We start from the raw sequence: 57,232 nt of genomic DNA on the forward strand, positions 1-57,232 counted from the left end.
GCCGGGACTTCAGCATAATCTCGTTCTCCCTGCAGCGCGGTTGAAAAACAAAGCGAGCTGACCGAGTTTCCCGATTATCGGGTCGTTATGCGGTAGTAATGCGAACGACGAGATAGCAGAAACAAAGTTAAAAAAGGGGTTGCAAAAAAACAAGGTTGCTTTATAATCTTGTCTTCGCTAGAAACAACGACGAGTTAATCGAAGTTGAAGTCAGCGAGAGTTGAAAGTAGGTTGCAGTATCATGGGGCTATAGCTCAGCTGGGAGAGCGCTTGCATGGCATGCAAGAGGTCAGCGGTTCGATCCCGCTTAGCTCCACCAAGATACAGTGAAGTGTTGGTAGTAAAAAGCAGTAAAAAAACACTTCACAAACGCTGCAAAGTTAGTTAGAATAACGGACTTCGCAGCGTACAGACAGAACGACGTTGTCAAACAAGTTTCTGTCCCCTTCGTCTAGAGGCCTAGGACATCACCCTTTCACGGTGAGTACAGGGGTTCGAATCCCCTAGGGGACGCCAAATAGCAGAACGTAACCAAACGTTCAGCAAGGCGTCTCAGGCAAAAGCCTGAGACGCCGCCGACTAAGGAGTGGTAGTTCAGTCGGTTAGAATACCGGCCTGTCACGCCGGGGGTCGCGGGTTCGAGTCCCGTCCACTCCGCCAAAACTAAGCCCGCTTGGATAATACCAAGCGGGTTTTTTCTTTTGTCTTTCCCATTTTCGACTCGCCTGTAGATAATCGCCGGAACGCCGTCACCAGCGTCCCACGATAATCGCGCCGAGCGCTCCGCCAGCGAGATTCACATAATCAGCGTTCGACGCGGCTTACCAGCATGAAATATCGCACGAGCAGCGCGCCGGCAATGCCCAGGCTGATGCTGTTGGCGAGCCAGAACCCGGCGGCACCGTGCGTAAATGCCGGCGCGCCGGGAATCAGCCCGAACCCCAGCAGATATCCGCCGCCGAGCCCGACGCCCCACAGCGACGTCGCGTAGATCAGCGTCGGGATCAGCGCGATCTTGTAGGCGCGCAGGATGAATGCGCTCATGACCTGCACGGCATCGAACGCCTGGTAGCACGCGATAAAGGCCATCAGCGGCAACGCCTTGGCGATCACGGCCGGATCGGTCGTATAGAGGTGGAGCAGGGGCTCGCGCGCGAACCACAGGATCGTGCCCATGACCATGGCCAGTGCCGCGGCCAGCCGGATGCCGCGCCACGAGATACGCCGCGCGGCGGCGCGATCGTGCGCGCCGATCGATTGCGCCGCCAGGGTCGATGTGGCAATGCCCAGCGACAGCGGGAGCATATAGGCCACCGCGCCGAGGTTCGCGATGATCTGATGCCCGGCCAGCGTGACCAGGCCCATGCGCGTGATGAACACCGCCATCAGCGTGAACGAGGTGATCTCGATCAGATAGGTCAGCCCCATCGGTACGCCAAGCCGCAGCAGGCCGCGAATGCGGTCCCACTGCGGGCCCTCGCACGTGCTGAAAATACCGAGCGGCCTGTAGCGGCGGTCGAAGCGGAGAATGAGCAGGCCGACCACGAACCAGCAATAGCTGATGAGGCTCGAGGCGAGCGCGCAGCCGGGGCCACCCATCGCGGGTACGCCGAGGCCGCCGTGGATAAACCACGCATTGAGCGGCACCTTGAGGGCGAGACCGAGCAGTTGCAGCGCCGTGACCATGATCGGCCGCGACAGCGCGTTGTTCAGTGCCTGATAGAGCCGGAATGCGAGCGCGGCGGGAAGCCCGAACGCGACGATATGCAGATAGTGCGAGGCTTTCTCCACCAGTTCGGGCGACGCCTGCGCAAAGCGCAGCAGCGGTGCCGGAAAGGCGAGCAGCAGGATGCCCGGAATCGCGAGCGCGAGCCCCAGCCACGCGGCCTGCCGCACCTCGACGCCGATCTCGGCCAGGCGGTTGGCGCCGTAGAGCTGCGCGGCGATCGGCGCCAGCGCCTGCAGCACGCCCATCAGGCTGATATAGATCGTGACGTAGATGGAACTGGCGAGCCCCACCGCGGCGAGGTCGGCCGCCGAAACGCGGCCGGCCATCACGGTATCGATGACGCCGAACGAAACGAGTGCCAGTTGCCCGACGAGCACCGGCGCCGCAAGGTGCGCGATGCGGCGGACGTCCTGCAATGCGCTTGTCATGTCAGGGTTGTCGGGGCAGTCGGCGCGGACGCGTGGGCGCTACGACGGGCGGGGCCTCGACGAGCCGGTACATGCGGAACCGTTCGTCGCGGTCGGCGGGGCGGCGACCTTCCCAGATCAGGCGCCATTCGAAGTGCGAGAGATTGCTGGGCGCGCCGTAATCCACGGCATCGTGGCGCAGCAGGATGTCGCAGCCGTCGGCCGGGCCGCCGAAGCGGATATGGCCAAAGTATGCGAACGACGCCAGCTGCGCATTGCCCATGCGGATCGGCTGCACGCACTGGTACGTCGGCGGCAGCGCGAGGGCGGCGGCCTGCGCGACATCGCGATAGGTCTTGCCGTAGTTGATGGACGGCAGCCACAGCGTCATGGCGATGACCCACATCAGCGTGGTGCCGGCGGCCGAGATCACGACCGGGCGCCAGATCTGCTTGGGCGCGCGCGACAGGCGCCAGCGCACGACGACCACCCAGCATGCGGTGACGACGAGCGCGCAGATCACGGCGCTGATCGTGAACGAATGCTGGAAGCCCGGTAACTGGCGGAATACGTTGTTGGCGATCTTCGGCGGCCAGCCTGTGGTCTTGGCGATCCACAGGAACCACACGGTCCCGCCGAAAATGGTGAACAGCAGCAGCGCGAACCAGTCGATCGCGTTGATCGCACCGCGCGTGAGCGTGGGCAGCGCGAACGCGGCGAGCACGGCCATCGGCGGCAGCAGCAGGATGAACTGCACGTCGCCGGTCTGGCGCTGCGCGATCAGCAGCAGGAACAGCAACAGCAGCAGCGAGAGGGGCAGCGCGATATGGGCGGCCCGGCGCATGCCGCGCCAGGAGAACCATGCCCACGCGGCGATCGGCCACACCGGCCACGAAAACAGGAAGAAGTTGCGCGCGATAAAGCCGAGGCTTTGTCCCGACGGGCCGCCATAGTTGCGGCGGTCGTAGCGCGTCCATTCGCGGATGAACGACACGGCCTCGTCGCGATCGGCCGCGCCGAAATAGGTCGCGGCAAACCATGCGGCCACGATCGCGAGCGCGAGGGGCAGGCCGATCGTCAGCAGCTTGCGCAGCGGTACCGGCTGGCACACGGCCCCCCCGACCAGCGCGGCGACGAACAGCGCGATCGGCAGGATCGGGCCGCTGGACAGGCACAGCGCGCCCAGCGCGAAGCCCACCCAGAGGCTGCCCTGTATCGGCTTGTCCAGGCTGCGGACCATCCCATACAGCATCATCGCGATAAAGCTGACCTGGCCGACCTGCGGCGTGGTCTCGTGGCCGCGCATGGCCAGGCCCACGCAGGCCAGCAGGATCAGCAGCGCGCCATCGGCGAGCGCGCGGCCGTAGTCGCGCGCGTCGGGCTGGCCGCCGAACGCGTAGGCGAACGGCTGCACCTCGTCGCGGCGGCCCAGCAGATAGGTCGCGTACCAGACGAATGCGCAGGTCGCGAAATAGAACAGCAGTGTCGACAACCGCGACGCGTCGGGCGCGCCGAGCAGACCGCCGAACAGCTTGATCATGAGCCCGCCGACCCAGAATACGAGCGGGCCGTCCTCGCCGAACGGACGGCCGGCGATATTCGGCATCAGCCAGTCCTGCGTGCCGCCCGTGGCCATCTGCCACATCACGCCGAAGCCGGCGGCATCCTCGTTCTTCCAGGGGTCACGGCCGAACAGGCCGACCAGGCCATAGACCACGCAGATCGCGAGCAGCAGCACGCGCGGCAGTGCGCCGGTGTTGGCGGCGGTCAGTTGGACGGGGGAGGAGGACTTCGCTGGAGGCATCGACGGGGAGTACAAAAACAAAGAGGCAGCCGATGCTGCCTCTCTGGAGCTTGCTGGTCGCAGCGATTACTTCTTGACGCTGGCGAGCTTGCTGCCGAACTTCTGGCGGAACTTCTCCACGCGGCCGGCCGTGTCCATGATCTTCTGGGTGCCGGTGTAGAACGGGTGCGATTCCGACGAGACTTCGATCTTCGCCAGCGGGTATTCCTTGCCTTCGTGCGTGATCGTTTCCTTGGTCTGGATCGTCGAGCGCGTCACGAACTTGAAGTCGTTCGACACATCGTGGAACAGGACTTCGCGGTAATTGGGGTGAATGCCTTCTTTCATGGTGTTTCCTTTCTGGTTGGGTAGCCAGTCCGCTGCGCGTTGGTGCCGGATGTTGGTGCGGGTAATGCGGGCGCGCGGACCACTTGCCGATAACGGGCAAACCGGGATTATGACAGAAAAACAAGACCTTGGGCAATGCTCATGGCATCGCCGCGCCGGGATCCTGCCGGTAGAACGTCGCCAGCGCCGCGTAGACTTTCGGCCAGTGCTGACGCAGGCCGTAGGGCTCCACGAAAAATGACTCCGACGCCACGGCAAAGAACTCGGAAGGGGCTTCCGCGCCATAGGGATCGATAACGCGCATGCGCGGCGGCAGGCGCTCGGGGTGGTCCCACGACCGCTCCGGCACCGCATCGCAGGCATCGGCGAACGTGTCGTACTCGGCCAGGAAATCTTCCGCCCATTGCCCGGCGTCGACGTCCGGATGCAGCACGCGCGAGAACGGCGGCACGCCGTCGGCCTCGCCATCGAGCATGTCCAGCTTGTGGGCGAACTCGTGGATCACCACGTTGTAGGTGTCCGGCGGCGAGCCGTCCCCGGCCAGCCCCGCGCCGGGCGTGCTGACATCGGGCCACGACAGGATGACCGGGCCATGCTCCCACGCTTCGCCGCTGGCTTCTTCCTCGACGCCGTGCACGAGGCCGTATTCGTCCTCGACGGTCTTGCGGATCAGAAATTCGCCCGGGTAGAGCACGATGCCGTGCCAGCCGCGGTACCACGCCATACCGAGCCGCAGGACCGGCACACAGGCCTGCACGGCGACGCTGACCACCATCTCGTCGGTCAGCGGCAGGTCGTGCGCGGTGGAGTATTCCTTGTCCGCGATAAACAGCGTGGCCAGCTCGCGCAGGGCGGCGCGATCCGCGTCGCCATAGCGCGCGACGAAGGGCAGGGCCGCGATCGTGCTGGCCCAGAGGTCATCGGGGATTGCGTATTGCTCGAGCTTGCGCGCGCGGGAACGGCTGCGCAGGAATTGCGAGAGCTTGCCGAACATGGCCTCGTTTCATGGCAGAAATTGGCAACAAAAACGCGGCGACAAAAAACGCCCCGAAGGGCGTTCCGTCATGATCAGCCGCCGCGGCGCATCATGTCGAAGAACTCGGCGTTGTTCTTCGTCGGCTTCATCTTGTCGAGGATGAACTCCATGGCCTGCACTTCGTCCATGTCCGAGATGAACTTGCGCAGGATCCAGATCTTCTGGAGGATTTCCGGCTTGATCAGCAGTTCTTCGCGGCGCGTGCCCGACTTGTTCAGGTTGATCGCGGGGTAGACGCGCTTCTCGGCCAGGCGGCGCTCGAGGTGCACTTCCATATTGCCCGTGCCCTTGAACTCTTCGTAGATCACGTCGTCCATGCGGCTGCCGGTTTCGATCAGCGCGGTGGCGATGATGGTCAGCGAACCGCCTTCCTCGAGGTTACGCGCGGCGCCGAAGAAACGCTTCGGGCGTTGCAGCGCGTTGGCGTCCACACCACCGGTCAGCACCTTGCCCGAGGCCGGCACCACCGTGTTGTAGGCGCGGGCGAGACGCGTGATCGAGTCCAGCAGGATCACCACATCGCGCTTCAGTTCGACCAGGCGCTTGGCCTTCTCGATGACCATTTCGGCCACCTGCACGTGGCGGATCGCGGGTTCGTCGAACGTCGACGCCACCACTTCGCCGCGCACGGAGCGCATCATTTCGGTCACTTCTTCCGGGCGTTCGTCGATCAGCAGCACGAACAGATCCGCTTCCGGATGGTTGTTCGCGATCGCATGCGCGATGTGCTGCAGCATCACGGTCTTGCCGGACTTCGGCGAGGCCACCAGCAGTGCGCGCTGGCCGCGGCCGATCGGGGCGATCATGTCCACGATACGGCCGGTGATGTTTTCTTCGGCGCGGATATCGCGTTCGAGCTGGAGCGGCCGGTTCGGATGCAGCGGCGTCAGGTTCTCGAACATGATGCGGTTCTTCACCGCTTCGGGCGGCTGCCCGTTGACCTTGTCAACCTTGACGAGCGCGAAGTAGCGCTCGCCGTCCTTCGGCGTACGGACCTCGCCCTCGATCGAATCGCCGGTATGGAGATTGAACCGGCGGATCTGCGAGGGACTGATATAGATGTCGTCAGTGCTGGCGAGGTAGGAAGTCTCCGGCGAGCGCAGGAAACCGAAGCCATCGGGCAGAACTTCCAGGGTGCCGTCGCCGTAGATGGTTTCGCCCATCTTGGCGCGCTTCTTCAGGATCGCAAACATCAGTTCCTGTTTGCGCATCCGCTGTGCGTTGTCGATCTCGAGCGTTGCCGCCATTTCGAGAAGCGCAGACACGTGAAGCGATTTGAGTTCTGTCAGGTGCATAGACGAGGGGTACAGAAGGGAGTAGGGGAAGCCACTTGGGTGCCCGTTGGTGTGCACCGATCGGGGGTGCCCGGAAAGGACAGCGGGACGAAACCTAAGCGGAAAGGGGGGAAATATGAGCGAACGCTCGGGGAAATTGTTGGAGGCATCTTAGCACAATCCAGCCGGCGCGCCAGAGTTGGCGCACGCACGCGGGATCATGCTTTGGGATGATGCCCCCCGCATGGAGGGGCATCCCACGGCCGAACGACCGGAAAACCGATTACAGGTTACCGTCGAGGAATGCCGTCAGCTGCGACTTCGACAGCGCGCCGACCTTCTGGGCGGCAACCGAACCGTTCTTGAACAGGATCAGGGTCGGAATACCGCGAATGCCGAACTTGGCGGGCACTTGCTGGTTTTCGTCCACGTTGATCTTGGCGATCTGCACCTTGTCGCCGTAGTCGCGCGCGACTTCGTCGAGGATCGGGGCGATCATCTTGCACGGACCGCACCATTCGGCCCAGAAGTCGAGCAGCACGGGCTTGTCGGACTTGAGAACGTCGGCATCGAACGACGCGTCGCTTACATACTTGATTTGTTCGCTCATGGCGGAAAACCTCAGGTTTCGCTCAAATTACGTTGAAGGGCGATTGTTGAAGGCGGGGGATCTGGCGATTTGGCCTGCTCGATACCATACACGAGATTCCGCGGGCTCGCCGGACGGCACAAAGCCACCAGAAGCCTTGCTCGAAACCGATATGTTACCAGCTTGTCAAATTTCAAGACCCCCGCCTGAACCCGCACCGGGTAAGGCACTCACGGTTCAGATTGTGCCAAGATTCGACGCCGGCCGTGAAACATTGTTTTAATCGGATCGAGAGTTTTGGCCAATCGCCATGCGCATTCCAGGCGCGTTGCCTGCCGCAGGGATTTCCCTGAATATGGGGCGGCTTGCATGCTCTAGAATGCACTTATAGTGTTCACTTACCGAGGCTAGCCGACATGACTCCCGACTCCCCCGAATCCCGCGAGCGAGCAGTGGAAGACAGGCCCGACGCCGCGCACCTTGGCGATGCGCTGGCGCATCTGAATACTGCCGTCGAATCCAACAGCATCGCCACGGGCGCTGCCCGAGGCCTGGTCTACAGCGTGATGGAAACGCTCGGCACGCTGATCGGCGACCCGGATCTGCCCGAGCATGCGCGCTCGGGCTACGAAGGCCTGCTGGAAACGGCGCGCGAGATCCGCGCGCGGCTCGAAGGCACGGATCGTTGAGCGTTGCGCAAGCCGGGCCGACGGCCCGGTGCGCCCCCGCCTGCCCGCAACCCTGCCCGCCGCCTTACCTCCCCCACTTGCCTCTCGTTTGCCCCTTACGTGCCGCTTACGTGCCCCTTGCCCGCGCCGACACCCGGCCCCATCATCCACTGCTGTAAACTTTTGCGCCCGACGCCAACCGGCCCGCTGTCCCGCACGACGCATCGCGCGGGACAGCGGGCCTGCTGTTTGACATGACCCGGCTTCTGTTTCCTCCCGGCCCCGCCTTCCTCGAGCAGGCCGCCGTCTCCGCCTGGCACTTCCTCGACCACTGCGGCCCGCTCGCGGCGGCGGCGCATGTGGTCGTGCCCACGGCCGCGCAGATTCCCGGAGTGCGGGCCGCGCTCGACGCCGCCGCGCGCGCGGGCGGCGCGCCGCGGCTGCTGCCGCGCGTGGTGACGCTCGGCCACTGGCTGCAGGACCTGCCGCCCGATCTCGAGACCGAGCCGCTGCCCGTGCGCAGCCATGCGGCGCGGCTGCTGTCGGTGCAGCAGGCGATTCGCTCGCAGGAATGGCTGCGGGCCTCGTTCGGGGCACAGACCGAGGCGGCCGCGTGGGGACTCGCGCAGACGCTGCTGTCGATCAGCGACGAGCTCAGCGCGCGGTGGCTCGAGGATGCGGCCGTGCGGGACGACGACGAGATTCCCGGTGACGATCGGGCCGAGCTGCTGCAGGGGGCGCTGGAGCGCACCTATGCGCATCTGTCGACGCGCTTTCTCGGGCAGGAGGCCCAGATCGTGCTGGCGTTCTGGCAGCAGTTGTCGGGGCCCGACGATCCGTTGCCCGCGCGGCGGCGGGCGTTGCAGCGGCTGGCGGCGACGATCGACGGGCCGGTGATCTGGATCGCGCCGACACCGCCGGTGCCCGTCGAGGCCGTGTTTCTGGCCCGTGCGGCCGAGCAGGTGCCGACGCTGGAGATTGGCTACGACTGGTCGGGCGGGGCGGACGATGCCGTGCCCGATTGGTATGGCACGCTGCTCGCGCTATGGCCCGAGGCGCGTCGCGCGCCGGACGTGGAGGAAGGCGAGGAGGATGGCTACGCCGATGCCGGTCCCGACTTCCGCGATGGCGACGAACGCGGCCCCGTCACGGGCATGGACATGGGCACGGGCACCCGCGCGGCCGCACGCCACGCGACGCTGCCCGACATCCTGCCGGCGCAGCGTCCGTCGGTACGCGTGATCGGCAGCGCGCGCTTCGAGGACGAGGCGATTGCCGCGGCCGACCAGCTCGTCGCATGGCTCAACGAAGGCCGCCGGCACGTCGCGCTGGTCGCGCACGACCGGATCGTCGCGCGGCGCGTGCGCGCGCTGCTCGCGCGGGCCGGCGCGCCCGTGCGCGACGAGACCGGTTGGAAGCTGTCGACCACGCGCGCGGCGGCAGCCCTGATGCGATGGTTCGACGTGCTCGCGCGCGATGGCGACACCGGCGCGTTGCTGGACCTGCTCAAGAGCCCATTCTGTTTGCCCGACGCCCCGCATCGCGGCGCGGCGATCGCGCTGATCGAACGACAGATCCGCCGCGAGACGATCACGGGCGGATGGCAGCGGCTGCGGCACCTGCTGCCTGCGCGAGAGGACGAACGCGAGGCGGCCGGCGACGGCGCTTCCGCTGCCGATGCTGACGCCGCCGATGCCGACGCCGCGCGGGCCGAGCGCGAGGCGCGGGCCGCGGCGCGGGCGATCATTGCGCAGCTGGCCGACGAAGCCGCCCAATGGCCGCGCGGCCATGCGCAGCAGCCGCTGTCGGTCTGGCTCGCGCGCCTCGACGCCATGCTCGACGCGCTCGCGATGCGCGAAGCGCTCGCCGCCGACGATGCCGGCCGGCAGATGCTCGACGCCCTCGCGCGTCTCGCCGAGTTGCCCGGCGACGAAACCGGCGCGCATGCCACGCTCGCCCAGCACGAGTTCCGCGCGATGCTGTCGGCCATCCTCGAATCGGTCGCCTACAAGGAACCCTCCGAACCCAGCACGTCGCGCATCACGATCCTGCCGCTCAACGGCGCCCGCATGCGACGCTTCGACGGCGTGGTCGTCGTCGGCTGCGACGACGCGCAGTTGCCGTCGAGCGCGGCCGAGCTCATGTTCTTCTCCAACCAGATGCGCCGCGAACTCGACCTCGAGGACCGCGAGGCGCGCTTCGCGCAGCAGGCGCGAGACCTGGCCGAAGTGCTGCTCAACAACGACGACGTCGTGCTGACATGGCAGAAGGTCGGCGCCCGCGGCGAACCGCATCACGTGTCCGGCTGGATCGAGCGCTTGTCGGCATGCTGCCGCCGCGCCGGCGCCCCCATCGAGGCAAGCGCCGCCCCGCGCGCGTTCGAAGCCGAAGCGCGCCCCGCGCGCATGCCCGCGCCATCGGCCCCGGAACGCGTGCCCGCGCGCTGGAGCGCGGCGGCCTACAACATGCTGCGACGCTGCCCCTATCAGTTCTTCGCGGGCCGCATGCTCGGTCTTGCGGGGCTCGAGGACATGAGCGACGACCTCGAGAAGCGCGATATCGGCACGCTGCTGCACCGCGTCCTCCATCGCTACCACCAGGAAATGCGCGATCGCGACGAACGCGACAACGAACGCCGCCTGGCACGGCTGCGCGAGATCTCGGAGCACGAGTTCGGCGCGCTGATCCGTGACGACGGCAACGCGCTCGGCTACTACTGGCGCTGGCGCGAGGTCCTGCCGTCGTACGTGCAGTGGCAGGCCGCGAGAGAAGCCGAAGGCTGGCACTGGCAGGGCGGCGAAATCGACGTCAGCGTCGATATCGCGATGGAGGACGGCGTGCCGCTGCGGCTCACGGGCCGTATCGACCGCATCGACGCGGGCGCCGACGGCAGCCGCGCGGTGCTCGACTACAAGACGCAGAGCGCGTTGCGCCTGCGCAAGAAGGCCGGCGATGTCGAGGAGGATTGCCAGCTGCCGTTCTATGGCCTGCTGCGCGCCGATGCGCACGCGGGCAGCTGGGTGGCGCTCGAGGGCGTGAAGGAAGGCGGCAGGGAGCCCGCGGGGCAGCAGCGCGAAGTCGATCTGCCGGACTTCGACGCCGCGGTGGATCATCTCGCGCGGCAGCTGCGGCAGGACGTCATCCGCCTGCGCCGCGGCGCGAAGCTCGCCGCGTTCGGCGACGCCTCGGCCTGTACCTATTGCGAAGCGCGCGGCCTGTGCCGGAAGGGCTTCTGGGAATCCACCGCGCTGCCAGATCTGACATGAGTGCAAACGCCTATCTGCGCGACGGCCTGCCCGTCGCCGAATCCGAATTCACGCGCGCCGCGTGCGATCCGTCGCGCTCCGTCGTGGTGGAGGCCTGCGCGGGCAGCGGCAAGACGTGGCTGCTCGTGGCGCGCCTCGTGCGGCTGCTGCTGGCGGGCGCGCAGCCGCACGAAATTCTCGCCATCACGTTCACGCGCAAGGCCGCCGAGGAAATGCGCGAGCGTCTGCTCGAAGTGCTGTCGGAACTCGCGAGCGCCGGCGACGACGCGGTCATCGAGGCGCTTACCATGCGCGGCCTGACGCCCGACGCGGCGCGCGACGCATTGCCGCGCGCGCGGCAGCTGCACGCGCAGGTGCTGGCGTCGCCGGGACGCATGGCCATCGACACGTTCCACGGCTGGTTCGGCACGCTGCTGCGCGGCGCGCCGCTCTCGTCGGGCATCGTGCCGGGCGCGATGTTGCGCGAAGACGCCCTGCGCATGAAGCGCGAAGCCTGGGCGCCGTTCTGGCGCGCGCTGGCCTCGCCGCAATACGAAGACCTGCGCGCGGCCTACGCCGAGCTCGTCGATGCGATCGGCGAATTCCAGACGCGCGCGCTGCTCGACCGCATGTTCCATGCGCGCAGCGAGTGGTGGGCCCTGCGCGAAGACGGTGGCGATCCGGCGGCGAAGCTCGCGGCGGATCTCGGCGACGATGCCGTGACCGACGTGCTGGTCGAGGCGTTGTGCGACGAGGACTGGCTCGACGATTGCCAGCAACTGGCGTCGCTGCTCGGCACCGGCGGCAAGACCGAGCAGGGCCATGCCAGCGCCCTCGGCGCCGGCCTGGAAGCCATTCGCGCGTGGCAGGCCGCGGGCCGGCTGCCCGGCGCGAGCGCCGCCGACGCGTTTGGCCATCTGCGCGCGGCGTTCTTCACGCAGGCCGGCAAGCCGCGCTCGCTGCGCCGCACGGCCGCGCTCGTCAAGGCCGCGGGTGGCGAGGGCGCGGTGGAAGATCTGCTCGCGCGGCATGCGGACCACTGCGCGCGGCTCGACAGGATTGCGGCGCGCCGTTGCGAGGCCGCGGTGCTCGCGGTGAACCTCGCGCTCTACAAGCTCGGCGATGCGCTGCTCGATCGCTATCAGCAATACAAGAGCGAAGCGCGCGCGATGGACTTCGCCGACCTCGAATGGCTGGCCGCGCGGCTGATGTCCGACGAGGAAACGGCCACCTATCTGCAGGTGCGGCTCGACGCGCGTTACCGACATCTGCTGCTCGACGAGTTTCAGGACACGAACCCGCTGCAGTGGCGCATTCTGCAGGGCTGGCTGGCCGGATATCAGGGGCTGGCGGAGCGGCCCACGGTGTTTCTGGTGGGCGATCCCAAGCAGTCGATCTATCGCTTCCGGCGCGCGGATGCGCGGTTGTTCGGCACCGCGAGCGCGATGCTCGAGGCGGAGTTCGGCGCGACGGTACTGCGCACGAATCGGACGCGCCGGAACCGGCCGGAGGTGCTCGACTGGGTCAATGCGGTCTTCGATGCGGGCCGCGCCGAAGGGCGCTATCCGCTCTACGAGACGCAGACCACGGCGCTGGACACACCGGGCGGGCCCGTGTGGCAGTTGCCGCTGGTGGAAGCCGAGGAGGTCGCGGGGAACGCGGGGAACGCGGAGGACGCGGGCGAGGTGTCCGATGCCACTGGGCATCGCGACACGCTGCGCGAGCCCCGCACCGCGCTCGGCGACTCGCTGCGCTTCGAGGAAGGCCGCCGCGTGGCCGCGTGGCTCCATCACATCCGCGACAACATCCCCGTGCAGGACGGCAAGACCCAGCGCCGCGCGTGCTGGCGCGACATGCAGTTGCTGGTCCGCCGCAAGTCGCATCTGGCCGACTATGAACGCGCGTTCCGCGAAGCCGGCATCCCCTGCCTGAGCCCGCGCCGCGGCGGCCTGCTCGCCACGCTGGAAGCGCTCGATATCTCGGCGCTGCTCGCGTTCCTGATGACGCCCGAGTCGGACCTCGATCTCGCGCATGTGCTCAAGAGCCCGATCGTCGGCGCGTCCGACGACGACCTGCTGTTGCTGGCCGGCGCAGAGGCCACGCGCGGCTGGTGGGCGCGCATCGAGGCGACGGGCCTGCCGCCCGAGGTCTCCGACGCGGTGCGCGGGGGCGTGGCACGCCTGCGCGCATGGCTCGCGCTCGCGCCGCACAAGCCTGTGCACGATCTGATCGACCGCATCTATCACGAAGGCGAGATCCGCCGGCGTTATGCGGAGTCCGCGCCGGCCGCGATTCGCGAGCAGGTGCTGGCCAACCTCGACGCGTTTCTCAAGCTGTCGCTCGACCTCGACGGCGGCCGCTATCCGAGTCTGCCGAAATTTATCGACGAGCTGCAGGAGATTCGCCGCGGGGACGAAGACGAGAGCCCCGACGAGGGCGGCATGGGGGAATCGGTGGACGAAGGCGAAGCCGAGCCCGAGACCGATGGCGACAGCCAGCTGGATGCCGTGCATATCCTGACCGTGCATGCGGCCAAGGGTCTCGAGGCGCCGTTCGTGGTGCTGCTCGACGCCAACCATAGCGACCCCGCGCCCGATCGCGCCGGCATTCTCGTCGATTGGCCGCCATCGGCGCGCGTGCCGACGCATTTCTCCGCTTACGGCAAGCAGGCCGAGCGTGGCCTTGCGCGCCAGCCCATGTTCGATGCGGAGGCCGCGCTGGCCGAGCGCGAGAACTGGAACCTGCTGTATGTGGCGATGACGCGCGCGCGGCAGGGGCTGATCGTCAGCGGCGTGAAGGGCCGCGCGAGCAAGGAGAAAGAGCAGAACGCGAGCGAGATCGCGGGCAGCTGGTATGTGCGATTGGCGGCGGCGGGCGTCGGCGAGGCCGTTGACGCGTACCCCGACGCCGCGACGCATGCCGAGGCCGACATGCGCGCGGTGACGGGCGCGCCTGGCGAACGCATCCGCTACACGGACTTCCGCGAACGCTTCCGCGATGCGGTGACGCCCATTTCGGCGGAAGAGGCGGCAATGGCCGGCCTGGGTGACGAGGATGGTGAGGAAGAGGGCATCGTGTTCGACGCGGCCGCCGCACGCCACGGCGAACTCGTGCACGCGCTGCTCGAACGCATCACGCGCTATCCGCAGGCCTTCGGCAGCGTGCCCGACGCGGACACGGTCCTGCGCTGGTTCCCGGCAACGGGTGCGGGCGCACCGGGCGCGCGCGAACAGTGGCACGAACAGATCGTGCTGGCCGTCTCGGAAGCCGCCGCGATGCTGAAGGCGCCGGCGCTACGGCCGCTGCTGTTCCCTGACGCGGCGGTGTCCGCGCGCAACGAGGTCGAACTCTACGACGCGCGCGGCCGCCTGCTGCGTATCGACCGCCTGGTCGAATTCGAAGATCGCGTGGTGATCGTGGACTACAAGCTGCGACTGCTGCCGCAGGAGCATGCGGCATACGGCGCGCAGCTCGCGCGTTATGTGGCGGCGATTACGCCGATGTTTCCGGGCAAGCGCATCGAAGCGGGTGTGGCGACGGCGGAAGGGGAATGGATCGACGCGTCCGCGCTGCGGCCCATGACGGCGCAAGGCGAGCAGGGGTCGTTGTTCTGAAGCGTGTAAGCTTGGAGGCAGATCTTAGATAAAAGCAGATCTGGAAAGCGGAAGCTGTTGAAAATACTGGGAAGGGGGACGAGCCTGACCCTCGGCACTGGCGGAAAACGGTTGTGGCTGCTTCGTTCCCGACCTGACCAGGTTGACCGCGCCACCATGCGAGGAGGCCCGTCCGACCGGCATTGTATCTCAAGCCGCGAATCGAGGTTGTGTTTTCTCCGGAACAGGATCGACACATGAACGCCAACGACCAGATTCTCCATGGCGGGCTGGCCCCGCAGGACATCTCCACCGAGGTGTTGCTGGAAAAGTATGCGAAGGGCGAAGAGACGACCATCGCCGATGTGCGTGACCGTGTCGCGCGCGCGCTGGCCGAGGCGGAAGCGCCGGGGCAACGCGAGGCATGGGCCGCGCGATTCCGGTGGGCGCTCGACAGCGGTTTCGTTCCGGCGGGCCGTATCAACTCGGCCGCGGGCACCGGTATTCAGGCGACGCTGATCAACTGCTTCGTGCAGCCCGTGGGCGATGCCGTATCGGAGCCCCACGCGGGCAAGCCGAGTATCTACACGGCGGTGGCGCAGGCCGCGGAGACGATGCGCCGCGGCGGCGGGGTCGGCTACGACTTCTCGGCGATCCGGCCTTCGGGTGCGTTCGTGCGCGCCACGCATTCGCGCGCCTCGGGGCCGGTGTCGTTCATGAAGGTGTTCGATGCCTCGTGCGCGACCGTGGAGTCCGCCGGCGCGCGGCGCGGCGCGCAGATGGGCGTCCTGCGCTGCGACCATCCCGATATCGAGCAGTTTATCCATGCGAAGGATCGCGGTGACCTGACGAACTTCAATCTCTCGATCGGCGTCACCGATGCCTTTATGCAGGCGGTGGAGGCGGGCGAGGACGTGGAACTCGTGCACGACGCCGAGCCCGCGAGGGAACTGATCGACGCGGGCGCCTACCGCCGCGACGACGGCAAGTGGGTCTACCGGCGCGTGCCGGCGCGGCAACTGTGGGACCAGGTCATGCACGCGACCTACGATCACGCGGAGCCCGGCATCCTGTTCCTGTCGCATATCAACGCCGACAACAACCTGTATTACTGCGAGACGATCGAGGCGACCAATCCGTGCGCGGAGCAGCCGCTGCCGTCGTATGGCTGCTGCTGCCTCGGTTCGATCGACCTGACGCAGTTCGTGCGCGAGCCGTTCACGCCGCGCAGCGGGTTCGACTTCGCCGCGTTTGCCGAAGTGGTGCGCGTGTCCACGCGCATGCTCGACAACGTGCTCGACATCACGTACTGGCCGCTGGCCGAGCAGGAAGCGGAGGCGCGCGCCAAGCGCCGCATCGGGCTCGGTTTCCTGGGGCTCGGCAGCGCGCTCGTGATGCTCGGCCTCCGTTACGACTCGGAGGCCGCGCGCGACGTGGCGGCGCGTATCGCGGAGACGCTGCGCGATCAGGCCTATCTGGCTTCGACGGAGCTGGCGGCGGAGAAGGGCGCGTTTCCGCTGTTCGATGCGCAGAAATATCTGGCCGGCGGGTTCGTGAGCCGGTTGTCCGCGCCCGTCCGCGAGGCCATCGACACATACGGCATGCGTAACTCGCATCTGCTGTCGATCGCGCCGACGGGCACGATCACGCTCGCGTTCGCCGACAACGCGTCGAACGGTATCGAGCCCGCGTTCTCGTGGACGTACAACCGGCGCAAGCGCCGGCCCGACGATACCTACGAGGTGTTCGAGGTGGCCGATCACGCGTGGCGGCTGTACCGGCACCTCGGGCACGACATGGACAAGCTGCCGGAGAGCTTCGTCACGGCGTTGCAGATGTCCGCGCTCGACCATATGCGCATGCTCGAGGCCGTGCAGCCGTTTATCGATACGAGCATCAGCAAGACCGTGAACGTGCCGGAGGACTACCCGTACGAGGCATTCCGCAATCTGTATCTGGAGGCGTGGCGCGCGGGGCTCAAGGGGTTGGCGACGTACCGGCCCAACAGCGTGCTGGGTGCAGTGCTGTCGGTGGCTGCCCCATCCGCGACGTCCACACCGGCGACGTCCACACCGGCGGCCGTGTCCGCCGCGCCGGCCGACGACGATCCGCTGCTGCGCCATTTCAACAGCCGGCCGCTCGGCGACCTCGAGGGCGTGACGTCCAAGGTCGAGTACATGACCTATGAAGGGCACAAGACCGTTTACCTCACGGTCAACTTCCTGCGGGTGTCGGGTGTCGTGGGCGGCGAGGTGGTGACCATCGAGCGGCCGATCGAGTTTTTCATGCCTGCGGGGCAGCGGACCGAAGGGCAGCAGTGGATCACCTCGACCATGCGGCTGCTGTCGATGGTCGCGCGGTCGGGCGGGCCGGTGGGCAAGGCGCTGGCCGATATGCGCAATGTCGTCTGGGACAAGGGCACCGTGCGGTATGGCACGCTGACGCGGCCCGACGGCAGCGAGATTCCGCGATTCCACGACTCGGAAGTCGCCGCGATCGGCTATGCGCTGCAGCGGATCCTGATCAAGCGCGGGTTCCTCGACCAGGAGGGCGGCGCGATGTCGGCGCCGCAGCTTGCCGCGCGGCTGGCGGAGCGCGAGGGCGGGGGGCAAGGCGGGGCGCAGACCGGTGCGCCGGGGCTGGCCACGAACGCCGGCGGCACGGCTGGCGCGGCGGGCCGGGGGGTGGGACGCCGGGCGGCGCGGTATTGCCGGCGGGCGCGCCGGGCGTGGGTTCCGGCAAGCCGTGCCCGGAGTGCGGCGCCCATGCGCTGCACCGGATCGACGGCTGTGCCAAATGCGCGAACTGCGGCTATGTGGGCGAGTGTGGGTAGGCGTTGCCTTTTGCTACAATCGCCGCCATGAGTTACCAAGTTCTAGCGCGCAAATGGCGCCCCAGGGATTTCACCACGCTGGTCGGACAGGAGCACGTGGTCCGCGCGCTCACGCACGCGCTGGAACAGCAACGGCTGCACCACGCCTATCTGTTCACCGGCACGCGCGGCGTCGGCAAGACCACGCTCTCGCGGATTCTGGCCAAGGCGCTCAACTGCACCGGCGTTGACGGCAGCGGCGGCATCACGGCCGAGCCGTGCGGCCAGTGCAAGGCCTGCCAGGAAATCGACAGCGGGCGGTTCGTCGACTACATCGAGATGGACGCGGCCTCCAACCGCGGCGTCGATGAAATGGCGCAGCTGCTCGACAAGGCGGTGTATGCGCCGACGGTCGGCCGCTTCAAGGTCTACATGATCGACGAAGTGCACATGCTGACCAACCACGCCTTCAACGCGATGCTGAAGACGCTGGAAGAGCCGCCCGGGCACGTCAAGTTCATTCTCGCCACGACCGATCCGCAGAAGATTCCGGTCACGGTGCTGTCGCGCTGCCTGCAGTTCAACCTCAAGCAGATGCCGCCGGGACATATCGTCTCGCACCTCGACCATATCCTCGGGCAGGAAGGCATCACGCACGATGGCAATGCGCTGCGCCTGCTTGCGCAGGCCGCCCATGGGTCCATGCGCGATGCGCTGTCGCTGACCGACCAGGCCATTGCGTATAGCGCGGGGCAGGTGTCGGAGGAAGCGGTGCGCGGCATGCTTGGGGCGATCGACCAGAGCTACCTCGTGCAGTTGCTCGACGCGCTGGCGGCCGAGGATGGTGCCACGATGATCGGCATCGCGGATTCGATGGCGGACCGCAGCCTGTCGTTCGCGGGCGCGCTGCAGGATCTTGGGTCGCTGCTGCACAAGGTGGCGCTCGCGCAGGCGGTGCCGGCATCCGTGCAGGACGAATGGCCCGAGGCGGGCGATGTGCGCCGCCTGGCGGGGCTGTTCGATGCGCAGGAAGTGCAGCTGTTCTACCAGATCGCGAATATCGGCCGCAACGAACTGGCGCTCGCGCCGGACGAGTACGCGGGCTTTACGATGACGCTGCTGCGGATGCTTGCGTTCCGGCCGTCGGCGGCGACGCCGGCACCGGTGACGGGGCAGGGCGGCGGCCAGACCGCGCGCCCGCGCGCACCGGGCGTTGCCGCGCCGGCCGCGGCGCCGGCGATGCGAGTGGCTGCGGCGGTGGAGGCGGCAGTGGAAGCGGACCCGCCCGCGGTGGTTGCCGTAACGGAGCCGAAACCGGGCCCGGCGGCCGGCGTCGCGGAGATCGCCCCGCAGCCCGAAGCCTCTGTTGGGAGCGAGGGGGTCGAAAAGGTCGAAATGGCCGCTGAAGCATTCGAGTCCACTCCCGTGGCCGCTGTGCCGGACGCCGCGATGTCGCCGGCACGCGCGGCGCTGCTGGCTGCGCGTCAGGCGACGGCCGGACGCGGTGGACGGAGCGGGGCGCCGGCGGGCGCACCGCTGCCTGCGGCGGCTGCGAAGCCTGCCGCACCGCCTGCTCGTCCCGCTGCGCAGCCGCTGCGCCCGCCGGCCGCCAACCGGCCCGCCGCCGCGGTGGTGCCTGCGCCGGCGACGCTTGCGCCGAATGTTGCGCCGAGTGCCGCGCCGAGTGTTGCGCCAAGTGCCGCGCCGAGTGTTGCGCCGAGAGCGTCCGAGCGGCCGCAGCGTGCCGCGCAGGCTAGCGACTCGGTACCGCCGTGGGAAATGGCCGGTGGCAGCGATGTGCCGCCTTGGGAGGAGATGCCGCCCGATCTGCCGCTGATCGGCCCGTATGGCAGCGATCCCGGCTATGACGCCAGCATGATGTTCGATGCGCAGGACATGGCACCGGAAGATACCGGCCGCCGCGCGTCATTCGACCGGGGCCAGCAAGACCGCGCCCCGCATGATCGGTCCCACCAAGATCGGTCCCACCAAGATCGGGCACAGCAGGATCGGGCACAGCAGAGCTGGGCGTCCCAGAACGGCGGGTCCCAGAACGGCGGGTCGCAGAACGGCAGGTTCCAGAACGGTGGATCCCAGAGCGGCGGGTCCCAGAACGGCAGGTTCCAGAACGGCGGATCCCAGAACGGCGGATCCCAGAACGATCGATCCACGAACGGTACGCCGCGCCCGGCCGCTGCATCGCAGCCGCAGGCCCCCGCCGCGCCCGCCGTCCGCGCGGCCCCGGTCGCCCCGGCGGCCGATGCCGACGGCACGCCGCCCGTATTCACCGGCACCGCCGCCGACTGGCCCGCGCTGGCCGCCAGCCTGCCGTTGCGCGGCCTGGCCCAGCAGCTGGCCTATCAGAGCGAACTCGCGCGCGTGGTGGGCCGCACCGTCTTCCTGCGCGTGCCCGTGGCCGCCATCGCCGAAAACGGCGTGGCGGACCGCATGCAGCAGGTATTGAGCGAACATTTCGGCGTTGACGTGCGCGTGCAATGCGAGATCGGCGCCGTATTCGAGACCGCCGCCGCCGCCGATGCGCAGGCACGCGCCGAGCGCCAGCGCGAGGCCGAAGCCAATATCGAAGGCGACCCGTTCGTCCAGGGCCTGCTGCGCGAGTTCGGCGGGCAGATCGTGCCGGGCTCGATCCAGCCGCGCGCCGCCTGACCTCCACACAACAGGGCGGCCGCAAGGGACAGGGACCAACGCACCGGGACGGCCGCTCCCCTCGACACTGACACGACTACAGGAGCAACACCATGATGAAAGGTCAACTGGCCGGGCTGATGAAGCAAGCCCAGCAGATGCAGGAAAACATGAAGAAGATGCAGGATCAGCTCGCGCTGATCGAGGTCGAGGGCCAGTCCGGCGCCGGTCTCGTGAAGGTGCTGATGACCTGCAAGAACGACGTCAAGCGCGTCACGATCGATCCGAGCCTGCTGGCCGACGACAAGGACCTGCTCGAGGATCTGGTCGCCGCCGCGTTCAACGATGCCGTGCGCAAGGCCGAAGCCACCACGCAGGAAAAGATGGGTTCGATGACGGCAGGCATGCCGGGGCTGCCCCCGGGCTTCAAGCTCCCGTTCTGAGCATGAGGGCTGCGCCCCCGACCTCGCTGCAGGCACTGATCGAGGCGCTCAAGGTATTGCCCGGCGTGGGGCCGAAATCGGCCCAGCGCATGGCATACCACCTGCTCCAGCACGACCGCGACGGCGCGCGCAAGCTCGGCGACGCGCTGCGTGGCGCCGCCGATGGCATTCGCCATTGCCAGCGCTGCAATACGTTCACGGAGCAGGATCTTTGCGAGACCTGCCGCGACGAGGACCGCGACGCCTCGCTGCTGTGCGTCGTGGAGACGCCTGCCGACCAGATCATGATCGAGCAGACGCTGACCTTCCGCGGCCAGTACTTCGTGCTGATGGGGCGCCTCTCGCCGCTCGACGGCGTGGGCCCGCGCGAGATCCATCTGGACCGTCTGCTCGCGCGCGCCACCGAGCCCGAGCTCGGCGGCCCGGTCTCCGAGGTGATCGTCGCCACGAACTTCACGACCGAGGGCGAGGCCACCGCGCACTACATCGGCGAGATGCTCAAGTCCCGCGGCCTCAAGGTGTCGCGCCTCGCGCGCGGCGTACCGGTCGGTGGCGAACTCGAATACGTCGATGCTGGCACCATCGCGCGCGCCGTGATGGATCGCCGCAGCCTGTAGACACGGACTGCCAGCCTCCCTCCCTCCGCCGATCGCTCCCCGCGCCATGAATCTCGCCCGCTTCGACCTCGTCACACTCGGCCTGTTCGTGGCCGTCGTGCGCCATGGCAGCATTTCCGCGGGCGCGCGCCAGTCGCATCTGGCCGTGGCCGCGGCCAGCAAGCGGATCTCGGACCTCGAGACCGCGGTGGGCGCGCCGCTGTTCTTCCGCCATGCCGCGGGCGTGCAGCTGACCGAAGCGGGGCAGGCGTGCTACCACCACGCGCTGACCATCCTCCAGGACGTGGAGCGCATGGCCGGCGTCATGTCCGACTATGCGTCGGGCGTACGCGGCCAGGTGCGCGTGTGCGCCAATACGTCGGCCATCACGCAGTTTCTTCCGGACGATCTGGCCGAGTTCATGCGCCAGCATCCGACCATCCGTATCGAGCTCGAGGAGCAGAACAGCGCCGATATCGTCGCCGCGCTCGTCGAGAACCGCGCCGACGTCGGCATCTTCGCGGACCGCACGCCTTGCGCGGGGCTCGTGACGGTGGAATACCGGCAGGACGAGCTCGTCATCATCACGCCGCACGGCCATCCGCTCGCGCAGCGCGGGCCGGTGCATTACGCCGACACGCTCGACTACGACTTCGTGAGCCTGCCGCAGGTGACGTCGCTCGCGGCGCGACTGCTCGAGGAAAGCAGCCGGCTGGAGCGGCCGTTCCGGCTGCGTATCCAGGTGCGCAGCTTCGACGCGATGTGCCGCATGGTCATGGCCGGCCTCGGCGTGGGCGTGCTCCCGCGCATCGCGGCGGAGCCGCACGTGAAGTCGATGGGCCTGTCGCTGGTCTCGCTGCAGGACCCGTGGGCGCGGCGTTCGCTGTTGATCGGCATGCGCGATCCGGCCGCGCTGACCGTGTCGGCCCGGCTGCTGATCACCCATCTCTGCGGCGACCGCGCGCCGTTCTGACGGCGCCTCCCGCGCCGCCTCCGCGTTTTCCCTAACCTTCGCGTTCCGAGAAAGCCCGCTTTCCGGATTGCCGATTCCGTCGCCCGCCCCGGCTGGGGCACACTCGCCTCCGACATAACAGGAGACAACCGACATGGCGCGACAGATTCTCGAAGGCATTCGGGTCCTCGAACTGGGCCAACTGATTGCCGGCCCGTTCGCGGCCAAGACCCTCGCCGATTTCGGCGCGCAGATCGTCAAGGTGGAGCCCCCGGGCCAGGGTGACCCGCTGCGCAAATGGCGCATGCTCCACGAAGACACCTCGGTGTGGTGGGAAGCACAATCGCGCAACAAGCAATCGATCTGTATCGATCTGCGCCAGCCCGAAGGCCAGGCGCTCGTGCGCAAGCTCGCCGCCGAGGCGGACATCCTGATCGAGAATTTCCGCCCGGGCACCATGGAGAAGTGGGGCCTCGGCTGGGACGTGCTGCATGCCGACAATCCCAAACTCATCATGGTGCGGGTGTCGGGCTACGGCCAGACCGGCCCGCGCAAGGACGAGCCCGGCTTCGCGGCCGTGGCCGAGGCCATGGGCGGCCTGCGTTATCTGACGGGTGAGCCGGGCCGTGCGCCGGTGCGCGCGGGCCTGTCGCTCGGCGACACGATCGCCGGCCTGCACGGCGCGCTGGGCGTGCTGCTCGCCCTGTACGAGCGCGATGCGCGTGGCGGAGAAGGGCAGGTCATCGACGTGGCCCTCTATGAATCGCTGTTCAACCTCAGCGAAAGCCTGTTGCCCGAGTATTCGGCGTTCGGCGCCGTGCGGCAGCCCGCGGGGGGCGCGTTGCCCGGCATCGCGCCGTCCAATGCCTATCCCTGCGGCTGCGGCGAGTATGTGCTCATCGCCGCCAACGGCGATGCGATCTTCCGCCGCCTGATGCAGGCGATGGGCCGTCCGGACCTCGGCGAAGATCCGTCGCTCGCGCAGAACGACGGCCGCGTGAAGCGCGTGGAAGAAATCGACGCGGCCATCGCCGCCTGGACGCGCACGCAGACCGTGGCCTCCGCGCTGGAGGTCCTGCGCGAGGCGCAGGTGCCGTCGGGCCGCATCTATACCGTCAAGGACATTGCCGAAGATCCGCACTACCGCGCCCGCGGCGTCATCGAATCGGTGACGTCCGCCAGGGGACTCACGGTGGAAGTGCCGGGCGTCATGCCGAAGCTGTCGGGCAATCCCGGCGCGATCCACGACCGCGCGCCGACGCTCGGCGAACATACCGACACCGTGCTGTCGCAGGCCGGCTTCGATGCCGATGCGATCGCCGATCTGCGTGCACGAGGAGTGATTGCATGAGCGCCGGCAACGCGTACCCATTGGCGGGCCCGGCCCGCGTCGAGATCAACGACGTGGCGCCGCGCGACGGCCTGCAGATCGAGCCCGTGGTGGTGCCCACCCATGGCAAGGTCGCCTTCGTGAATGCGCTGTCGCACTGCGGGTTTGCGCGCATCGAGGCCACGTCGTTCACCTCGGCCAAGGCGATTCCCGCGCTGGCCGATGCGGAAGCGGTCATGCATCAGATCGAGCGCGTGCCCGGCGTGCGCTACACGGTGCTGGTGCCGAACCTGCGCGGCCTGGAGCGCGCGCTGTCGTGCCACCCCGATGAAGTCAACCTCGTGATGTCGACGAGCGAGACGCACAACCGCGCGAACCTGCGCATGACGCGCGAGCAGTCGCGCGCCCAGCTGCTGGCGATGATCGCCGAAGCAGGCCGCGCCGGCGTGCCCGTCAACGTGTCGCTGTCCACCGTGTTCGGCTGTCCGTTCGAGGGCGAGGTCGGCGTGGACGACGTCATGGGCTTTGCGCAGGCGTTCGCGGAGGCGGGCGCGGCCGGCATCACGCTGTGCGACACCACGGGCATGGCGTTTCCGACGCAGGTGGCCGCGCTCTGCGAGGACTTCCAGAAGCGCCTGCCCGATACGGCGCTGACCATTCATCTGCACAACACGCGCGGCATGGGCCTGGCCAATGCGATGGCGGCCTGGCAGACCGGCGTGACGCGCTTCGACGCGGCGGCCGGCGGCCTCGGCGGTTGCCCCTACGCACCCGGCGCCAGCGGCAACGTCAGTACCGAAGAGCTCGTGCATATGTTCGCCGCGATGGGCGTGGACACGGGCGTGGACCTCGACGCGCTGCTCGACGTGGTGGCGAGCCTGCCGGCACTGGTCGAGCGCGAGATCTCGAGCCAGCTCCTGCGCGCGGGACCGCGCCTGCGCACGCATCAGCCACCGGCCTGGATGGCCGCGCATTTTCAGGGTCAGTAGATTTTCCCCATCCTCACAAACCTCGAACAAGACATACGGAGACAACTCATGCAACGCAACCTCTCTCTCGTGGCGGCCTCGCTGCTGCTCGCGGCGGGCGCCGCCCACGCGCAGGACGGCACGTACCCGAGCCGTCCGATCACGCTGGTCGTGTCGGCCGCGGCCGGTGGCACCACCGATATCGCCGCGCGCATGATTTCCGAGCCGCTGTCGAAGGCGCTCGGCCAGCCCGTGGTCGTGGACAACCGTCCCGGCGGCAACGGTGGCATCGCCGCCTCGGTGGTGCAGCGCTCGAAGGCAGACGGCTATACGCTGCTGCTGCAGTACTCGGGCTTTCACGTGATCACGCCGCTGCTGACCAAGGCCTCGTGGGATCCGGTCAAGGACTTCATGCCCGTGGCCAACGTGCTGTCCGCCCCGCAGGTGCTCGTCGTGCGCCCGTCGCTGCCGGTCAAGTCGCTGAAGGAACTGGTGGCCTATGCCAAGGCCAATCCGAACAAGCTCAACTACGCGTCGTCGGGTAACGGTTCGCTGCAGCACGTGTCCACCGAACTGCTGAACCAGATGGCCGGCATCCAGATCACGCACGTGCCGTACAAGGGCACGGGCCCGGCGATGACGGACCTGCTCGGCGGTTCGGTCGATCTGACGATCACCACGCCGCCGCCGCTGATGGGCCATATCGCCGCGGGCAAGCTGCGTCCGCTCGTGGTCACGAGCAAGGAGCGCTTGCCGAGCCTGAAGGACGTGCCGTCGGCACCGGAAGCGGGCTATCCCGACCTCGACGTGTCGTCGTGGTTCGCGATGTACGCGCCGGCCGGCACGCCCAAGCCCGTCATCGACAAGCTGACCGGCGAGATCGACAAGATCATGAAGACCGAGGCATTCCGCAAGAAGGCCGAGGAACTGGGCGCCGAGGCCAAGTACATGAACCCGCAGCAGCTGGATCAGTACCAGCGCGCGGAGCTTGCGCGCTGGGGCAAGGTCATCAAGTCGGCCGATATCCACGCGGAATGATATTTGCGTAAGCAAACGCTTAAGTAGTGATCCCGATGCGGAGAGGGCGCCACTCGCGTAGCATGCGAGGGCGCCCCTTTGCATTGTGGCGACGGCTCGAAGCACGACAGTTGGAGACAATGCCATGTACAACAAGAAATTCTGGAAGCAGCTGCTGATCGCCCTCACGCTGTTCCTCGCCGGCTGGTTCACGTTCGGCTACGCGCTGGCCCAGGGCAAGCCCGAAAAGCCCAAGGTCACCGTGGCGGTGGGCGGCAAGAACCTGTTCTATTACCTGCCGCTGACGATCGCCGAGCGGCTGGGCTACTTCAAGGAAGAGGGCCTGGACGTCGAGATCGTCGATTTCGCCGGCGGTGCCAAGGCGCTGCAGGCCGTGGTCGGCGGCAGCGCGGACGTGGTGTCCGGCGCGTACGAGCATACGATCAACCTGCAGGCCAAGGGGCAGCAGTATCAGGAGTTCGTGCTCCAGGGCCGCGCGCCGCAGATCGTGCTCGTGGTCTCCAGCAAGACCATGCCGAACTACAAGTCGATCGCCGACCTCAAGGGCAAGAAGATCGGCGTGACCGCGCCGGGTTCGTCCACGAACATGATGGCCAACTTCGTGCTGGCCAAATCCGGGCTCAAGCCGTCGGACGTGTCGTTCATCGGCGTGGGCGCGAGCGCCGGCGCCGTGGCCGCGATGCGTTCGGGCCAGATCGACGCGATGGCGAACCTCGACCCCGTGATCTCGATGCTGACGCAGAAGAACGAGGTGAAGATCGCCTCCGACACGCGCACGCTGAAGGAAACCGAGGCCGTGTTCGGCGGCAATATGCCGTCGGGCTGCCTCTACGCGTCCACCGCATTCATCCAGCAGAACCCGAACACCGTGCAGGCCATGACCAACGCGATGGTGCGCGCGCTCAAGTGGCTGCAGAAGGCGGGTCCGTCCGATATCGTCAAGACGGTGCCCGAGAGCTATCTGCTCGGCGACCGCGCGCTCTATCTGGCCGCTTGGGAGAAGGTGCGCGAAGCGATCTCGCCCGACGGCGTGATGCCGGCCGATGGCCCGCGTACCGCGCTGAACACGCTGCAGCAGTTCGACCCCGAGATCAAGGGCAAGCCGATCAAGCTGGAGAACACGTTCACGAACGCGTTCGTGCAGAAGGCCAACGCCAAGTACAAGTAAGCCACAAGTCAGCCGCATCCGCGTCGCCCCATGACCACGCCAGCCCTGTCCCTCGAGAACGTGACCTGCACGTTCGTATCGCGCGAAGACCGCAGCCAGCGCTACACCGCGGTGCGCGATACCACGCTGACCATCCAGCCCGGCGAGTTCGTCTCGGTCGTCGGCCCCACGGGCTGCGGCAAGTCCACGCTGCTCAACGTCGGCGCGGGCCTGCTCGAACCCTCGAGCGGCACCGTGCGCGTATTCGGCGAGCCGTTACATGGGATCAATGCCCGGGCCGGTTACATGTTCCAGGCCGAGGCGCTGATGCCGTGGCGCAACGCGCTCGACAACGTCATCGCCGGACTCGAGTTTCGCGGCGTGCCGCGCGCGGACGCCGCGGCGCAGGGCGAGGAGTGGCTGCGCCGCGTGGGCCTGGGCGGGTTTGGCGACCGCTATCCGCACCAGCTCTCGGGCGGCATGCGCAAGCGCGTGAGCCTCGCGCAGACGCTGGTCCTGGACCCCGACATCATCCTGATGGACGAACCGTTCTCGGCGCTCGATATCCAGACGCGCCAGCTCATGGAGAACGAGGTGCTCGACCTGTGGGCCGCGAAACGCAAGGCGGTGCTGTTCATCACGCACGACCTCGACGAAGCCATCGCGATGAGCGACCGCGTGGTGGTGCTGTCGGCGGGGCCGGGCACGCATCCGATCGGCGAATTCGAGATCGATCTGCCCCGTCCGCGCGACGTGGCCGAGGTGCGCAACCATCCGCGCTTCGTGGAATTGCATGCGGCCATCTGGGACGTGCTGCGCGAAGAAGTCCTGAAAGGCTATGCTCAACAACGCAAGGTAGCCTGATCATGGCGATGCGACCCAACTCTCCCGCCATGCTGCGGGTCTGGCAACTGCTGGTCCTCGTGGTGATCCTGCTGGCATGGCACCTCGCCACGCGCTCGCAGCAGGTGGCCTTCTTCTTCGGCGAACCGCTGATGGTGGCCCAGCGCATCCGGAGCTGGTTCATCACCGAGGGCGATATCTACAAGCACCTCGGCGTGACGCTGATCGAGACCGTGCTGGCATTCGGCATCGGCACCGTGGCCGGCCTCGGCGTGGGGCTGTGGCTCGCGCTGAGCCCGATGACGGCCGCGGTCCTCGACCCCTACGTCAAGGCGATGAACTCGATGCCGCGCGTGATCCTGGCCCCGATCTTCGCGGTCTGGTTCGGCCTCGGCATCTGGTCGAAGGTGGCGCTGGCCGTCACGCTCGTCTTCTTCATCGTGTTCTTCAACGTCTATCAGGGCGTCAAGGAAGTGAGCCCCGTGGTGCTGGCCAACGCGCGGATGCTCGGCGCGAACCGCCAGCAGCTGCTGCGCCACGTGTATCTGCCGAGCGCGACGAGCTGGGTGTTCTCGTCGCTGCATACGTCGGTGGGGCTCGCGTTTGTCGGCGCCGTGGTGGGGGAATATCTGGGCTCCGCGAGCGGGGTCGGTTATCTGATCCTGCAGGCGGAGGGGACGTTCGACATCAACACGGTGTTCGCGGGCATCGTGGTGCTGACCGCATTCGCGCTGATTCTGGACTGGATCGTCAGTCTCTTCGAAAAGCGGCTGATGAAGTGGCAGCCGCAGAGCGGAGAGACCGAGAAGCTCTGATCCGCGGGGTTTGTTACGGCACGATGACGATCTTGCCCGTCACCTTGCGCGCTTCCATGTCCTTGAGCGCCTGCGGCGCCTGCTCGAGCGGGTAGCGCGCCGAGATATGCGGGCGGATCTTGCCTTCCTTCATCCAGCCCAGCATCTGCGCCATATTGGCCTGGTTGTGCTTGGGCTCGCGGCGCGCGAAATCGCCCCAGAACACGCCCACCAGCGACGCACCCTTGAGCAGCGCGAGATTCAGCGGCATCTTCGGGATTTCGCCATTGGCGAAGCCCACCACGAGATAGCGGCCGCGCCAGGCGATGGAGCGGAACGCGGGCTCGGCATAGACGCCGCCCACCGGATCGTAGATGACGTCCGGGCCCTTGCCATCGGTCAGCGCCTTGATGCGCTCGCGCAGGTCTTCGGTCGTGTAGTTGATGACCGCATCGGCGCCGTGCTCCTTGCAGACCGCGAGTTTCTCGTCGGTGGACGCCGCGGCGATCACGCGCGCGCCGATCGCCTTGCCGATCTCGATCGCGGCCAGTCCCACGCCGCCCGCGGCACCCAGCACGAGCATCGTCTCGCCGGCCTTGAGTTCGCCGCGATCGACCACCGCGTGGTGCGAGGTGCCGTACGTCAGCGTGAACGCGGCGGCGGTCTCGAAGTCGATGCCCGGGGGCATCGGCACCACAGACGCCGCCTTCGCGCGCGCCTGCGAGGCGAACGCGCCATTGCCGAGGTAGGCGATCACCGCATCGCCAGGTTTCACGTGCGTGACACCGGCACCGACCGCATTGACCACGCCCGCGAGCTCGGAGCCCGGAGAGAAGGGCAGTTCGGGCTTGGCCTGGTATTTGTTCTGGATGATCAGCACGTCGGGGAAGTTCACGCCGGCCGCTTTCACGTCGATGATCACCTCGCCATCGCCGGGCACGAAGTCCGGCAGCGTTTCGAGGACGAGCGAATCGGGCGGGCCCCAGGCCTTGCACAGTACGGCTTTCATGATGTCTCCGGAGTGGTGGTGAGTGTGTTGCCGGTGCAGCGTGCGGGCAAGTGTAACGCAAAAAAGCACGATCGTTCTGTTTGCCGCCGTGCCGTATTTTTGGGCCTGTTCGACGCATGCCGCACCGCGTCGCTCGGGTACAATCGCGGCCATGCATATCCTTCTCGCCAACGACGACGGTTACCTCGCGCCCGGCCTGGCGGCGCTGCACGCCGCATTGACGCCGCTCGCACGCGTTACGGTCATCGCACCGGAACAGAACCACAGCGGCGCCTCGAATTCGCTGACGCTGCAGCGTCCGCTCTCGGTATTCGAGGCGCGCGAGGGGGTGCAGAAGGGCTTCACGTTCATCAATGGCACACCGACCGACTGCGTGCACGTCGCGCTCACCGGCCTGCTCGAGGACCGGCCGGACCTCGTGGTCTCGGGGATCAACCAGGGCCAGAACATGGGCGAGGACGTGCTGTACTCGGGCACGGTCGCCGCGGCCATCGAAGGGTATCTGTTCGGCATTCCGTCGATCGCGTTCTCGCAGGTCGACAAGGGCTGGGAGCACCTCGACGCGGCCGCGCGCATCGCGCGCGAGGTGGTCGAGCACGTCATCTCGTCGCCGCCTTCGTTTTCATCCTCGTCGCCGTTCCTGCTGAACGTGAATATTCCGAATCTGCCTTACGAACATCTGCGCGGACTGCGCGCGACGCGTCTTGGCAAGCGGCACCCGTCGCAGCCCGTGATCACGCAGGTCAATCCGCGCGGCGACACGAACTACTGGATCGGGCCTTCGGGCGACGCGCTCGATGCGAGCGAAGGCACGGACTTCCACGCGGCCGCGGAGGGCTTCGTCTCCATCACGCCGCTGCAGCTCGATCTCACGCATCGCGCCCAGCTCGCACAGCTGGGGCAATGGCTGGAGCGCAATTGAGCCGCCGGCCGGCCCGCGCAGCGGCACGCTGCGTATCGATGATGCGGAGCGCGTTCGCATGACGGCACCGCCGCGATCCCGCTTTCCGCTCACGCTCGACGCGGTGGTCGAGCGCAAGCCCGCGCCCGAACGCACCGCGGGCATGCCCGCGATCGATGCCGCGCGCAAATCGGCGGTGCCCGTCGTGCCCGCCGCGCAGACTCCCCCGAATGCGCTCAAGCCGCTCAGTTCCGCACTGAGTTCGGCCGTGCAGCGCGGACGCAAGCCGGCATTGTCGGCCACCACGCCGCAACCGGTGACGCCGGGCAGCGCCGTCGAGGCCCGCACCTCGGCCGCGACGGCCGGCGGCGGCGGCATGGCCTCCGATCGCGCGCGCGGCGCGCTGACCGCGCGGCTGCGCGCATCGGGCATTCGCGACGAACGCGTGCTGCGCGCGATCGGTACCGTCCCGCGCCATCTGTTCATGGAGCCGGGCCTCGCGTCGCAGGCCTATGAAGATGCGGCGCTGCCGATCGGGCATCAGCAGACCATTTCCAAGCCGTCCGTGGTGGCCCGCATGATCGAGCTGCTGCGCGACGGCCTTCCGCCGGAACAGCCGCTCGCGCGCGTGCTCGAGATCGGTACCGGCTGCGGCTATCAGGCGGCCGTGCTGAGCCTCGCCGCCGAAGAAGTTTTCTCGATCGAACGAATTCGCCCGCTCCACGAGCAGGCCAAGGCGAACCTGCGGCCGTTGCGCCTGCCTAACGTGCGGCTGCATTACGGCGACGGCATGCTGGGGCTGCCTCAGGCGGCGCCGTTTTCGTCGATCATTCTCGCGGCCGCGGGCATGGAGGTGCCCGAAGCCCTGCTGGAGCAGCTCGCGATCGGCGGCAGGCTCATCGCGCCCGTGGCGGTGCCCGCGGGGGCGGGCGGCCAGGGCGGCGCGCAGCAGTTGCTGCTTATCGAGCGCCTCAACCGGCATCGCTTTCATCGGACCGCGCTTGAAGCTGTTTTCTTTGTGCCCTTAAAATCGGGCACCATCTGAGTCGAACTATGCACAACAACGTGAAATCGGATCATTTCGCTCGCGCAGGACAGGTTCTCGTCGTCACCGCCATGGCCGCGCTGCTCGGCGCATGCGCCAATTCGCCCATGCCGGCCCCCGCGCCTGTGGTCGACCGCACATCCACCGCCGGCACGCCTGGCGCTTCAACGACCGAACCGGCGCCGCCGGGGTACTATCGCGTCAAGCGTGGCGATACGCTGTATCGCATCGCGCTGGAGAACGGTCAGTCGTATCGCGATGTCGCGGGCTGGAACAATCTCGGCAACGTTAACCAGATCGAGGTCGGCCAGCTGTTGCGCGTGGTGCCGCCGAGCGCGGATCCGAACGCGGCGGCGGGCGTGGCGACGGTGCCGATCAATGCCGGCAACGTGCAGGCGCAGCCGATCGACGCATCGCGTCCGGTGGGCACGCCGATGTCGGCCGCATCGGCCGCCAGCGCGCCCGCGACGACTGCCGCGGCACCGGTGGCGACGCCGCCCGCGGCGGCGGCTTCCGCGCCTTCGGCAGCCTCGGCCGCAGTGGCCGAAGGGTCGATGCGGATGGCATGGCCGGCGACCGGTCAGCTGATCGGGAAGTTCGATGAAAAGGGCAACAAGGGCATCGATATTGCTGGCAAGAAGGGGGATCCCGTACTCGCCGCGGAGGAAGGTAAGGTGATTCACGTAGGCCCCTTGCGCGGCTACGGGAATCTTGTCATCATCAAACACAATGAAACGTATCTCACCGCATACGGGCATAACGACAAGGTGCTGGTGGCAGAGCAATCAACGGTTCGGAAGGGCCAGAAGATTGCCGAAATGGGTAACAGTGATACTGACAGGGTCAAGCTGCACTTCGAGGTTCGAAAGAACGGAAAACCGGTCGATCCAATGCGGTATCTGCCGCCACAGTGAGGTTTCATGCCACGCCAGAAAACTGTTTCATCCGGAGTTGTCAGCAGGACCCGTCGTCCCAAGCAGCCGGAAGGAAAGGCTGGCGTGGTGGCGCAGGCTGACGACGCAGTCGACGACGGCGTAGTGGCCGCGGTCGACCCCGAGATGTTCGACGGCGACCCCGCCGCCGAGATGGTGCCTGCGACCGACGAGCCGATTACCGCGGTATCGCGTGCGGGTTTGCGCGAAGAGCCCGTCGCCGAAGATGACGACGACGAGGACGAAGAAGACGAGGAAGAAGAGGGCGGAGCCGAACCCGCCGCCGAACCCGACGACTTCAAGACGGTCCTGCATACCGAACTCGCCGCCGATACGGTCCAGCACTATCTCAATCGCATCAGTATCAAGCCGCTGCTGTCCGCGCCGGAGGAGCTGCATTTCTCGACGCTCGCGAAGGAAGGCGATTTCTCCGCGCGGCAGGTGATGATCGAGCGTAACCTGCGCCTCGTGGTCAGCATCGCGAAGGGCTATCTCAATCGGGGCGTGCCGCTGCTCGACCTGATCGAGGAAGGCAACCTCGGCCTCATGCATGCGATCGAGAAATTCGACCCGTCGCGCGGGTTCCGTTTTTCCACGTACGCCACATGGTGGATCCGCCAGAGCATCGAGCGCGCCATCATGAACCAGGCGCGCACGGTTCGCCTGCCGGTGCACGTGATTCGCGAACTGAACCAGGTCCTGCGCGCCAAGCGCCACCTCGAAAAGGGTGGCACGGATGGCCGCGACGCCAGCCTCGAGGACATCGCACATCTCCTCGGAAAGACGCCTGACGAGGTGCAGGACGTTCTGGCACTCAATGAACACACCACCTCGCTCGATACGCCGTTCGATCTCGACCCGGGCTCGAGCCTGCTGGACTTCCTTTCCGACGAGCACAATGCCGCGCCGGATCAGGAGGTCGCTCACCGCGAGCTGGAAAACCTGATGAAGCTCTGGCTCGCACGCCTGTCGGAGAAGCATCGCTATGTGGTGGAACGCCGCTTCGGCCTCAACCACATCGAGCCGGCCACGCTCGAGGAGCTGGCCGAGGAAATGGGCCTGACGCGCGAGCGCGTGCGCCAGATCCAGCAGGAAGCGCTGGTCAAGCTCAAGCGGCATTTCGCTTCGCAAGGTGTAAGGAAGGACGCTGTTTTATGACACCTGTGCTGGTATTCGACATCGAGACGATTCCCGATGTCGCCGGCCTGCGCCGTTTGCATGACCATCCCGCATCGATGAGCGACGCCGAAGTCGCCGAGCATGCGTTTGCCGCCCGCCGGGAGAAGACCGGCTCCGATTTCCTGCCGCACCATCTGCAGCGCGTGGCCGCGATTTCATGCGTGCTGCGCCGGACGCAGCGCGACGGTTCGGCCAGCTTCCATGTGGGCTCGCTCGGCACCGTCGAGGACACCGAGGCCACGCTGATCCAGAAGTTCTACGAACTGATTGCGCGCTACAGCCCGCAGCTCGTGTCGTGGAACGGCGGCGGTTTCGATCTGCCCGTGCTGCACTATCGCGGACTCGTCAACGGCGTGTCCGCGCCGCGCTACTGGGAGATGGGCGAAGGCCGCGACGACGACAGCCGCGACTTCAAGTGGAACAACTACATCAGCCGCTATCACATGCGGCATCTGGACCTGATGGACCTGCTGGCGATGTACCAGCCGCGCGCGAGCGCGCCGCTCGACGACCTCGCCAAGCTGTGCGGATTCCCGGGCAAGCTCGGCATGGACGGCAGCAAGGTATGGGAGGCCTATCAGGGCGGCCAGCTCGACGCGATTCGCGCGTATTGCGAGACCGACGTCGTCAACACGTACCTCGTGTACTGCCGCTTCCAGCTGATGCGCGGCGGCCTGTCCGCGCGCGAATTCGATCATGAGGTCGCGTTCGTGCAGGAATCGCTGGCCGAACTGCCGGGCGAGCAGTGGATGGAATACCTGCGCGCGTTCCAGCTGCGCCCCGTCAGCGAAGAGGCCGAGGACGACGAGTCGTTCTAGGGGCGTCCGCCTAGATATCGAGGCTCAGGTGAATGGGCTGATGGTCCGAGTGCGGCGTCTCGCCATTCACCTCGCAGCGCTTTACGCGATCCCGCAAATCCTCAGTCACGAACACGAAGTCGCACGCGAAGGGCGGCTCGTTCCATTGCTCGCGGTCGTATAGCGCGCACGTGGGCGCATGCGGCTGGCCGGGGTGCGTATGCACCCACGCATCGCGCCAGTTCGGCGTGCCGTCGCCATACGGCACGAGCATGTGCCGGTAGGCCACGTCATCGACCTTGCTGTTGAAGTCGCCGCAGAGAATCGCCTGCGTCGGGCGCGGCTCGGGTTCGAACGGCCCCGGACCTTTCTCGTCGCGCCCCGGATGCCGCGCATGGGCGCAGGCTTCCGCATGCCACACGCGCAGCGCTTCCGCCTGTGCCGCGCGCTGCGAGGCCGAGTAGTACTCGAGGTGGGTCGTGATCACGCGTACGCGCTGCGGCGCGGCGGCGGTCCCCGTTTCCACGGTCACCTCCAGCGCGACGCGCGGCATCGACGGCACGCTCGGGTCCGCGGGCCACGGCAGCGCATGCCGGAAGACCTCGCGCACGGGCAGCCGCGTGGCGATCGCATTGCCGAACTGGCGCGGCGCGCCATCGTTGCCGTACCGGTCCACGCCGGGCGCGAACAGGATGCGGTAGCCGGGAAGCAGGGCCGTGAGTTCGGCTACCTGGTCGCGCTGTGGCCCGCCCGCGATATCGCCGAACCCGCGCGTGATTTCCTGCAGGCAGATCACGTCGGCATCGGCCATTTCTCGCAGCGTGCCCACGGTGCGCGCAAGGTCCACCTTGCCATCCGCGCCGCGGCCCCACTGCACGTTCCAGTTCAGCAACTCCATCGTCGTGTCTCCATGGAATACAATCGCGCATTCGCAAAACAATACGCCAGGTCCCCGCAGGTGTCTCAATCCGTGTCCGTCCAGCCAGAGCAGGTGGAGACCGCGCCGTCAGGTGCCGCGTCCGCCGCATCCCCATCCGCACCCCCCGCCAAACCGAAGATCGAGCCAGTCGTGGTCATCGATGCCCTCGATATGGAAGCGCGCGGCGTGGGCCGCCTCGTCAACGAGGATGGCACCCCGGGCAAGGTGATCTTCGTCGAAGGCGCGCTGCCCGGCGAAACCGTGAGCTACCGCAGCTTCAAGCGCAAGCCCAGCTACGAGCAGGCCTCGCTGGTCGAGATCAAGCAGCCGTCCGTGATGCGTGTCACGCCGGGCTGCCAGTATTTCGGCGTTTGCGGCGGCTGCTCGATGCAGCATCTGGACTCGCGCGCGCAGCTCGCCATCAAGCAGCGCATTCTCGAAGACAACCTCTGGCATCTGTCGAAGGTGCGTCCCGACGTCGTGTTCCGTCCCATCGCCGGCCCGGACTGGGGCTATCGCTTCCGCGCGCGCCTGACCGTGCGTTACGTGGCCAAGAAGGGCGGGGTGCTGGTGGGCTTTCACGAGCGCAAGAGCAGCTATGTGGCGGACATGACGTCATGCGAAGTATTGCCGCCGCATGTGTCAGCATTGTTGATGCCGCTGCGCGAACTGGTGACAGGCCTGTCCATTCGCGACCGCATGCCACAGATCGAACTTGCGGTGGGGCAGGACGTGACGGCGCTCGTGTTGCGTATCCTCGAGCCGCTGACCGATGCCGACAAGGACCTGCTGCGCGCGTTCGCGGACCAGCACAACGTGCAGTTCTGGCTGCAGCCGAAGGGGCCGGACACGGTGCACGTGTTCCACCCGACGGACCGCGAGCTCGCCTACACGCTGCCCGAGTTCGGCATCCGCATGCCGTTCAAGCCCACGGATTTCACGCAGGTCAATCACCAGATCAACCGCGTGCTGATCGGCCGCGCACTGCGTCTGCTCGACGCGCAGCCGTCGGACCGGCTGCTCGACCTGTTCTGCGGTATCGGCAATTTCACGCTGCCACTGGCCACGCAGGGGACCTCGGTCATGGGCATCGAGGGCAGCGAGGCGCTGACCACGCGCGCGTTGGCCAATGCCGAATACAACGGGCTGGCGCACAAGACGTCGTTTGCGTGCCGTAACCTGTTCGAGGTGACCGCGGAGGATATCGCCCAGCTGGGCCGCTTCGACCGCTGGCTCGTGGACCCGCCGCGCGAGGGCGCGCTGGCCGTGAGCAAGGCGCTCGCCGAACTCCACCAGCAGGGCAGCGATGTGCTGCCGAAGCGCATTGTCTACGTGTCGTGCAACCCGGCCACGCTGGCGCGCGATGCCGGTCTGCTCGTGCACGAGGCGGGCTACCGGCTCAGCGGCGCGGGTGTGGTCAATATGTTCCCGCACACGTCGCACGTGGAGTCGATCGCGGTATTCGATCGCGCATAAAAAAACCGGCCCGAAGGCCGGTTTTTTTCAACGACCGAAGTCGTTGGCAGTCGCCGTCAGTCTCGGTTGCCGCCGAAGATGCCCAGCAGCGCCAGCAGGTTCACGAATACGTTGTACACGTCGAGGTAGATCGCGAGCGTGGCCGTCACGTAGTTCGTTTCGCCGCCGTTCACGACGCGCTGCACGTCGATCAGGATGAACGCCGAGAAGATCGCGATCGCAATCAGCGACACGGTGATCATCAGCGCCGGCAGATGCAGCCAGAGGTTCGCGATGGAGGCGAGGATCAGCATGATCACGCCGACCATCAGGAACTTGGTCATGCCCGAGAAATCGCGCTTGCTCGTCGTGGCGATGGTCGCCATCGTCGCGAACACCGCCGCGGTGCCGCCGAACGCGTACATGATCAGCGCGGGCCCGTTCGAGAAACGCAGCGTCACCCCGATCAGGTTCGACAGCCACAGGCCCATCACGAATGTGAAGGCCAGTAGCAGCACGACGCCCAGTCCGCTGTTCTTCGTCTTCTCGATGGCGAAGAAGAAGCCGAACATGATGGCGATGAACAGGATGGCGGAGATGCCCGGGCTTCCCGCGATCAGTGTGAAGCCGCCCATCGCGACGCCCAGCCAGGCGCCGAGCACCGTGGGGACCATCGACAATGCGAGCAGCCAGTATGTGTTGCGCAGGACCCGGTTGCGCGCGATCGCGGCATTGGCGCCCGAGGCGCTGTTGCCGAAGCTATAGGTATCGAGCCTTTCGTTCATGGTGACTCCTGTCTCAAAATGGTGTGGCCGGGTGGCCCCGGCGCGGCACAGTCTGAATGTCGCACCGCGTCAGTTGAATTGCAAGGGGCGGCCACCAAGTATTACGGCAATGTAATCTCATTGATTGTCTTAACAACCACCCATATAAACGCTTGTCTTGCAGATTCGAACACATTTGACGTGGCGCAAGGCAAACTGTTCCGCAAGTGTGATGTAAATACCACACGACGGGACCGGGAAAAGATTACACGCGATCACAGTGCAACCCCGGTTGCCCCCGCTCGAATCCGTCATTGTCTCGTGCTAGAATTGCACGTTTATTCCTTTAGTAACCCCTTCATTTTTCGGAGTTTTTCATGGCGATCGAACGCACCCTGTCGATTATCAAGCCGGATGCCGTGGCCAAGAACGTTATCGGCCAGATCTACGCCCGTTTCGAGGCCGCCGGCCTCAAGATCGTTGCCGCCAAGCTGGTCCAGCTGTCGCGCGCCGAAGCCGAGCAGTTCTACGGCGTGCACAAGGAGCGTCCGTTCTTCAAGGACCTCGTGGACTTCATGGTGTCGGGCCCGGTGATGATCCAGGTCCTGGAAGGCGAGAACGCCATCGCCAAGAACCGTGACCTGATGGGCGCCACGGACCCGAAGAAGGCCGACAAGGGCACGATCCGCGCCGACTTCGCCGACAGCATCGACGCGAACGCCGTGCACGGTTCGGACGGTGCGGAAACCGCTGCCGCTGAAGTCGCATTCTTCTTCGCGGGTCTGAACGTTTACAGCCGCTGATTGTCCCTGCTGACATCACGCTGAAATCCACGCTGGAACTGTAGTCATGAACGATCTCGTCAATCTGCTCGATCTGGATGCGGACGCGCTCACCGCCTATTGCGGCGAGCTCGGCGAGAAGCCGTTCCGCGCGCGCCAGTTGCAGCGCTGGATCCACCAGTTCGGTGCCAGCCGTTTCGACGCCATGTCGGATCTCGCCAAGTCGCTGCGCGAAAAGCTCGCGACCCGCGCCGAGATCCGCGCGCCGTCCGTCATCGCCGACAACGTGTCGTCCGACGGCACGCGCAAGTGGCTCGTCGATGTCGGTGCCGGCAATGCGGTGGAGACCGTGTATATCCCCGAGGAAACGCGTGGCACGCTGTGCGTGTCCTCGCAGGCGGGCTGCGCGGTCAACTGCCGTTTCTGCTCGACGGGCAAGCAGGGGTTCTCGCGGAACCTCAGCACCGGCGAGATCATCGGCCAGCTCTGGATGGCCGAATTCGCGATGCGCGAGCACCTGGGCCGTGGTCCCAAGGACGAACGCGTGATTTCGAACGTCGTGATGATGGGCATGGGCGAACCGCTGCTCAATTACGACCAGGTCGTGCCGGCCCTGCGGCTGATGCTCGACGACAACGCGTACGGCCTGTCGCGCCGCCGCGTGACGGTGTCCACGTCCGGCGTCGTGCCGATGATGGACCGGCTGTCGAAGGATCTTCCGGTGGCGCTCGCGGTCTCGCTGCACGCCTCGAACGATCCGCTGCGCGACATGCTCGTGCCGCTGAACAAGAAGTACCCGCTGGCCGAACTGATGGCGGCATGCCGCCGTTACCTCGAGTTCGCGCCGCGCGATTTCATTACTTTCGAATACTGCATGCTCGATGGCGTCAACGACGGCGTCGAGCACGCGCGGGAACTGCTGAAGCTTGTGGCCGACGTGCCCTGCAAGTTCAACCTGATCCCGTTCAACCCGTTCCCGGAATCGGGGCTGAAGCGCTCGAACAACGAGCAGATCCGACGCTTCGCCCAGGTGCTGATGGACGCGGGCATCGTTACCACGATCCGCAAGACGCGCGGCGACGACATCGACGCCGCATGCGGCCAGCTGGCCGGCGAAGTCATAGATCGTACCCGTCTGGCCGAGCGCGGCAAGTTCGGCAAGATCGTGCCAGTGGTGCCGGTCAACGCGGCCGGCAAAGCTCGGGAGGCTCGCCCCGCATGATGCGTCTGATTGTCGCGGCCCTGTTCGGGCTGGTGATGTTGTCTGCCTGCACGCTGCCGAATCCGCAGCCGCAGGGTATCCCGACCGCCTCCGACCAGACCGACGTCAGTCGCCGGGCGATGATTCGCCTGCAGCTGGCGATGGGTTATCTCGAGGCCGGGCAATATTCCGTGGCGCTCGACGAAAGCAAGCAGGCGATCGCGATCGATCCGGCGATGGTCGATGCGTACCATATGCGCGCGCTGGCCTATCAGGGCATGAACGAACGCGCGCTCGCGGAAGACAGCTTCCGCACCGCGCTGTCGATGCGGCCCAACGATGCCGACGTGCTGAACAACTACGGCTGGTTCCTGTGCCAGAACAACCGTGCGGGCGAAGGTCTGCCGATCCTGCGCCGCGCGGTCGACGCGCCGTCGGCGAGCGGCCCCGTCAAGCCGCTGATCAGCCTGGGCGTGTGCGAGATGCGCACCGGCAACAGCGAGGGCGCGGAGAAGACGCTGCTGCGCGCGCTCGGCTACGACCGCAACAACCAGGCGGCAATCACCAATCTTGCGCTGGTCTACTACCGCCGTGGCGACCTCGTGCAGGCACAACAATATATCGGGCGCGTCAACAACAGCCGCACGCCGAGCGCGCAATCGCTCTGGCTCGGGCTGCGCATCGCGCACCGGCGCGGCGACGCCACGACGCAGAACGCGCTCGTGTCGCAATTGCGCAGCCGGTTTCCGGAATCGCGCGAGCTGAGCGCCTTTGAACAGGGAGCATGGGATGAGTGAACAGGAGCGTGCCGAAAGCCAGACTGCTTCGGGCGTGGTGGAGACCGATCGTGACGCCGTGGCGCGCGAGATCGGCGCACAGCTCAAGGCGGGGCGCGAGGCGCAGCGCTTGTCGCTCGAGGACGTGAGCGCGCGGCTCAAGGTGGCGGCGACGAAGCTCGCGGCGATCGAGTCCGGCAACGTGTCGAGCCTGCCGGACGTGACGTTCGCCAAGGGCGTGATGCGTGCTTATGCCCGCACGCTCCATATCGATATCGATCCGCTGCTGGGCCGTTATCACGCGCAGGCGCAGACCACGCCCGTGGCGGAGATCACGCGCCGGCACGAGGGTTCGCTGAACCAGACGTTCGACGACCGCAATCGCTTCGGCTCGAGCAACCGCTTCGGTTCGGGCGGCTCGGCAAGCAGCGGTGGCCGCTGGGTCTGGCTGTTCTTCGTCGTGGCCGTGCTCGGCGCGGGCGGCTGGTTCGGCTATGACCATGCCAAGGCGTGGCTCGAGGCGCGCCATCAGCAGAACGAACACGCGGCCGAAACGGCGGCGACGGACGAGGCCACGCCGCAGTCCAGCGGCGATGGCACCGTGACCGCGGCGCTGCCGCCCGTGATGACGGGCAACGATTCGCCGGCTCCCTCGGAGGCGCCCGCGATCACGGCCCCGGCGCCGGCCACGGCGGGTACCGCCACGACGGCGACCGCCACGACCGCGAGCGGCATGCCGCTGGCCACCGGTGGCGCCCTGACGGCGCCGACGGCGCCGGGTGCGACGGAAACCCCCGCGGCGAGCGCGCCGGCGGCAGCGGTAGCGGCAACGGCAGCGGCAGCGGCTGCCGCGGCGGCCGGTGGCGACGTGGAACTGCGTTTCTCGGCCGATACCTGGTACGAGGTCCGCGATCGCAACGGCAAGGTGGTGCTCGGTGGCACCGCAAAGGCCGGCGACGTCGTGACCGGCGGCGGTGCCGCACCGTACAAGCTCGTGATCGGCAACGTGAAGGGTGTCGAATCGGTGCGCCGGAACGGCGCGCCCGTGGATTTCAAGAGCGCGGACCGCAACAACGTGGCGCGGCTGACGTTACCGTAATCGGTCGGTCAGACAAGCGCGGTCCCCGCAAACCGTCAAGCATGCAAGGTGGTGATGCAATGAATGAAGAGGCTTTCCAGCCCGTCGAGCCAGTTCCTCCGGGCCCGTTGCCGCGTCGGCAGTCGCGCCAGGCGCGCGTCGTGTGGGGCGACAACGTCGTTCTGATCGGCGGCGGTGCGCCCGTGCGCATCCAGTCGATGACCAATACGGACACCGTCGATGCGATCGGCACGGCGATCCAGATCAAGGAACTCGCGCGCGCGGGCTCCGAGATCGTCCGTATCACCGTGAACACGCCCGAGGCCGCGGCCGCGGTGCCGGCGATTCGCGAGCAGCTCGACCGCATGGGCGTCGATGTGCCGCTGGTCGGCGACTTCCACTACAACGGCCATACGCTGCTGCACGACTATCCCGAGTGCGCGCAGGCGTTGTCGAAGTACCGGATCAACCCGGGCAACGTGGGCAAGGGTGCCAAGCGCGACACGCAGTTCGCGCAGATGATCGAGATGGCGTGCCGCTACGACAAGCCGGTGCGTATCGGTGTGAACTGGGGCAGCCTGGACCAGGACCTGCTCGCGCGCATCATGGACGAGAACGCGCAACGCGCGAAGCCGTGGGCCGCGCAGAACGTGATGGTGGAAGCGCTGATCACGTCGGCGATCGAGTCCGCGCGCAAGGCCGAGGAGATCGGCCTCGCGGGCAATCAGATCATCCTCTCGTGCAAGGTCTCGCAGGTGCAGGAGCTGATCGCGGTGTACCGTGAACTGGCGCGCCGCTGCGAATACGCGCTGCACCTGGGCCTGACCGAAGCGGGCATGGGCAGCAAGGGCATCGTGGCCTCGACGGCCGCGCTGTCGGTGCTGCTGCAGGAAGGCATCGGCGACACGATCCGCATTTCGCTGACGCCGGAACCGGGCGCGCCGCGCGAGAAGGAAGTCTACGTGGGGCAGGAGATCCTGCAGACCATGGGCCTGCGCAACTTCACGCCGATGGTGATCGCATGCCCCGGCTGCGGCCGCACCACGAGCACGACGTTCCAGGAGCTGGCCGCAAGCATCCAGTCGTATCTGCGCGAGCAGATGCCGGTGTGGAAGACGGCCTATCCGGGCGTGGAAGAAATGGACGTGGCCGTGATGGGCTGCATCGTCAACGGCCCCGGCGAGAGCAAGCACGCCAATATCGGCATCTCGCTGCCGGGCTCGGGCGAGTCGCCGGCGGCGCCGGTGTTCGTGGACGGCGTCAAGGTGAAGACGCTGCGCGGCGAGCGCATCGCCGAGGAATTCCAGGCGATCGTGGACGAATACGTGCGCACGCACTACGGCCCGAATGCCGTGCGTGCCGAACAAGGTGCGGTGGCCTGAGCGGCCGCCGCCATGCAGACAAGAAGAAATGACTGAGAAGACAGAGAAGGTGCGGGCGCTGCAAGGCGTCAAGGGCATGAACGACATGTTGCCCGCCGACGCGCCGCTGTGGGAGCTGTTCGAGAACACCGCGCGGTCGATGCTGCGCGCCTACGGTTACGAGCAGATCCGCACGCCGATCGTCGAGCACACGCAGCTGTTCGTGCGCGGCATCGGCGAGGTCACGGACATCGTCGAGAAGGAAATGTACTCGTTCACCGATTCGCTGAACGGTGAGCAACTGACGCTGCGTCCGGAAGGCACGGCGGCGGCGGTGCGCGCGACGATCGAGCACAACCTGCTGTACGACGGCCCCAAGCGCCTGTGGTACACGGGTCCGATGTTCCGCCACGAGCGTCCGCAGCGTGGCCGCTATCGCCAGTTCCACCAGCTTGGCGCGGAAGCGCTCGGCTTTGCCGGTCCGGACGTCGATGCCGAGATCATCCTGATGTGCCAGCGCCTGTGGGACGACCTCGGTCTGACCAATGTGCGCCTCGAGCTCAATTCGCTCGGCCAGGCACACGAGCGTGCCGCGCATCGCGAGGAACTGATCAAGTATCTGGAAGGCTTCCAGGACATCCTCGACGAGGATGGCAAGCGCCGCCTGTACACGAACCCGCTGCGCGTGCTCGACACGAAGAACCCCGCGCTGCAGGAGATGGCTGCGAACGCGCCGAAGCTGATCGACTTCCTCGGCGAGGAATCGCTTGCGCACTTCGACGGCGTGCAACGCCTGCTGAAGGCGAACAACATTCCGTTCAAGATCAATCCGCGTCTCGTGCGCGGGCTCGATTACTACAATCTGACGGTATTCGAGTGGATTACGGATAAGCTTGGCGCGCAGGGCACGATCGCCGGCGGTGGCCGCTACGATCCGCTGATCGCGCAGATGGGCGGCAAGTCCGCGCCCGCGTGCGGCTGGGCCATGGGCATCGAGCGCATCATCGAACTGATGCGCGAAGAGAAGCTCGTGCCGGACGTCGAAGGGTGCGATGTGTACGTCGTGCACCAGGGCACGCCGGCCGCCGAGCAGGCGATGATCGCCGCGGAGCGCCTGCGCGATGCGGGCCTCAACGTGGTGCTGCATGCCACGACCGACGGCAAGAGCGGCAGCTTCAAGTCGCAGATGAAGCGTGCCGACGGCAGCGGTGCGTCGTTCGCGATCATCATCGGCGACGACGAGGTGGCCAACGGCGTGGTGCAGGTGAAGGAATTGCGTGGCGCGGGTGCCGAAGGCACGGGCGGCGCGCAGGAGTCGGTGCCGGCAGAGGGCCTCGTGGAATTCGTGATCGATCGGATGGTCAATGCCATCGAGAGCGATGACGACGATAGCGACGAACAATAATTGATCTCGACATGGCTTACGATCTAGAAGAACAGGAACAGCTTGAGAGCCTCAAGGCCTGGTGGAACCAGTACGGCAACTTTGTCACCTGGATCCTGATTGCGGGCCTGCTCGCGTTCGCGGCATGGGGCGGCTGGAACTACTGGCAGCGCTCGCAGGCGCGCGACGCGGCGCTGCTGTACGAGCAGGTGACCAAGGCCGCCGAAGCGCGCGACGCCGATCGCGTGAAGCGTGCCGCCACCGACCTCGAGTCGAAGTTCGGCCGTACCGCGTACGGCCAGATGAGCGCGCTGGTCGCGGCCAAGACGCTGTATGACGCGGGCGATCTGGCCGGCGCGAAGGCGCAGCTGCAATGGGCGATCGATCATGGCGACGGCGATTACGTGCACCTCGCGCGGGTGCGCCTGGCGGGCGTGCTGCTCGACGAGAAGGCCTACGACCAGGGTCTGGCGCTGCTGAAGACGGACCCGCCGGGCCCGTTCGAGGCGTTGTACGCCGACCGCCGTGGCGATCTGCTGGCCGCGCAGGACAAGCGTGACGATGCGCGTGCCGCGTATCGCCGCGCGCTGGACAAGCTGGGCACCGGCGATGCCGGCATGCGCCAGGTCATCCAGTTCAAGCTCGATGCGCTGGGCACGGCCTGAAGCCGTCCCGCAGCGCTGAACGAGCCAACGAGCTAACCGAGCCAACGAGCTAACGAGCCATACAAGGGGAACGCATTCTCATGATGTCATTGCAACAAGCCGCCGCGAAACGTTCGACCCACCGTGTGTCCCGCCATGTCGCGCGTGCGCTGACCGCCGGGGCCTGCCTGGGCGTGCTCGCCGGCTGCTCGCTGTTCGGCAAGGAGAACAAGCATCCGCCTACCGAGCTGAAGCCGGTGGCCGCCACGCTGTCGGTCAAGCAGGCCTGGACCGTCGATGTGGGCAAGAGCGGCGAGTACGTGATGGCGCCCGTGGCATCGGGCAACAACGTCTACGTGTCCTCGCGCAGCGGCAACGTGATGGCGATCGACGGCAATTCCGGCCGCACGCTGTGGAAGGCCAAGACCGATGTCGACCTGACCTCGGGTCCGGGCTCCGATGGCAGCGTTACGGCCGTGGCGGGCGAGAAAGGCGTGGTCTACGCGTTCGACGCGAGCGGCAAGCAGGTATGGAAGAAACAGGTCAACGGCGAGGTCCTGTCCGCGCCGCTGGTCGGTAACGGGCTCGTGATCGTGCGTACCACGGACACGCGCGTGCTAGGCCTCGATGCGCAGACGGGCGAGCGTCGCTGGATCTACCAGCGTTCGCAGACCCCGCTGAACCTCCGCGCGGCCATGGGCATGACGTTCGCCGGCGACGGCGTGGTGATGGGCTTCCCGGGCGGCAAGCTCGGCGTGCTCGCCCCGGGCAATGGCGTGCTGCGCTGGGAGTCCGCGGTGTCGTATCCGAAGGGCGTGTCCGAAATCGAGCGCCTGAACGACGTCACGGGCCAGCCCGCCGTCAACGGGCGCCAGGTGTGCGCGACCACGTTCCAGGGGCGTATCGCCTGCCTGGAGCTGACCAACGGCCAGCCGCAGTGGGGCAAGGATTTCTCGTCGCCGACCGGTGTCGCGCAGGATGACACGTCGCTGTTCGCCAGCGACGAATCGTCGACGGTCTACGCGTTCGACCGCCAGAACGGCAACGAACGCTGGAAGAACGACCAGCTTCGCTATCGCACGCTCGGCGCGCCGACCGCGCTGGGCCGCTCGGTGGTGGTGGGCGACTACGATGGTTTTGTCCACTTCCTCTCGCGCGAGGACGGCCAGATCGTGGCCCGCATGAAGACCGACGGCAGCGCGATCAGCGCCGCCCCGGTGGTTGCGGGTCAGACGCTGGTGGTGCAGACGCGCGATGGCGATGTGTACGGTTTCGTACCGAACTAAGATATAAAAAAAGCTAGCGCCTCGGTGGCGCTGATCGTCCGTACTCCTGTCGTACGGACGGAACCAATCCGGTAGCATGATTCCGGTCGTGCCCGCTTTCGCGGTCTGGACCGTGGCGCCCCGCATCGTCTGGCCGGGCGCGCCCGACAGGAAAACCTGCCTGCCGTGCCCCGATACCCGGTGCGCGGCAGGATGTCGGATCAACATGACTCCGGAGTCGGGGCGGCGTGTGCCGGCCCATTTTCCGTTTATTGCATGAAACCAGTGATCGCACTCGTCGGCCGCCCGAACGTGGGCAAGTCGACGCTATTCAATCGGATGACGCGCTCGCGCGACGCGCTCGTCGCCGACCTGCCGGGCCTGACACGGGACCGCCACTACGGCGAGGGCCGTGTCGGCGACCGTCCATTCATCGTGATCGACACAGGCGGCTTCGAGCCTGTGGCCAAGGAAGGCATCGTCGCCGAAATGGCCAAGCAGACGCGCCAGGCCGTGGTCGAGGCGGACGTCGTGATCTTCCTCGTCGATGGCCGGCTCGGCCTCGCGCCGCAGGATCGCGTGATTGCCGACTACCTGCGCAAGACCGGCCGCCGCATCATGCTGGCCGTGAACAAGGCCGAAGGCATGAAGTACACGTCGGTCGCGGCGGACTTCTACGAGCTCGGCATGGGCGACCCGTACGCGATCTCGTCGACACACGGCGATGGCGTGCGCGAGCTCGTCGATGAGGCGCTCGATATCGCGGTGCAGGAGCGTCCGGAGCTCGCCGAGCTCGAGGACGCCGGCCAGCGCGGCGTGAAGATCGCGATCGTGGGGCGGCCGAACGTGGGCAAGTCCACGCTCGTCAATACGCTGATCGGCGAGGAACGCGTGATCGCGTTCGATATGCCCGGTACCACGCGCGACGCCATCTACGTGGAGTTCGAGCGGGGCGGCAAGCCCTATACGCTGATCGATACGGCGGGCCTGCGCAAGCGCGGCAAGGTGTTCGAGGCCATCGAGAAGTTCTCGGTGGTCAAGACGCTGCAGTCGATTGCCGATGCCAACGTGGTGGTGCTGCTGCTCGACGCGCAGCAGGACATCTCGGAGCAGGATGCGCATATCGCCGGCTTTATCGTCGAGTCGGGCCGCGCGCTCGTGGTGGGCGTCAACAAGTGGGACGGCCTGGACGGGCATACGCGCGACCGCATCAAGCACGACCTCGAGCGCAAGCTGCAATTCCTCAGTTTTGCCAATTTCCATTTCGTTTCCGCGCGCGAGCGCACCGGGATCGGCGCGCTGCTGCGCTCGGTCGATGACGCCTATGCGGCAGCCATGGTCAAGCTGCCGACGCCGCAACTGACGCGCGTGCTGGAAGAAGCGGTAGAGTTCCAGCAGCCGAAGCGAGTGGGCACATCACGCCCGAAACTCCGTTACGCGCACCAGGGCGGGTCCAACCCCCCGATCATCGTGGTGCATGGCAATGCGCTGTCGGGCGTCGCCGAAACCTATCGCCGATACCTTGAAAACCGGTTCCGCGCCGCATTCAAGCTCAAAGGCACCCCCCTTCGAATCGAATTTCGCACGAACAAAAACCCGTACGTCGACTCGAAGGAATGAGCCTCGATGGTGCCTGGGGCTCGGCTTTTTCGGCGCGGGCAAGATTCGTTTGCGTTCGTTTGGAACTGCGGCTAAATTCACGGATAGCAGGGGGTTCGCCCCCTGCGTGTGTTGAGGCCAAGCTGGTACCGCTTTCATCTTTGCTTTGATCTTTTTTTGGCGCGATCTTGTGCCGATGACTTGAACCGGGGGCTTCCGTCCCCATGATCCATCACTAAATCTATAAATTTGGAGTGTGCCATGAGCAACAAAGGGCAATTGCTACAAGACCCGTTCCTGAACGCGCTGCGCAAAGAGCACGTGCCGGTTTCCATCTACCTCGTCAATGGCATCAAGCTGCAAGGCAATATCGAGTCGTTTGACCAGTACGTCGTCCTGCTGCGCAATACGGTGACGCAGATGGTGTACAAGCATGCGATTTCCACCGTCGTGCCGGCCCGCGCGGTCAATTTCCGCGTGGATGACGCTTCCGAGGGTTAATCCCGACGATTCCGTCATGTGCGGCCGCATTCCGGTGCGGTCGCATGGTTGTGCCTGCTTTCAGATCTTCCGCCGTCCACGGTCATCCCGACCGTCGCCTCTCCTCTAGACGCTTCGCGTCCACCCCGTTTGCAACCCAAAGCTACCTCCAATACCGAGCCGTCGCGCGCCATCCTGGTTGGCGTGGATTTCGGCAAGCATGATTTCCAGGAAAGCCTGTCCGAACTCGCGCTGCTGGTGACGACCGCCGGCTCCGTGCCCGTTCATACGCTGACAGGCAAGCGGCCGCGTCCCGATCCGTCGCTGTTCATCGGATCCGGCAAGGCCGAAGAGCTGCGGCAGGCCGCGGACGCGCTCGATGCCGACGTGATCGTGTTCAACCACGCGCTGAGCCCCGCGCAGCAGCGGAACCTCGAGCGCTTTCTGAACCGGCATGTGATCGACCGCACCGGGCTGATCCTGGACATCTTCGCGCAGCGCGCGCAGAGCCATGTGGGCAAGGTGCAGGTGGAGCTCGCGCAGGTCCAGTACCAGGCGTCGCGGCTGGTCCGCGCGTGGAGCCATCTGGAGCGGCAGAAGGGCGGTATCGGGATGCGGGGCGGTCCGGGCGAGCGTCAGCTCGAGCTCGACCGCCGGATGCTGGACGACCGCGCCAAGCGGCTCAAGACGGATCTCGCGCGGCTGCGCCGCCAGCACAGCACGCAGCGTCGCGCGCGCGCCCGTAACGAAACGCTCAGTATTTCGCTGGTCGGCTATACGAACGCGGGCAAGTCGACGCTGTTCAACGCGCTGACCAAGGCCCGGGCCTACGCGGCCGACCAGCTGTTCGCGACGCTGGACACGACATCGCGCCGGCTGTTCCTCGAGGGGCTGGGCAACGTGGTGTTGTCCGATACCGTCGGATTTATTCGCGATTTGCCGACACAGCTCGTCGAAGCGTTCCGCGCCACGCTCGACGAGACCGTGCATGCGGACCTGCTGCTCCATGTCGTCGATGCCTCGAGCGGCGTGCGGCACGAGCAGATCGAACAGGTGAACCGCGTGCTCGCCGAAATCGATGCCTCGGATATCCCGCAGATCATCGTCATGAACAAGATCGACGCGGCGCCGGAACTGCTCGAGGCCGGGCCGCGCATCGAGCGCGACGAGGACGGCGTGCCCACGCGCGTGTTTCTGTCGGCGCGTGAAGGGCTGGGCCTCGATGGCCTGCGCGAGGCCGTGGTGGAGGTGGCCCAGTGGCTGGCCTCGCGGCCCCCGATGCCCCCGGAGCACGACCCGCGCCTCGACGAGGTTCAGGCGGAAATTTCGCCCGACGCGCGCGCCGATGGCGAAGATCATGGCGATATTGCGTAAATGTGATCAGGATGGCTGCTAGAATCCACCTGTTCACAACTTCCCGGACCCGTGCACTTCATGCCCCAGTTCTCCCGGAATCCTGACTCGCGCTACGCGCCAGGCGCCAGGCACTCCCACGCGCCGCTGCGCGCGGGCTGGCAACGCCTGCGTGCCATCTTCTCGCTGAACGACCCCCGCTGGGGCCGCAACGGTCAGGACGACGAAGACAAGGACAAGGACAACAACCGCCAGCAGAACCAGCGGCCACAGGACGGTCCGCCCGATCTCGACGAGCTCTGGCGCGATTTCAACCGCCGCCTGAGCGGCCTGCTGGGCCGCAAGGACAACGGCGGTGGCGGCAACCAGAACTTTGGCGGTCCCCGCACGCCGGGCAAGGGCTCGGGCATCGGCGTCGGCGTGCTGATCGCCGCGATTGCCGGTATCTGGCTGGCCAGCGGCTTCTTCATGGTCCAGGAAGGCCAGACCGCGGTCATCCTGCAGTTCGGCAAGTACAAGTACAGCGCCGGGCCCGGTATCAACTGGCGCTGGCCGTGGCCGATCCAGTCGGCCGAAGTGGTCAACCTGTCGGCCGTGCGTTCGGTCGAGGTGGGCCGCGCGACGTCGATCAAGGACACGAACCTCAAGGACTCGTCGATGCTCACGCAGGACGAGAACATCATCGACGTCCGGTTCACGGTCCAGTACGACATTCAGGACGCGAGCGAATATCTGTTCTTCAACAAGACCGACCGCGGTGGCGACGAAGAACTGGTGACGCAGGCCGCCGAGACCTCGGTGCGCGAGATCGTGGGCCGCAACCGGATGGACTCGGTGCTGTACGAGAACCGCGAACAGATCGCGCAGGGGCTGGCGAAGTCGATCCAGGCCATCCTGACCGCGTACAAGACCGGTATCCGCGTGATCTCCGTCAACGTGCAGAGCGTGCAGCCGCCCGAGCAGGTGCAGGCCGCGTTCGACGACGTGAACAAGGCCAGCCAGGATCGCGAACGCGCGATCAGCGAAGGGCAGGCCTATGCCAACGACGTCATTCCGCGCGCCAAGGGTACCGCCGCGCGCCTGAAGGAAGAGGCCGAGGGCTACCGTTCCCGCGTGGTGGCGCAGGCCGAGGGCGATGCCTCGCGCTTCCGCTCCGTGCAGGCCGAATACGCAAAGGCACCGCAGGTGACGCGCGACCGTATCTATCTGGAGACCATGCAGCAGATCTACTCCAACACGAGCAAGGTGCTCGTGGATGTGCGCCAGGGCAGCAACCTGCTGTACCTCCCGCTCGACAAGCTCGTCTCGCAGACGCAGGGCGGGGTTGCCCCGTCGTCGCCCGCGGCGGCGCCGGGCGCGGCCGTGCCTTCGGTGCCCGATGCATCGTCGGATATCCGTTCGCGTGAAGCGATGCGTAATCGCGACCGCGATTCGCGCTAAGGGAGGAGACCGTCATGAACCGACTGATTTCCTTCGCGATTGGTATCTTCATCGTCCTGGCCGTGGCGTCGTCGATGCTGTTCGTCGTCGATCAGCGCCAGTACGCCGTGGTGTTCGCCTTCGGCGAGATCAAGCAGGTCGTGCGCGAGCCGGGCCTGCACTTCAAGCTGCCGCCGCCGCTGCAGAACGTGGTCTTCATGGACCGCCGCCTGCAGACCATCGACGTGGCCGCCAACGAGCGCTTCCTGACCGCCGAGAAGAAGAGCATGGTGGTGGACTGGTTCGTCAAATGGCGCATCGTCGATCCGCGCAAGTTCTTCGTCGCCTTCGGCGGCAACGTGCGCGGCGCACAGGACCGCATGACGCAGCGTATCGATTCCGTGGCGCGCGAGGAGTTCGGCAAGCGCACGGTGGCGGACGTCGTCGCCGGCGAGCGCGACAAGGTCATGCAGAACATCCGCACCGGCATGAGCGAGTACGCGCAGTCCGTGGGCGTGGAGATTCTGGACGTGCGCCTGAAGCGCGTGGACCTGCTGCCCGCCATCAGCGAATCGGTGTATCGCCGCATGGAGGCCGAGCGCAAGCGCGTGGCCAACGAACTGCGTTCGACCGGTGCCGCCGAGGGTGAGAAAATCCGCGCCGATGCCGATCGTCAGCGCGAGGTCGTGCTCGCCGAGGCGTATCGCGATGCGCAGGTCATCAAGGGCGATGGCGATGCGAAGGCCTCGATGCTCTACGCCGACGCGTTTGGCCGCGATCCGAATTTCGCGCAGTTCTGGCGCAGCATGGAAGCCTACCGCAACACGTTCCGCGACAAGCGGGACCTGATCGTGCTGGAACCGAGTTCCGATTTCTTCCGCTATATGCGGTCGTCGGGCGGCAGCAGCGCCCCGGCACCCGCGCCGAGCAAGAAGTAGGGTAGCCGGCAGTTCCCGGCCATCGACTACGAAACCCCGGCTTGCCGGGGTTTTGTACGCTACCGGTGTACCATTCGCCCGGCAAACGTATGACAGTTATGAGAAGCACCATGTCCAACCACTGGCTCCTGCCTGAAAACATCGCCGACGTCCTGCCGTCGGAAGCGCGCAAGATCGAAGAACTGCGCCGCCGCATGCTCGATCTGTTCCGCACCTACGGCTACGAGCTGGTCATGCCCCCGATGCTCGAGTACCTCGAGTCGCTGCTGACGGGCACGGGTCACGATCTGGACCTGCGCACGCTGAAGCTCGTCGACCAGCTGTCCGGCCGCACGCTGGGCCTGCGCGCCGACATCACGCCGCAGGTCGCGCGGATCGACGCGCACCTGCTGAACCGCCCGGGCGTGACGCGCCTGTGCTATGCCGGCAACGTGCTGCACGCGCGTCCGGCGGGCTTCCATGCGACGCGCGAGCCGATTCAGCTCGGCGCCGAAATCTACGGCCATGCGGGCCTCGAGGCCGACGTCGAGATCCAGGAACTGATGCTGGCCGCGCTGCAGGTGGCGGGGCTGACCGACGTGCGGCTGGATCTGTGCCACGCGGGCATTCTCGGCGCGGTGCTGGAAGGGCTGCCGTCCATTCGCAAGATCGAGGATGCGCTGTTCGCGGCGCTGGAAACCAAGGACGTGTCCGCGCTGCGCGAGCTGACGGCGGGGATGCCCGAGACCGAGCGCGACGCGCTGCTGGCGCTGCCGACGCTGTATGGCGGGGTGGACGTGATCGATCGCGCGCGCGCGACGCTGCCCTCGAGCCCGACCATCGGCCGCGCGCTGGACGAGCTGGCCGCGCTGGCCGCGCGCGTGAGCGGCGCGAGCGTCAATATCGACCTTGCGGACCTGCGTGGCTATCACTACCACAGCGGTGTGATGTTCACGGCCTATGTGGCCGGCCTGCCGAACTACGTGGCCCGTGGCGGCCGCTACGACAAGGTCGGCGAAGCGTTCGGCCGCGCCCGTCCCGCGACGGGTTTCTCGCTCGACCTGCGCGAAGTGGCGGCCCTGTCGCCCGTGGAAGTGCGCGCGCTGGCCGTTTTCGCCCCGTGGGATGCCGATCCCGCGCTGCGTGCGGCCATCGCGGCCCTGCGCGGCAATGGCGAGATCGTGATCCAGTCGCTGCCGGGCCACACGCACGAGCTCGACGAATTCAATTGCGACCGCCAGCTGGTCCGCCAGGGCAACGCCTGGGTCGTCGTGCCGCGCTGAATATCTGCTGATTCCGATGCCGGGACCGGCTTCGCGGCCGGTGCCGGCATGCGTTCGCGGTCTGCTTCCGCATGCCGCGATTTGTCTCGAACGGACCAGTTTGGCGCCCAAAAAACGGGCACTGTTCCGCAACGAGAGTAGAATACGTTTTTAACCTTCTGACCAATTCAACATGTCCGCATCCGCAGTAAGCCAGGGACGCAACGTCGTCGTGATCGGAACCCAGTGGGGTGACGAAGGCAAAGGGAAAATCGTCGATTGGCTTACCGACCAGGCAAAGGGCGTGGTGCGGTTCCAGGGTGGTCACAATGCAGGCCACACGCTGATCATCGGCGGCAAAAAGACCATTCTTCGACTGATTCCGTCGGGCATCATGCGCGACGGTACGGTCTGCTACATCGGCAACGGCGTCGTGCTGTCGCCCGAAGCGCTGTTCCGCGAGATCGAGGAGCTCGAGGCCGCCGGCCTGCAGGTGCAGAATCGCCTGCGCATCTCCGAAGCCACGACGCTGATCCTGCCGTATCACGTCGCCATCGACAAGGCGCGTGAAGCGCGCCGTGGCGCCGCCAAGATCGGCACGACCGGCCGCGGTATCGGCCCGGCCTACGAGGACAAGGTGGCCCGCCGCGCGTTACGCGTGCAGGACCTGTTCAATCCGGAAGCGTTCGCCGAGCGCCTGCGCGAGAACCTCGACTTCCACAACTTCATGCTGACGCAGTACCTCGGTGCCGAGGCGCTCGACTATCAGCAGATCCTCGACGAAACGCTGGCCTACGCGCCGCGCCTGAAGCCGATGGTCGCCGACGTGTCGGCCGAGCTGTACGCGGTGAACGCCGCCGGCGGCAACCTCATGTTCGAAGGCGCGCAGGGCACGCTGCTGGACGTGGACCACGGTACGTACCCGTTCGTGACGTCGAGCAACTGCGTGGCCGGTGCGGCCGCCGCGGGCGCGGGCGTGGGTCCGGGCCGTCTGAACTACATCCTCGGCATTACCAAGGCGTACTGCACGCGCGTGGGTTCGGGTCCGTTCCCGAGCGAGCTGTACGACAACGACAATCCCGCGCGTCAGGACCCCGTGGGGGTTCGCCTGGCCAACGTGGGCAAGGAATTCGGCTCGGTGACCGGCCGTCCGCGCCGCACGGGCTGGCTCGATGCCGCCGCGCTCAAGCGTTCGGTGCAGATCAACGGCGTATCGGGCCTGTGCATGACCAAGCTCGACGTGCTCGACGGTCTCGAGACCCTCAAGCTGTGTGTCGGCTACACGCTCGACGGCAAGACCGTTGACATCCTGCCGCGCGGCTCCGATGCCGTGGCCGCCTGCGTGCCCGTGTACGAGGAATTCCCGGGCTGGAACGAGTCGACCTTCGGTGTGAAGAGCTGGGATGCACTGCCGGAAGCGGCACGCAACTACCTCAAGCGCGTCGAGGACGTGGTTGGCATTCCCATCGACATGATCTCGACCGGTCCCGACCGTGACGAGACCATTCTGCTGCGTCACCCCTATCAGGTGGCGTAACGGCATGACGGCCGCGAACGGGGACATACCCGGGCGGCCGCACATAATGACCGCGGCGACACGAGCGTCGCGGCAATTCCCTCGGCCCGCTATCGCGGGCCGAAAGCTTTATCGGTCAGACCACGACTGAATAAAAAGAGCACAGCACAACATGAACCTCCCTACCAACGACGACGAGAACCTCTGGGTCTCGTGGGACGAATACCACCGGCTGATCGCGCGCCTGTCGCTGAACGTGCACGAGTCGGGCTGGAAATTCGACAAGATCCTCTGCCTGGCCCGTGGCGGCCTGCGCGTGGGCGACCAGATGTCGCGCATCTTCGATGTGCCGCTGGCCATCCTCGCGACCAGCAGCTATCGCGAAGCCGCGGGCACGCAGCAGGGCGAGCTCGATATCGCGCAATACATCACGATGACGCGCGGCGAGCTGTCGGGCAAGATCCTGCTCGTCGATGACCTCGTCGACTCGGGCATCACGCTCGAGCGCGTGGGCAAGCATCTGAAGGAGCGCTACCCGGCCGTGACCGAGGTGCGCTCGGCAGTCATCTGGTACAAGGCGTGCTCGAAGGTCGAGCCCGACTATCACGTGACGTTCCTCCCCTCGAACCCCTGGATTCACCAGCCGTTCGAGGAGTACGACACGCTGCGTCCGCACAACCTCGCGGCCTGGCTCAAGCGAGGCAGGCGCGCGAGTCTGCTGGACGACGATAGCGCGACCTGAGCCACTCAATAGCCGACCGTGAAACGCCGCCGCGTATGCCGCGGCGTTTCCACTTCGTCGATCATCGCGATCGCGTAGTCCTCGATCGAGATCGAACTGTTGCCTGCGGCATCGACCAGCAGGTCGTCCTCGCCGAGGCGAAACTTGCCCGTGCGTTCGCCGGGCGCCAGCAGCGCGGACGGCGACAGGAACGTCCAGTCCAGCGTCGTCTCGCCCTTTAGTGTGTTCAGGAACTCGCGGCCCGCAAGCGCTTCGGCCTTGTACGCGGCCGGGAATTCCGGCGTATCGACGATCTGCACGCCGGGCGCGCCGAACAGGCTGCCCGCGCCGCCGACGACCAGCAGCCGCGGCGTCTCGCCTCCGCTCGCCTGGCCCGCGGCCTTGACCGCCTCGATGATGCGGCGGGGGTCGTTGCCGTGGAACTTCAGCGAACTGATCACGGCGTCGTGTCCCGCGAGGGCCCGCGCGAGCGCGTCGGCCTGTGCGACGTCGATATTCTTCGTGGTCAGGCCCGCGCGCGCGGGCAGACTTTCGGCACTGCGGGCGACGGCGGTCACGCGGTGGCCGCGTTGCAGCGCTTCATCGGTGAGGCGGGTGCCGACGTTGCCGGTGGCACCGAGAATGGCGATATTCATGGTCTTCCTTGTCGCGTCAAAAAAATGTGAAACTAAAGTAGTTACACATCAGGGTAAAAAAATCAGCGCTTGCGGCGCTGGCCGGCGCGCTCGACATCGGCGAGCATGCCTGCGATCGTGACTTCCGCGAGCGCCGCGTCCATGGCCGCCTGCGCACGGTCGGCGACATTGCGCAGCGCGCCCGTGATCTCGCGCCCGACCAGGCACGCGGGATTCGGCGCGCTCTGGTGCAGCGTGATCAGCGCGCTGGTCTCCACGGCCCGGAATACCTCGAGCAGCGTGATCGACGCGGCGGGGCGCGCCAGCATCGCGCCGCCCGTGCTGCCCATCGTGGTCGAGACGAAGCCGGCGTCGGTCAGCGCGCCGATCATGCGCCGGATCAACGCGGGGTTCGTGCCGACACTGCCCGCGATCAGCGACGAGGGCAGCGGTTCCTCGGCCTGCGCGAGCAGAGTGAGGATATGGACCGCGACGGCGAAACGGCTGCTGGTGCTCATGCTGAAATGTCTTGATGTGAAACTATGGTAGTTACAGATGGCGGGGTATGTCAAGCCGGTACAAGATAATGCCGGAATCGCCACTGTTTGCTGATACACTCATTCACGATGCATTCAGGTGTTGGATTCAGGTGTCCCGAGTGCAGACCGATATAAGAGAGAAGAAGGGAGTTTCGATTGATCAGGGATTGCTGGCGTCGCAGAGATAACCGCGCGGACAACAAAAAACCCGCAAGCTCGAAAGCGTTGCGGGTTCTTTGCAGGAATATCCTTGGTGCCCAGGAGAGGACTCGAACCTCCACAGTGTTGCCACCGCTAGGACCTGAACCTAGTGCGTCTACCAATTCCGCCACCTGGGCAGGTGTCGAAACAACCGAAGCGGCCATTATAGCGACCGTATAACGTTTGTCAAATAGTTTCCAAAAATTGAATCAGAACAACTATCCGATCCCAAGCCGGGAAGAAATCCTCGGCGTGCTCAGAACTTCGGGGTCGCCGCAGTCGGCCGGCGATATCGCCAAGGCCCTCTCCGTCACGCGCAAGGAGCATGACGGCTTTCAGAAGCGCCTCGCGGCCATGGAGCGCGACGGTCAGATCGAACTGAACCGAAAAGGCCGCTACGAACTCGCGCACCAGCCGAATTTCGTGCTCGGCCGTGTGCAGGGCCATCGCGATGGCTTCGGCTTCCTGATCCGCGACGATGGCGAGGACGATGTCTTCCTGCCCGAGCGCGAACTGCAGAAGGCCATGCACAACGATCGCGCGCAGGTGCGCGTGATCGGCTACGACCGCCGCGGACGTCCGGAAGGGCAGATCGTCGAAATCGTCGAACGCGCGAACCGTTACGTGATCGGCCGCCTGTTATCGGAGAACGGCGTGCTCGTCGTGGCGCCCGAGGACAAGCGCATCGGCCAGGACATCCTCATTCCGCCGAAGTCGCAGGGCAAGGCGCGTGTGGGCCAGGTGGTGAGCGTGGAGCTCGTCGAATGGCCGGACCGCTACGTGCAGCCCGTGGGCCGCGTGGTGGAAGTGCTCGGCGATATCGACGATCCGGGCATGGAGATCGAGATCGCGGTGCG

General features: G+C 66.4%; 47 protein-coding genes, 4 tRNA genes, 1 other RNA gene and 1 pseudogene (1 of these 53 running past the window's edge). 40 read left to right on the forward strand and 13 right to left on the reverse strand.

Going from position 1 to position 57,232, the window contains the following annotated elements:
- The first annotated feature begins 243 nt into the window (after positions 1-243).
- The 3 genes from FOB72_RS03745 (at position 244) to FOB72_RS03755 (ending at position 660) form a co-directional block, all read left to right on the forward strand.
- Positions 244-319 (forward strand) — tRNA-Ala (locus tag FOB72_RS03745).
- Positions 320-440: 121 nt separating this feature from the next.
- Positions 441-516 (forward strand) — tRNA-Glu (locus FOB72_RS03750).
- A gap of 67 nt (positions 517-583) precedes the next feature.
- A tRNA-Asp gene (locus FOB72_RS03755) sits at positions 584-660 on the forward strand.
- A 144-nt stretch (positions 661-804) separates the two neighbouring features.
- Here FOB72_RS03755 and FOB72_RS03760 read toward each other — a convergent pair.
- From FOB72_RS03760 to trxA, 6 genes are all read right to left on the reverse strand, one after another.
- Complete coding sequence (locus FOB72_RS03760; protein WP_150371296.1) at positions 805-2,157, reverse strand: MATE family efflux transporter; 1,353 nt, start codon at positions 2,155-2,157, stop codon at positions 805-807.
- Position 2,158: 1 nt separating this feature from the next.
- Positions 2,159-3,940, reverse strand: a complete 1,782-nt coding sequence (locus FOB72_RS03765) for an ArnT family glycosyltransferase (RefSeq protein WP_150371297.1) — start codon at positions 3,938-3,940, stop codon at positions 2,159-2,161.
- A gap of 66 nt (positions 3,941-4,006) precedes the next feature.
- Entirely contained in the window at positions 4,007-4,267 is a 261-nt protein-coding gene (locus FOB72_RS03770) for a type B 50S ribosomal protein L31 (protein WP_109580696.1), read from the reverse strand.
- 139 nt (positions 4,268-4,406) lie between these two features.
- Positions 4,407-5,261: a M90 family metallopeptidase gene (locus FOB72_RS03775; RefSeq protein ID WP_150371298.1), complete on the reverse strand. Its 855-nt coding sequence runs from the start codon at positions 5,259-5,261 to the stop codon at positions 4,407-4,409.
- A gap of 74 nt (positions 5,262-5,335) precedes the next feature.
- Positions 5,336-6,598, reverse strand: a complete 1,263-nt coding sequence (rho, locus tag FOB72_RS03780) for a transcription termination factor Rho (RefSeq protein WP_137926051.1) — start codon at positions 6,596-6,598, stop codon at positions 5,336-5,338.
- 262 nt (positions 6,599-6,860) lie between these two features.
- A complete protein-coding gene (gene trxA, locus FOB72_RS03785; RefSeq protein ID WP_109580699.1) occupies positions 6,861-7,187 on the reverse strand; it encodes a thioredoxin TrxA in 327 nt (108 codons plus the stop codon).
- Positions 7,188-7,582: 395 nt separating this feature from the next.
- Between trxA and FOB72_RS03790 the strand changes: the two genes are divergently transcribed.
- The 3 genes from FOB72_RS03790 (at position 7,583) to FOB72_RS03800 (ending at position 14,693) form a co-directional block, all read left to right on the forward strand.
- Positions 7,583-7,855 carry a hypothetical protein gene (locus FOB72_RS03790; protein ID WP_150371299.1) on the forward strand — a complete coding sequence of 91 codons (273 nt, stop codon included), beginning with the start codon at positions 7,583-7,585 and terminating at the stop codon, positions 7,853-7,855.
- A 233-nt stretch (positions 7,856-8,088) separates the two neighbouring features.
- A complete protein-coding gene (locus tag FOB72_RS03795) occupies positions 8,089-11,100 on the forward strand; it encodes a PD-(D/E)XK nuclease family protein (RefSeq protein ID WP_150371300.1) in 3,012 nt (1,003 codons plus the stop codon).
- Positions 11,097-14,693: a UvrD-helicase domain-containing protein gene (locus FOB72_RS03800; protein ID WP_150371301.1), complete on the forward strand. Its 3,597-nt coding sequence runs from the start codon at positions 11,097-11,099 to the stop codon at positions 14,691-14,693. The genes FOB72_RS03795 and FOB72_RS03800 overlap by 4 nt, the downstream gene beginning before the upstream one ends.
- Positions 14,694-14,767: 74 nt before the next feature.
- Here the strand turns inward: FOB72_RS03800 and ffs are convergent.
- Positions 14,768-14,866, reverse strand: an RNA gene (gene ffs / locus FOB72_RS03805) — signal recognition particle sRNA small type.
- Positions 14,867-14,929: 63 nt separating this feature from the next.
- Between ffs and FOB72_RS03810 the strand changes: the two are divergent.
- From FOB72_RS03810 to FOB72_RS03860, 11 genes and pseudogenes are all read left to right on the forward strand, one after another.
- Positions 14,930-17,505 (forward strand): annotated as a pseudogene (locus tag FOB72_RS03810) (adenosylcobalamin-dependent ribonucleoside-diphosphate reductase).
- Between the two features lie 27 nt (positions 17,506-17,532).
- The gene (locus tag FOB72_RS03815; protein WP_150371302.1) at positions 17,533-20,151 is read left to right on the forward strand and encodes a DNA polymerase III subunit gamma/tau; all 2,619 of its coding nucleotides are present in this window, start codon (positions 17,533-17,535) and stop codon (positions 20,149-20,151) included.
- A gap of 92 nt (positions 20,152-20,243) precedes the next feature.
- A complete protein-coding gene (locus FOB72_RS03820; RefSeq protein ID WP_150371303.1) occupies positions 20,244-20,573 on the forward strand; it encodes a YbaB/EbfC family nucleoid-associated protein in 330 nt (109 codons plus the stop codon).
- Between the two features lie 2 nt (positions 20,574-20,575).
- Positions 20,576-21,190 carry a recombination mediator RecR gene (gene recR, locus FOB72_RS03825; protein WP_150371304.1) on the forward strand — a complete coding sequence of 205 codons (615 nt, stop codon included), beginning with the start codon at positions 20,576-20,578 and terminating at the stop codon, positions 21,188-21,190.
- A gap of 46 nt (positions 21,191-21,236) precedes the next feature.
- Positions 21,237-22,142, forward strand: a complete 906-nt coding sequence (locus tag FOB72_RS03830) for a LysR family transcriptional regulator (RefSeq protein ID WP_150371305.1) — start codon at positions 21,237-21,239, stop codon at positions 22,140-22,142.
- A 133-nt stretch (positions 22,143-22,275) separates the two neighbouring features.
- On the forward strand, positions 22,276-23,472 hold the full coding sequence (locus FOB72_RS03835) for a CaiB/BaiF CoA transferase family protein (protein WP_150371306.1): 1,197 nt from the start codon (positions 22,276-22,278) through the stop codon (positions 23,470-23,472).
- On the forward strand, positions 23,469-24,440 hold the full coding sequence (locus FOB72_RS03840; RefSeq protein WP_150371307.1) for a hydroxymethylglutaryl-CoA lyase: 972 nt from the start codon (positions 23,469-23,471) through the stop codon (positions 24,438-24,440). The genes FOB72_RS03835 and FOB72_RS03840 overlap by 4 nt, the downstream gene beginning before the upstream one ends.
- A gap of 48 nt (positions 24,441-24,488) precedes the next feature.
- Positions 24,489-25,457: a Bug family tripartite tricarboxylate transporter substrate binding protein gene (locus tag FOB72_RS03845; RefSeq protein WP_150371308.1), complete on the forward strand. Its 969-nt coding sequence runs from the start codon at positions 24,489-24,491 to the stop codon at positions 25,455-25,457.
- A 124-nt stretch (positions 25,458-25,581) separates the two neighbouring features.
- On the forward strand, positions 25,582-26,625 hold the full coding sequence (locus FOB72_RS03850) for an ABC transporter substrate-binding protein (protein WP_150371309.1): 1,044 nt from the start codon (positions 25,582-25,584) through the stop codon (positions 26,623-26,625).
- 30 nt (positions 26,626-26,655) lie between these two features.
- Entirely contained in the window at positions 26,656-27,468 is an 813-nt protein-coding gene (locus FOB72_RS03855) for an ABC transporter ATP-binding protein (protein WP_150371310.1), read from the forward strand.
- Between the two features lie 2 nt (positions 27,469-27,470).
- Entirely contained in the window at positions 27,471-28,262 is a 792-nt protein-coding gene (locus tag FOB72_RS03860; protein ID WP_191002183.1) for an ABC transporter permease, read from the forward strand.
- A 13-nt stretch (positions 28,263-28,275) separates the two neighbouring features.
- Here the strand turns inward: FOB72_RS03860 and FOB72_RS03865 are convergent, their stop codons facing one another.
- A complete protein-coding gene (locus FOB72_RS03865) occupies positions 28,276-29,250 on the reverse strand; it encodes an NADPH:quinone oxidoreductase family protein (protein ID WP_150371311.1) in 975 nt (324 codons plus the stop codon).
- A 151-nt stretch (positions 29,251-29,401) separates the two neighbouring features.
- Between FOB72_RS03865 and surE the strand changes: the two genes are divergently transcribed.
- The 5 genes from surE to FOB72_RS03890 are packed head-to-tail and all read left to right on the forward strand — an operon-like array spanning position 29,402 to position 34,125.
- Entirely contained in the window at positions 29,402-30,172 is a 771-nt protein-coding gene (gene surE / locus FOB72_RS03870; RefSeq protein ID WP_150371312.1) for a 5'/3'-nucleotidase SurE, read from the forward strand.
- Between the two features lie 58 nt (positions 30,173-30,230).
- Complete coding sequence (locus FOB72_RS03875) at positions 30,231-31,196, forward strand: protein-L-isoaspartate(D-aspartate) O-methyltransferase (RefSeq protein WP_150371313.1); 966 nt, start codon at positions 30,231-30,233, stop codon at positions 31,194-31,196.
- Between the two features lie 8 nt (positions 31,197-31,204).
- Entirely contained in the window at positions 31,205-32,110 is a 906-nt protein-coding gene (locus tag FOB72_RS03880) for a peptidoglycan DD-metalloendopeptidase family protein (protein ID WP_150371314.1), read from the forward strand.
- 6 nt (positions 32,111-32,116) lie between these two features.
- The gene (rpoS, locus tag FOB72_RS03885; RefSeq protein WP_150371315.1) at positions 32,117-33,286 is read left to right on the forward strand and encodes an RNA polymerase sigma factor RpoS; all 1,170 of its coding nucleotides are present in this window, start codon (positions 32,117-32,119) and stop codon (positions 33,284-33,286) included.
- Entirely contained in the window at positions 33,283-34,125 is an 843-nt protein-coding gene (locus FOB72_RS03890; protein ID WP_150371316.1) for a 3'-5' exonuclease, read from the forward strand. The genes rpoS and FOB72_RS03890 overlap by 4 nt, the downstream gene beginning before the upstream one ends.
- 10 nt (positions 34,126-34,135) lie before the next feature.
- Here the strand turns inward: FOB72_RS03890 and FOB72_RS03895 are convergent, their stop codons facing one another.
- Positions 34,136-35,002 carry an endonuclease/exonuclease/phosphatase family protein gene (locus FOB72_RS03895; RefSeq protein WP_150371317.1) on the reverse strand — a complete coding sequence of 289 codons (867 nt, stop codon included), beginning with the start codon at positions 35,000-35,002 and terminating at the stop codon, positions 34,136-34,138.
- Between the two features lie 192 nt (positions 35,003-35,194).
- On the opposite strand from FOB72_RS03895, the gene rlmD reads away from it, so the two are divergent.
- Positions 35,195-36,499: a 23S rRNA (uracil(1939)-C(5))-methyltransferase RlmD gene (gene rlmD / locus FOB72_RS03900; RefSeq protein ID WP_263364771.1), complete on the forward strand. Its 1,305-nt coding sequence runs from the start codon at positions 35,195-35,197 to the stop codon at positions 36,497-36,499.
- A 56-nt stretch (positions 36,500-36,555) separates the two neighbouring features.
- On the opposite strand, the gene FOB72_RS03905 is transcribed toward rlmD, so the two are convergent.
- On the reverse strand, positions 36,556-37,263 hold the full coding sequence (locus FOB72_RS03905) for a Bax inhibitor-1/YccA family protein (RefSeq protein ID WP_150371319.1): 708 nt from the start codon (positions 37,261-37,263) through the stop codon (positions 36,556-36,558).
- A gap of 356 nt (positions 37,264-37,619) precedes the next feature.
- Here FOB72_RS03905 and ndk point away from each other — a divergent pair, with 356 nt between their 5' ends.
- The 16 genes from ndk to FOB72_RS03985 all read left to right on the forward strand — a co-directional run bounded on the left by ndk (position 37,620) and on the right by FOB72_RS03985 (position 55,021).
- The gene (gene ndk, locus FOB72_RS03910) at positions 37,620-38,045 is read left to right on the forward strand and encodes a nucleoside-diphosphate kinase (protein WP_150371320.1); all 426 of its coding nucleotides are present in this window, start codon (positions 37,620-37,622) and stop codon (positions 38,043-38,045) included.
- 46 nt (positions 38,046-38,091) lie between these two features.
- Positions 38,092-39,246, forward strand: a complete 1,155-nt coding sequence (gene rlmN / locus FOB72_RS03915) for a 23S rRNA (adenine(2503)-C(2))-methyltransferase RlmN (RefSeq protein ID WP_150371321.1) — start codon at positions 38,092-38,094, stop codon at positions 39,244-39,246.
- Positions 39,243-40,022, forward strand: a complete 780-nt coding sequence (gene pilW, locus FOB72_RS03920; RefSeq protein ID WP_150371322.1) for a type IV pilus biogenesis/stability protein PilW — start codon at positions 39,243-39,245, stop codon at positions 40,020-40,022. Before rlmN ends, pilW begins: the two co-directional genes overlap by 4 nt.
- Positions 40,015-41,100 carry a RodZ domain-containing protein gene (locus FOB72_RS03925; RefSeq protein WP_150371323.1) on the forward strand — a complete coding sequence of 362 codons (1,086 nt, stop codon included), beginning with the start codon at positions 40,015-40,017 and terminating at the stop codon, positions 41,098-41,100. The genes pilW and FOB72_RS03925 overlap by 8 nt, the downstream gene beginning before the upstream one ends.
- 59 nt (positions 41,101-41,159) lie before the next feature.
- Positions 41,160-42,461, forward strand: coding sequence for a flavodoxin-dependent (E)-4-hydroxy-3-methylbut-2-enyl-diphosphate synthase (ispG, locus tag FOB72_RS03930; RefSeq protein ID WP_150371324.1), 1,302 nt, complete (start codon positions 41,160-41,162; stop codon positions 42,459-42,461).
- Positions 42,462-42,489: 28 nt separating this feature from the next.
- Positions 42,490-43,845: a histidine--tRNA ligase gene (gene hisS / locus FOB72_RS03935; RefSeq protein ID WP_150371325.1), complete on the forward strand. Its 1,356-nt coding sequence runs from the start codon at positions 42,490-42,492 to the stop codon at positions 43,843-43,845.
- A gap of 11 nt (positions 43,846-43,856) precedes the next feature.
- The gene (locus FOB72_RS03940; protein WP_150371326.1) at positions 43,857-44,489 is read left to right on the forward strand and encodes a YfgM family protein; all 633 of its coding nucleotides are present in this window, start codon (positions 43,857-43,859) and stop codon (positions 44,487-44,489) included.
- Positions 44,490-44,572: 83 nt separating this feature from the next.
- Positions 44,573-45,754 (forward strand): outer membrane protein assembly factor BamB, encoded by a 1,182-nt coding sequence (bamB, locus tag FOB72_RS03945; RefSeq protein WP_150373735.1) that lies wholly within the window; start codon positions 44,573-44,575, stop codon positions 45,752-45,754.
- Positions 45,755-46,009: 255 nt separating this feature from the next.
- Entirely contained in the window at positions 46,010-47,353 is a 1,344-nt protein-coding gene (gene der / locus FOB72_RS03950; RefSeq protein ID WP_150371327.1) for a ribosome biogenesis GTPase Der, read from the forward strand.
- A 240-nt stretch (positions 47,354-47,593) separates the two neighbouring features.
- Positions 47,594-47,833 carry an RNA chaperone Hfq gene (gene hfq, locus FOB72_RS03955; RefSeq protein WP_109580730.1) on the forward strand — a complete coding sequence of 80 codons (240 nt, stop codon included), beginning with the start codon at positions 47,594-47,596 and terminating at the stop codon, positions 47,831-47,833.
- A 129-nt stretch (positions 47,834-47,962) separates the two neighbouring features.
- Complete coding sequence (gene hflX / locus FOB72_RS03960; protein ID WP_150371328.1) at positions 47,963-49,186, forward strand: GTPase HflX; 1,224 nt, start codon at positions 47,963-47,965, stop codon at positions 49,184-49,186.
- A 60-nt stretch (positions 49,187-49,246) separates the two neighbouring features.
- Complete coding sequence (gene hflK, locus FOB72_RS03965) at positions 49,247-50,605, forward strand: FtsH protease activity modulator HflK (protein WP_150371329.1); 1,359 nt, start codon at positions 49,247-49,249, stop codon at positions 50,603-50,605.
- Between the two features lie 14 nt (positions 50,606-50,619).
- The gene (gene hflC / locus FOB72_RS03970; RefSeq protein WP_150371330.1) at positions 50,620-51,522 is read left to right on the forward strand and encodes a protease modulator HflC; all 903 of its coding nucleotides are present in this window, start codon (positions 50,620-50,622) and stop codon (positions 51,520-51,522) included.
- Between the two features lie 110 nt (positions 51,523-51,632).
- Positions 51,633-52,784: an ATP phosphoribosyltransferase regulatory subunit gene (locus FOB72_RS03975; protein ID WP_150371331.1), complete on the forward strand. Its 1,152-nt coding sequence runs from the start codon at positions 51,633-51,635 to the stop codon at positions 52,782-52,784.
- Between the two features lie 172 nt (positions 52,785-52,956).
- Positions 52,957-54,300 (forward strand): adenylosuccinate synthase, encoded by a 1,344-nt coding sequence (locus tag FOB72_RS03980; RefSeq protein ID WP_150371332.1) that lies wholly within the window; start codon positions 52,957-52,959, stop codon positions 54,298-54,300.
- A gap of 151 nt (positions 54,301-54,451) precedes the next feature.
- Complete coding sequence (locus FOB72_RS03985; RefSeq protein ID WP_150371333.1) at positions 54,452-55,021, forward strand: phosphoribosyltransferase; 570 nt, start codon at positions 54,452-54,454, stop codon at positions 55,019-55,021.
- A 5-nt stretch (positions 55,022-55,026) separates the two neighbouring features.
- Here FOB72_RS03985 and FOB72_RS03990 read toward each other — a convergent pair whose 3' ends face one another.
- The 3 genes from FOB72_RS03990 to FOB72_RS04000 form a co-directional block, all read right to left on the reverse strand.
- A complete protein-coding gene (locus FOB72_RS03990) occupies positions 55,027-55,656 on the reverse strand; it encodes an NAD(P)-dependent oxidoreductase (protein WP_150371334.1) in 630 nt (209 codons plus the stop codon).
- A gap of 62 nt (positions 55,657-55,718) precedes the next feature.
- Positions 55,719-56,153, reverse strand: a complete 435-nt coding sequence (locus tag FOB72_RS03995; RefSeq protein ID WP_150371335.1) for an Rrf2 family transcriptional regulator — start codon at positions 56,151-56,153, stop codon at positions 55,719-55,721.
- 272 nt (positions 56,154-56,425) lie between these two features.
- Positions 56,426-56,512: transfer RNA gene (locus FOB72_RS04000), tRNA-Leu, on the reverse strand.
- A 67-nt stretch (positions 56,513-56,579) separates the two neighbouring features.
- Here FOB72_RS04000 and rnr point away from each other — a divergent pair.
- Positions 56,580-57,232, forward strand: the start of a protein-coding gene (gene rnr / locus FOB72_RS04005) for a ribonuclease R (protein ID WP_150371336.1). 1,966 nt of this gene lie beyond the right edge of the window; only the first 653 of its 2,619 coding nucleotides appear in the window; the start codon lies at positions 56,580-56,582; its stop codon lies beyond the right edge, outside the window.

Origin of the sequence: Cupriavidus pauculus (assembly GCF_008693385.1) — a bacterium.
In the GTDB taxonomy this organism is placed as follows: Bacteria; Pseudomonadota; Gammaproteobacteria; order Burkholderiales; family Burkholderiaceae; genus Cupriavidus; species Cupriavidus pauculus_D.

Excerpts from the sequence above, each read along its gene's own strand:
- FOB72_RS03760 (WP_150371296.1), bottom strand. The coding sequence starts at position 2,157 with ATGACAAGCGCATTGCAGGACGTCCGCCGCATCGCGCACCTTGCGGCG.
- FOB72_RS03765 (WP_150371297.1), bottom strand. The coding sequence starts at position 3,940 with ATGCCTCCAGCGAAGTCCTCCTCCCCCGTCCAACTGACCGCCGCCAAC.
- FOB72_RS03770 (WP_109580696.1), bottom strand. The coding sequence starts at position 4,267 with ATGAAAGAAGGCATTCACCCCAATTACCGCGAAGTCCTGTTCCACGAT.
- FOB72_RS03775 (WP_150371298.1), bottom strand. The coding sequence starts at position 5,261 with ATGTTCGGCAAGCTCTCGCAATTCCTGCGCAGCCGTTCCCGCGCGCGC.
- rho (WP_137926051.1), bottom strand. The coding sequence starts at position 6,598 with ATGCACCTGACAGAACTCAAATCGCTTCACGTGTCTGCGCTTCTCGAA.
- trxA (WP_109580699.1), bottom strand. The coding sequence starts at position 7,187 with ATGAGCGAACAAATCAAGTATGTAAGCGACGCGTCGTTCGATGCCGAC.
- FOB72_RS03790 (WP_150371299.1), top strand. The coding sequence starts at position 7,583 with ATGACTCCCGACTCCCCCGAATCCCGCGAGCGAGCAGTGGAAGACAGG.
- FOB72_RS03795 (WP_150371300.1), top strand. The coding sequence starts at position 8,089 with ATGACCCGGCTTCTGTTTCCTCCCGGCCCCGCCTTCCTCGAGCAGGCC.
- FOB72_RS03800 (WP_150371301.1), top strand. The coding sequence starts at position 11,097 with ATGAGTGCAAACGCCTATCTGCGCGACGGCCTGCCCGTCGCCGAATCC.
- FOB72_RS03815 (WP_150371302.1), top strand. The coding sequence starts at position 17,533 with ATGAGTTACCAAGTTCTAGCGCGCAAATGGCGCCCCAGGGATTTCACC.
- FOB72_RS03820 (WP_150371303.1), top strand. The coding sequence starts at position 20,244 with ATGATGAAAGGTCAACTGGCCGGGCTGATGAAGCAAGCCCAGCAGATG.
- recR (WP_150371304.1), top strand. The coding sequence starts at position 20,576 with ATGAGGGCTGCGCCCCCGACCTCGCTGCAGGCACTGATCGAGGCGCTC.
- FOB72_RS03830 (WP_150371305.1), top strand. The coding sequence starts at position 21,237 with ATGAATCTCGCCCGCTTCGACCTCGTCACACTCGGCCTGTTCGTGGCC.
- FOB72_RS03835 (WP_150371306.1), top strand. The coding sequence starts at position 22,276 with ATGGCGCGACAGATTCTCGAAGGCATTCGGGTCCTCGAACTGGGCCAA.
- FOB72_RS03840 (WP_150371307.1), top strand. The coding sequence starts at position 23,469 with ATGAGCGCCGGCAACGCGTACCCATTGGCGGGCCCGGCCCGCGTCGAG.
- FOB72_RS03845 (WP_150371308.1), top strand. The coding sequence starts at position 24,489 with ATGCAACGCAACCTCTCTCTCGTGGCGGCCTCGCTGCTGCTCGCGGCG.
- FOB72_RS03850 (WP_150371309.1), top strand. The coding sequence starts at position 25,582 with ATGTACAACAAGAAATTCTGGAAGCAGCTGCTGATCGCCCTCACGCTG.
- FOB72_RS03855 (WP_150371310.1), top strand. The coding sequence starts at position 26,656 with ATGACCACGCCAGCCCTGTCCCTCGAGAACGTGACCTGCACGTTCGTA.
- FOB72_RS03860 (WP_191002183.1), top strand. The coding sequence starts at position 27,471 with ATGGCGATGCGACCCAACTCTCCCGCCATGCTGCGGGTCTGGCAACTG.
- FOB72_RS03865 (WP_150371311.1), bottom strand. The coding sequence starts at position 29,250 with ATGAAAGCCGTACTGTGCAAGGCCTGGGGCCCGCCCGATTCGCTCGTC.
- surE (WP_150371312.1), top strand. The coding sequence starts at position 29,402 with ATGCATATCCTTCTCGCCAACGACGACGGTTACCTCGCGCCCGGCCTG.
- FOB72_RS03875 (WP_150371313.1), top strand. The coding sequence starts at position 30,231 with ATGACGGCACCGCCGCGATCCCGCTTTCCGCTCACGCTCGACGCGGTG.
- FOB72_RS03880 (WP_150371314.1), top strand. The coding sequence starts at position 31,205 with ATGCACAACAACGTGAAATCGGATCATTTCGCTCGCGCAGGACAGGTT.
- rpoS (WP_150371315.1), top strand. The coding sequence starts at position 32,117 with ATGCCACGCCAGAAAACTGTTTCATCCGGAGTTGTCAGCAGGACCCGT.
- FOB72_RS03890 (WP_150371316.1), top strand. The coding sequence starts at position 33,283 with ATGACACCTGTGCTGGTATTCGACATCGAGACGATTCCCGATGTCGCC.
- FOB72_RS03895 (WP_150371317.1), bottom strand. The coding sequence starts at position 35,002 with ATGGAGTTGCTGAACTGGAACGTGCAGTGGGGCCGCGGCGCGGATGGC.
- rlmD (WP_263364771.1), top strand. The coding sequence starts at position 35,195 with ATGGAAGCGCGCGGCGTGGGCCGCCTCGTCAACGAGGATGGCACCCCG.
- FOB72_RS03905 (WP_150371319.1), bottom strand. The coding sequence starts at position 37,263 with ATGAACGAAAGGCTCGATACCTATAGCTTCGGCAACAGCGCCTCGGGC.
- ndk (WP_150371320.1), top strand. The coding sequence starts at position 37,620 with ATGGCGATCGAACGCACCCTGTCGATTATCAAGCCGGATGCCGTGGCC.
- rlmN (WP_150371321.1), top strand. The coding sequence starts at position 38,092 with ATGAACGATCTCGTCAATCTGCTCGATCTGGATGCGGACGCGCTCACC.
- pilW (WP_150371322.1), top strand. The coding sequence starts at position 39,243 with ATGATGCGTCTGATTGTCGCGGCCCTGTTCGGGCTGGTGATGTTGTCT.
- FOB72_RS03925 (WP_150371323.1), top strand. The coding sequence starts at position 40,015 with ATGAGTGAACAGGAGCGTGCCGAAAGCCAGACTGCTTCGGGCGTGGTG.
- ispG (WP_150371324.1), top strand. The coding sequence starts at position 41,160 with ATGAATGAAGAGGCTTTCCAGCCCGTCGAGCCAGTTCCTCCGGGCCCG.
- hisS (WP_150371325.1), top strand. The coding sequence starts at position 42,490 with ATGACTGAGAAGACAGAGAAGGTGCGGGCGCTGCAAGGCGTCAAGGGC.
- FOB72_RS03940 (WP_150371326.1), top strand. The coding sequence starts at position 43,857 with ATGGCTTACGATCTAGAAGAACAGGAACAGCTTGAGAGCCTCAAGGCC.
- bamB (WP_150373735.1), top strand. The coding sequence starts at position 44,573 with ATGTCATTGCAACAAGCCGCCGCGAAACGTTCGACCCACCGTGTGTCC.
- der (WP_150371327.1), top strand. The coding sequence starts at position 46,010 with ATGAAACCAGTGATCGCACTCGTCGGCCGCCCGAACGTGGGCAAGTCG.
- hfq (WP_109580730.1), top strand. The coding sequence starts at position 47,594 with ATGAGCAACAAAGGGCAATTGCTACAAGACCCGTTCCTGAACGCGCTG.
- hflK (WP_150371329.1), top strand. The coding sequence starts at position 49,247 with ATGCCCCAGTTCTCCCGGAATCCTGACTCGCGCTACGCGCCAGGCGCC.
- hflC (WP_150371330.1), top strand. The coding sequence starts at position 50,620 with ATGAACCGACTGATTTCCTTCGCGATTGGTATCTTCATCGTCCTGGCC.
- FOB72_RS03975 (WP_150371331.1), top strand. The coding sequence starts at position 51,633 with ATGTCCAACCACTGGCTCCTGCCTGAAAACATCGCCGACGTCCTGCCG.
- FOB72_RS03980 (WP_150371332.1), top strand. The coding sequence starts at position 52,957 with ATGTCCGCATCCGCAGTAAGCCAGGGACGCAACGTCGTCGTGATCGGA.
- FOB72_RS03985 (WP_150371333.1), top strand. The coding sequence starts at position 54,452 with ATGAACCTCCCTACCAACGACGACGAGAACCTCTGGGTCTCGTGGGAC.
- FOB72_RS03990 (WP_150371334.1), bottom strand. The coding sequence starts at position 55,656 with ATGAATATCGCCATTCTCGGTGCCACCGGCAACGTCGGCACCCGCCTC.
- FOB72_RS03995 (WP_150371335.1), bottom strand. The coding sequence starts at position 56,153 with ATGAGCACCAGCAGCCGTTTCGCCGTCGCGGTCCATATCCTCACTCTG.